Below are 57,671 nucleotides of genomic sequence, written 5' to 3'. Positions count from 1 at the left end.
TCAGCATTTTATTGACGACCGTTACCACGCGCTTAGGGGAGCGATTCGCAAGATATTGACGAAGCTCGCCCAATTTATCGTTTACGTCGGCAGGCGAAGCTTCTCCTTGGGAATAGTCCATTACGACTGTAAACCCGGGTTTTGCCTGGTCAATCACTCTCTTGCCGCCCTCGATGAATTCGTCCGTATGCTCCATCCGCATCATGCCGATCACGGACGTGTAGATTCGATTCTTGCCGGAGTCGTACTTATGTGTGCCGGAATACATGTCTTTGTCACCTTTTCTATCATGATTTTAAGCTTGCGTTCGCTGGATTCATTATATCGAATCGGCACTTGGTCCGAACCGTAAATGTGCTGTACGCCGCCCGCCGATTTTTTGCGGTTTTCCCGCAAGCCGATTGCACTAGAAAGCATACGAGGCCGCTAGGTCGATGACCTGCAGCCTCGAATATTCAGACTCGATTTACTTTCCGACAAGTTCGCAGACTACTTCTACATGCGACGTGTGGGGGAACATGTCGACGGGCTGGATGGAGGCGATTGTGTAGCCTCCGTCCAGCAGCACCTTGGCGTCTTTGGCCAAGGTGGCGGGGTTGCACGAAACGTAGACGATCCGTTTCGGCTTCGTGCGCGTGAGCGCGTCGAGCAGCCGCCGGTCGCAGCCGGAGCGCGGCGGGTCGACGACGGCCACGTCGGGCTTGTACCCCGCTTGGGCCCATTGCGGGAGCAGCTCCTCCGCGAGGCCGGCGTAGAACGCGGCGTTCGCGACGTTGTTGCGCTGCGCGTTGCGGCGCGCGTCCGTTACGGCATCGGCGACGGCCTCGATGCCGCGCACCTCCTTGGCGGCGTCCGCCAGCCATAGGGAGATGGTTCCGACGCCGCAGTAGGCGTCGACTACGCTTTCGGCGCCGGTCAGCGCCGCGGCCTTCTTCGCCGCGTCGTACAGCCGAACCGTCTGCGACGGGTTCAGCTGGAAGAACGCGCGCGGGGACAGCTCGAACGTCAGGCGTCCGAGACGTTCCTCCATGCGCTCGTCGCCCCAGACGACGCGCGTATGGTCGCCGAACACGAGCGGCGTGTCGGCGGGGTTGACGTTGTGCGCGATCGACACAACGTCGGGGAGGCGCGTGCGCACTTCGCGCACGAGCGCGCGCTCCGACGGCAGCTCGCTGCCCGTCGTGACGAACGTGAGCTGCATCGCTCCCGTCGCAAACGACGCCCGCGCCACGATCGTGCGCAGCGCGGAAGCGGCCGTCTTCGGCGCGGCCGCATGTCTCGCCGCGGGCTTGCCGCCCGCCGCAGCCGTGCGCGCCGCGCTCGCGCGGACCGCGTACTCGCCGTCCTCCGGCTCGGCGGCGGAAGCGCCGCGGTACCGCGCAGGGTCCGCCACCGGAAGCTTCAGCGCCGCGACGATTGTCTTCACCGTGCGCAGCGTATCGTTCACCTTGCCGTGCTGCACCGGGCAGCCGGTAATGTCGATCAATCGCCGGGAGCCCGGCGAGTACAACCCGGCCAGCACGTCGCCGCCCGACATGCCGATTTGCAGCTGCGCCTTGTTCCGGTAGCCGGAAGGCTCCTCCATGCCGATGATCGGAAGGAGGGGGAGCGTCTCGCCCGCAATGCCCGCATACCGGTAGAACGCCTCCCGGACGATTTCTTCCTTCTCCTTCAGCTGTCCTTGATACGCCATATGCTGAAGCTGGCAGCCTCCGCATTGTTCGTACATCGGGCAGAACGGAGTCGTCCGGTGCTCCGACGGCCGCTCGATTTGGAGCGTCGTCGCGTACAGCAGCTTCGGCTCCGCCCGCGTAATTTTCGCCTTCACGACCTCCCCGGGAAGCGCCCCTTCCACAAATATCGTCTTGCGCTTGTAATAACCGACGCCTTCTCCGTTGATGCCGAGCCGTTTGATCGTCACCGCAACGGTATCGCCCGGCTGTAACCGGTCCGCTTCCGCCGCCGTTATTTTCGCACTCGCCGGTCCCGCTTTTTGTTTCGGTTTCCCTTTATTGCCGTATTCTTCACGTTTGCCGCGCTTGTCCACTTCGCCACTTCTCCGATCTTTGATGGCCTGTCATGTCTCACTTTATCACAAATTGCTTCACTTCTAAAAATATCGTATTATAAGATATAATCGTCAGAAACGAAGGTGTTGCATTAGATGGATCGAGTGCCGGAAATCGCTAAGCATTTTGCGCAAATTTATTACTATACCCATCGACCGCATGAGGAGGCGCTGCCGCACCAAGCCGTGCGCCTTCTTCAGCATCTGGAAATGCGCGGCGCTCTGACGGTGGGGGAGCTCGCCGGGCTGCTCGGCGTGAACCATAATACGGCGTCGGAGCATGTGAAACGGCTGCAAAAGGATTCGCTGCTCACGAAAGAGCGGGATCGAAGCGACGAGCGCAAAGTGTTCGTCAAGCTGACCGAGGAGGGGCTGGCGAAGCTGCATCGGCATTCCAGGCCGGATGAGGAGCGGCTTAAGGCGGTATTGGAACGGATGAAGACGGAGGAACGGGAAGCGGTTGCGCGTGCGTTCGCTAGGATTGCAGAGGAGGCGCAGGAATGTTTTTCTTCATAAAAATCGCATCGTCCGCACTCGTGATCGGATTGATCACGGAGCTGGCGCGCAAGCTGCGGAAGGTCGGAGGAATCGTGGCGGCCATGCCGCTCATTACGATCATCAGCTTGTTTTGGTTATGGAAGCAGGGGCAAGGGCCGGAAGAGCTGGGGCGGTTCGCCGGCGGGGTGCTGTACGGCATGCCGGCGACGCTGGCTTTTTTGGGGGCGGCGGCGTTCGCGCTGCACCGGTCGCTGCCGCTGTACGTCGCGTTGATTGCCGGAGCGGCGGCATGGGGGCTATGGCTGCTCGTTCAATCGTTCTTGGTCAAATGGTGAGATACGGCAAGGGGGCGCATAAGCGGCGTCTCCTTTTTTGATGGAAGACAAGAAAAAACGGTTGACGAAACGGGCATATGGCTTTATTATTTGAATGGTTATGATAATCATTCTCAGTGCAATTGAAAGGGAGATTTTTTTGATCACTCCGACCATTCGATGGAAAATAACGGCCGCCCTGCTTTCTTGCGGATTGCTGCTGGCGGCCTGCGGAAATAACGGCGCTCCCGACGCCCAATCGGCAGGAGCGGATGCGCCATCGGAAGCCGGGCAGCAACCAGGCTCCGAAGGGACGGGCTCTTCCGAGCCGGACAGCGAAGCGATCGAGCTGTACCATCAATACGTCATTGACCAAACGGATCAATTCGTGAAAGATACGCAAGCCTTCGCAGACGCCGTGAAGGCGGGGGAGATCGAGCGGGCGAAAGCACTTTACGCTCCGGCGCGCATGTATTTCGAACGGATCGAGCCGATCGCCGAGTCGCTCGGCGATTTCGATCCTTGGATCGACGCCAGAGAAGGCGACGTGCCGGACAGCGAATGGAGAGGGTTCCATCGCCTGGAGAAGGCGCTTTGGGCAGACAACTCTACCGAAGGCATGGAGGCGGTGGCGGATCAGCTGCTCCAAGACGTGAAGCAGCTCCGCGTGAAGGTGGAAGGCGTGGAGATCGATACGTCCATGCTCGTGGTCGGCGCCGTCGAGCTGCTGAACGAGGTTTCTTCCAGCAAGGTAACCGGCGAAGAAGAACGTTATTCCCATACGGATCTATACGACTTCGCGGCGAATGTGGAAGGGGCGCACGAAATTTTTAAAGTGCTGCAATCTTCCGTAGAAGCGCAGGACCAGGAGCTGTCGGCGGAGATCGCCAAGCGTTTCGACGAGCTTGAAGCGGCGCTTGCGCCGTATCGTCAAGGTGACGGCTACGTCGCCTACACGGAGCTGAAGGAAGATGAGGTCAAGAAGCTGAGCCAAGCCATCGACGCTCTGGCTGAGCCGCTGTCGCAAATCGGCGCGGTTGTGGGGGGATAACGCTTGAAAGCATCCGAGAATAACGTCGGCGGAAAGCCGGCGATCAATAGACGCCAATTTCTAAAAATGAGCGCTGCCGGTGGCCTAGGGTTGCTTCTAGGCGCCGGAGGCATGAAGGGGCTGGACATGATCGGCGGCGGCAGCCCGTCGGCATCGGCATCTGCATCGGTTTCGCAGGACCCCGATGCCGTGATTCCGTTCTATGGGCCGCACCAAGCCGGCATCGTAACACCCATGCAGGATTTCGTCTGCATGGGTGCCTTTGATTTGACGGCGGGCGATCTCGCCGAGGTGAGAAAGCTGTTTCAGGCTTGGACGGCCGCTTGCGCAAGGCTCTCCTCCGGGGAGGGCGTCGGCGAGGAAAGCGGCCATATGCTCGTTCCGCCTGCCGACACGGGGGAGACGATGGGCTTGCGCCCGATGCGCACCACCGTCACCTTCGGGGTCGGCCCGTCCTTTTTCGATCATCGCTTCGGACTGTCCGCCAGTCGGCCTTCCAAGCTGATCGACATACCGCCGTTCAAACGCGACGAGCTTCGGGACGAATGGTCCCACGGGGACGTAATCGTTCAGGTTTGCGCCGACGATCAGCAGGTTGCATTTCACGCGCTTCGCAACTTGGCGCGCATTGCCCGCGGCAAAGCCGTGCTTCGATGGATGCAGCAGGGCTTCCAACGAACGGCCGGCTCCGGTCCGAGCGGCGCGACCCCCCGGAACTTGTTCGGGTTCAAAGACGGCACGAACAATCCGAACGTTGCGGACGAGCAAACGGCCAAGGACGTGATTTGGGCGGAAGCCGGAGACGGCACGCCGTGGATGGACCAAGGGACGTATATGGTCGTACGGCGCATTCGCATGAGAATTGAAGTATGGGACAGGACCACCCTCGGCGAGCAGGAGGCGACGTTCGGCCGGCACCGGGACACCGGGGCGCCGCTCGGCAAGGCGAATGAATTCGATCCCGCGGATTTTTCGATGACGGGCGATAAAGGCAAGCCGGTCATCCCTGCCAATTCCCATATGGCCATAGCGCACATGGGCGGCAAGGTGAAAATTCATCGCAGAGGCTATTCGTATTCCAACGGCATCGACTTCAAAACCGGGCAGCTGGATGCGGGGCTGCTGTTCATTTGCTATAACCGGGATCCGGCGAACCAATTCGTGCCGATCCAAACGAAGCTGGCGGAAAGCGATAAGCTGAACGAATATACAGAGCATGTGGGCAGCGGAATTTATGCTTGTTTCCCGGGTGCGAAGCAAGGCGGTTACATCGGTGATACGTTATTTTAAAAGCCGAAAGTGGGAAACCAAATGAAACGAATAGCCATCATCCTTTGTACCATTGTATTGGTTCTGCTTCCTGCAGCCGCCATTTGTTCGGCGGAGCCCGGGGAAACTGCGCAAGCGGTTCATAACGAGCTGATTTCTTTGTCCAGCGACGCGCTGATCAGCGCCGGAGACGCCGATTGGCCGAAGGCGGAAGAAGCGGTGGCAGGCTTGGAGGCGGCGTTCCTGCGGCTCGGCGGCGCTGCCGATTCGGAGCTTGCCGAGCGCGTGAACGCCGCTTTGACGGAGGCGGAAGCGAAGCTGGCCGCGGCGGACAGCGATCCGAAGGCGGCCTATAAGGCGGTTTCGGCGCTTGTCAAGGCGGTCGACGCCTATGTGTCGGCGGACGGTCAAGGCAATGAGGCAGGGCAAATTCATGAAAATATAAAGCCGCTCCTTGCGGCGTTGAACGATACGTTATCGTTCGTTCAAGACGGCGACTGGTCCGGAGCGAAAAGCAGCTACGACGAATTTGTATCCGCCTGGGGGAAAGCGGAGGGCGCGATTCGCAGCGAGGATTCCAAGCTGTACGGCTTGATTGAAGTGAAGCTGAGCGGAGTGCGCATCGCGCTGCAGTCGGAATCCCCCGACGGAACGAAAACGGAAGAGAAGCTGACGGAGCTGATCTCCGTTTTGGATGACTATGCCGAAGGCCGGGCGGTTACGGCTGCGGTTGCTGCGAATTCGGCAGGCGCCGCTGGGAAGGCGGGCTCCATAGCCGAACTGATTGCGTTAGTTCAATCGGTGCAGGGCGACATCGAGCAAGGGGAAGCCGGAGCAGCCTATTCGAAAATGGAGACGTTCATCTCCTCTTGGCCTGACCTCGAGGGAGAGGTGCGCACCCGCTCGGCGCAAGCCTATACCAACGTTGAAAGCGAAATGATCGCATTATCGAGCTTGCTCGCCTCGGATACGCCGGATGCTGAGAAGGCGAACGGCGCGGCGGAGCGGCTCATTCAAGAGCTCGAGCCTTACGCTGCAGCTTCGGCTTATACGGCGTGGGATGCTTTCGCGATTTTGTTTCGTGAAGGGTTGGAATCGATTCTCATCGTCGCGGCGCTGCTGGCGCTGCTGAAGCGTTCCGGCCACGAGGACAAACGCGGCTGGATTTGGTCCGGCGCCGCTGCGGGCATTGTCGTCTCCGCAATCTTTGCCATGGTTTTGACGACGGTTTTGTCGAACTTGTCTACGGGAAGCTCCCGCGAGCTGGCGGAGGGGGCGTTCAGCCTGATCGCCGTTCTGTTTATGGTCACGGTCGGCGCATGGCTGCACGGCAAATCCAATTTGAAAAATTGGAATCGTTTCGTGGAACGGACGATCGGGGCGTCGCTGGCCGGCGGGGCGCTTTGGTCGCTGGCGATTACCGCTTTCTTGACCGTGATGCGGGAAGGGGCGGAGACGATCATTTTTTATATCGGCATGGCCCCGTCGATCGCGCTGAAGGATTTGTTGGTCGGCATCGGAGCCGCTGCGCTTGTTTTGGCCGCGATCGCCTTCGCCGTCTTGAAATTAAGCGTGCGGATTCCGATCTCGCCGTTCTTCCGCATTGCAGGCCTGCTTATGTACTATATGGCGTTCAAATTTACGGGAGTGGGCGTCCATGCGCTGCAGGTGTCCGGAACGGTTCCGGCTCATAAGGCGGCATGGCTGCCCGAGGTTCCGTCACTGGGTGTTTATCCTACGTGGGAGAGCGCGGTCCCGCAGTTGATTGTACTGCTTATCGTCATCGGCACGATCGTACGCGTAGAATGGGCGAAAGCCGGCCGCGGGGAAGCCGTTTCCGGCGATGCGCCTGCATAGGCGGTTAATAACTTTATTTGCTGCGGCTAAAAAGAGCTCGTAAATGCGGGCTCTTTTTTCTATATTAGGGGTAGTCTCAATGTAATATTAGCCGGAAAGCGGTGAACATGATGCTTAGCATGCTGGTAGTGGACGACGATACATTCGAACGGGAGGGCGTGAAGTTTCTAGTTTCTAAATACGATCTTCCTCTGAACCTTGCGGAAGCGGACAGCAGCGAGAAGGCATTGCAGTATATTGCGAGCCATAAGATCGACATCCTGCTGACCGATATTCGTATGAACGGAATGGACGGCCTTGACCTGGCCCGGAAGGCGCGGGAGCGGGACGAGACGATCAAAGTCATTATCATGAGCGCATACGGAGAATTCGAGTATGCCCAGCGGGCGATCGATGTGCAGGCGATCCGGTATATTTTAAAGCCTGTCGAGGTCAACGAATTTCTGAAGGTCATGTCGCAGGTCATTCAGTTATGCGAGGAAGAACGGAATGCGATGGATCAGTATAGGATGCTCGAAGAAGGATATCGGAAAAGCGTCAAATACGAGAAGCAAAAACGGGTGACAGACTTGCTTCATGGAAATGCGGTTGAAAAGACTTACGAGTTGTTTTTGCCGATGCTTCCGTCGAAGGGCTGCCATAGCGTAAGGCTTGTCCTGCTGGATACGAAAAGCCGCTTCTTCGACCTGTTTGAGCTTGATTTCGAGAAGGCTCTTGCGCAAGTGATCCGGGATCGATTTGACCTCGTGCATTTAAATCCGTTCCAAAGCTTGCTGTTCGTCGATGCAAGCAAGGAGAAGTCCGAGGATTTGCAACTGTTCGGCGAGACAATCGCCCGATGGTTCAAACAAACCTACGATCGCGATGTAAACATTGTGATTGGCGGTCTATTGGACGATGCGGAACAGTTTCATGCCGTTTTTAACGAAATAGAGGCGGTCCTCGAAAAGAAGTTTTTTTATCATGAGGGAGCCGTGCTGTTTGTTAACCCGTTCCCCTTGCAAGGAGAGCAGGCTTTTTCCATTGACGAGGCTTTGGCGGGTTTGTTGTCACTGATTCAACGGCGGCAGTTTGATATGGCGAAAATTCATTTTGAACAATTCATAGATGTGCTTCACGGCAGTGACCGCTTCTCGGCGGTTTATATTAAATATCTTTGCGCGGAAATTGTGAAGGCGGTGTTCGAGCTGTCGGCGCGCAAGGAGGTCGAAGCGTTCGAACTGTGCCTCGAGCAAATATATAAGACGGAAACCTTGAACGGCCTCAAAGGGTGGATGCAGTCGTTTTTTGAACAAAACGAACCGTCCCGGGCACGATCCACGGAAGCGATGCGCAAAGTAATTGAGGATGTTGTCGCGATGATCGAGAATGAATACGGCTCGGACCTGTCGCTTGAGTCCCTTGCGGAACGCGTATACCTTAGCCCCAGTTACCTAAGCCATTTGTTTAAAAAATCGAAGGGCATCAGCATCAACAAGTATATTACGTTATTCCGCATGGAGCGGGCGCGGCACTTGCTGCTTACGACGAATCAGAAAATTATACATATCAGTCAATCCGTCGGTTATGCAAATGTCCCCTATTTCAGCTCCTTGTTCAAAACCCATTTCGGCAAGACCCCGTCCCAATTCAGAGAGGAGATTGGGTCATGAGGCGCTTGGTCGACAAGCTGTTCAACCGGCTGCGGTTTAACCAGAAGCTGTTCCTCTCCTACCTGACGGTCATCATTATTCCGATTCTGGTGCTCGGCATGTATGCGTACCGCCAGTCGTTGGAAATGCTGGAGTTTCAAGAACGGCAGGCTGTTGCAAGAAGCGTCGACACATTATCGGAAAGCATGAACAGCAAGCTGGAGCAGTACAATTACACGATTCAATCGATGGCGTATAACCGAACGTTCCAAAGAATTGTCGCCAACGATTATTTGGACCTCGTCAATTTGTCGCGGGATTTGAACGAGTATTTAACGCCTTATTTCAACATGATGATGATGATGGACAAGCAAATTAAAAAAATTACCTTCTATACCCAAAGCGACGTGCCCGAATACGGAGATTCGGTGTACTCCTATGAGCGCGTGAAGGACGAGGTTTGGTATGCGGAAACCGTCTCGGGCGAGGGGAGCGGATGGTATTTTGTCGACGATGATGTGATTGTGGTCAAGCGATTTCCCCGCTTTTTCTCGGATCCTTACACGAATGTAGTGGCGGTCCGTATTCGCAATGAGAGCTTATTCCGGAACATGCCGGATGTCATGAACGAATACGGCGTCATGTTGTCCGATGGCCACAACCGCCTCTTATACGCAAATCGAAACGCTGCCGGCTACGGACCTCCCGAAACGTTGGAGGCGCTTCTTCGGATGGAAGGGAAGGCGTTGATCAACGGCACGGATATGATGATTGTAAAGAAGGCGATTCCGGAGACCGGCTGGATGATCCATAGCTTCGTGCCCGATCGTCATAGCTCGCGGCAAGCGGGTTCAATCATTAATGCAACGTTCATTGTGATCGCTTCGTGTATCGTTTTTTTGCTCGTCATCATCTCGATTTTCTCCCGAACGATGATCCGGCGCATTCATAGGCTGAACTCGTTGATGAAACGGGTGGAGAACGGCGATTTGAAGCTTCATGTGAAAAGCAGCTCAAGAGATGAGATCGGGGAATTAACGAACCGATTCGGCAATATGATTATTCGCCTCAACGAACTGATTGAGGAATCGTATGCCGGCAAAATCATTCAGAAGGAAGCGGAGCTTAAAGCGCTGCAATCGCAAATCAGGCCGCATTTTTTATACAATACGTTATCGTTCATGAATTGGGAGGCGGTGAAAAGCGGGCAGCGCGTCATCAGTCATGTCGCCACGACGCTCGCCAAATTTTACAGAACGTCGCTGAATAAGGGGGACAACGTTATCCCGATCAGGGACGAGCTGGACAATGTGAAGTCGTACCTCGATATTATTTTGGTCATGAACGGATACAGCTTTGACGTGCGGTATGACATTGACGACGAGGTATATTCCTATTCGATGTTAAACCTTATTCTTCAGCCGCTTGCGGAGAATGCCGTCATCCACGGGGTAAATAAAAAGGAAAGCGGCAGAGGCATGCTTCAACTAAGCGCCAAGCTTGCGGATCGAAGGATCGAATTTACGATTGCGGACAACGGGCCGGGGATGGACGAGGAGACTCGCAATCAGCTGTTGTCCAGACAGTCCAACGGGTACGGGTTAAAGAACGTCCATAAACGGCTTCAGCTGTTTTTCGGCGCCGAATACGGAATCGAGGTTCGGAGCGAATCGGGGAGCGGGACGACGATGAAGGTATCGATTCCTCAATATATCGAAACACCGTAAAATATTGAACGATTTCGAAAATATTTGATAATTTCAGGCCTGAAGGAGCCTGCTATAGTAATAGTAACAATTGAAAGCGCATACAAAAGGGGTGGTTTAGAGGGATGAATCATACGGCTTCACCGGTCCGATCCGAGATCGGCGCGCCGCAGCAAGCGGGACGTTGGAAGCGATGGAAGAGGTATCGGTCACTGCTTATCATGCTGATTCCCGGCATGCTATATTACGTCATTTTTCACTATCTTCCGATGTACGGTGTCGTGCTTGCGTTTAAGGATTTCAAAATAACGCAAGGCATTCTTGGGAGCCCCTGGGTTGGCCTCCATTGGTTCGAGAAGGTGTTTTCGGATTCCTATTTCTTCACCGTATTAAAAAATACGATGATCATCAGTCTTTACAAGCTGATCTTCGGCTTCCCGGTTCCGATCTTGTTTGCCTTGCTGCTCGGCGAAATTTCAAACGTGAAATTTAAAAAGGCGGTCCAAACCGTCTCCTATCTTCCGCATTTTATTTCGTGGGTCGTTTTGGCAGGCATTTTTTTCACAATCTTTTCTATGGAAGGCCCGATTAACATGATACTGGGCTGGTTCGACGTCAATCCGATGCTGTTTTTAGCGGATGACCGTTATTTCCGTTCGATTCTGGTCCTTACGAGCATCTATCAAGGCTTCGGCTGGGGCTCGATCATTTACTTCGCCGCGATATCGAACATCGACCCTCAATTATATGAAGCCGCTGTGATCGACGGGGCCGGCCGCTTTAAACGAATGTTCTATATCTCCATACCGATGCTGGTTCCTGTAATCGCGATTATGCTCATTTTGTCCATGTCCGGCATTCTGGACGCGGGCTTCGACCAAATCTTCAACATGTACAATCCGAGGGTAATGAACGTCTCCGATATTATTGACACGTATGTGTATCGGCGAGGGCTGGTGGAGATGGATTACAGCTATGCGACCGCGGTGGGATTGTTTAAGGCGGTTGTAGCTCTCATCCTCATACTTACCGTCAATCGGATCGTGAAGTGGATCGGCGGAAAGGACCATGCGTTATGGTAATGCGCACATGGGGAGGCCGCTCGCATGCTTAACATCAAAAAATCGTTCGGCGACAAAGTGTTCGATGTGTTTCTCTACTTCGCCCTATTGTTTATCGCGTTTATTACGATTTATCCGTTCTGGACGCAGGCGGTCATATCGCTCGACGGCGCCGGCGCCGACAGTGCCGCTTACTCTTCAGGCTTGATCCTCTTCCCGACGGAGCTGACCTTCGAAAGCTACAAACTGGCGATGAAGTTCGACGCGCTCTGGTCCGGATACACAAATACGCTGCTCCGTACCTGCATCGGAGTCGCGCTGTCCATCTTCTTCACGGCGCTTACGGCTTATCCGCTGGCCAAGCAGGATTTGCCGATGAACCGGATCTTTACGGCGATCATCCTCTTTACGATGCTGTTCGGCGGAGGAACGATCCCCAATTACTTGCTGATTAAAGAGCTGGGATTATTCAATACGGTATGGGCGTTAGTGCTTCCCGGAATGGTCTCCGCGTTCAACGTACTGATTATGCGCAACTTCTTTCGCGCCATACCGGAGGAGCTGGAGGAATCGGCGAGGGTGGACGGAGCCGGCTATGCCCGGATTTTCACTCAAATCGTCATCCCGCTGTCAAAGCCTGTGCTCGCCACGGTGGCGTTATGGGTGGGAGTCGGACACTGGAACGCCTGGTTCGACAGCATGATTTATATTACGGATCCGAACAAACAGGTGCTGCAGGTTGTGCTTCGCAAAATTATTATTCAGAACAATATGACCGACATCAATTCCGTAATTCAAAACCTGGGTACGAAGACCGTGTTTTCGGGCAGACAGCTGCAAGCGACTGTCATTATGTTTTCGGTCATACCGATGCTGATCGTGTACCCGTTTATCCAGAAGTACTTTGTGAAAGGCGTTATGATCGGCGCTATTAAGGGATAGCTCCCTTTAATAGAAAACTTGACGGGGAAAGGATGATTGGGTTGAAAAAGGGGACGTATTGGCGGTTAGGAATCATTTCTCTCGTGCTGGTTGTCTTATTGGCCGGCTGTTCGCAGGGGGGGAACCAGGCGGGCGGCGAGGAAGAAAAGCAGAATGACAGTCAGACCTCGGAAGCGGCGAACGGGGACGGTGCAGGCGGAACAAGCGAGCCGAAAGAAACGACGGTGCTGAAGTTTTGGAATCTCGACGGCAACGCGCTTGACGGTTCGTACGGCGTGAAGGCCGTAGAAGAAAAGTTCGGGGTCGAAGTCGAATTCGTCCCCGCGGCGAGAGACACGTTTTCGGAAACGTTAAATCTTCAGATCGCCTCCGGCGACATTCCGGACTGGTGGAAGGAGCCGTCTTTCCCCGACTACGACAAGTTTCTGCAGCAGGGCGTCGCGGCGGAAATTCCGCAGGAATATATCGAGGAGCACATGCCGAAGTACGTTTCCTGGCTGAAGCGGTATCTGGGGGACGACCCGTACAAATATGTAAGAAGGGACGGCAAAATATACGCTTTGCCCGTGCTTTGGGATATCGGCATTGACGGACTTCAGCTCGGCTTCCGCGAGGACTGGCTGAAGAAGGTGGGCATCAATGAAACGCCGGATACGCTGGAGGAGACGGAAGCGGCGCTCACGGCGTTCCGGAACGAAGACCCGGACGGGAACGGAAATAAGGACACATACGGCATTACGGGCTCCGCCGGAAACGTTGAGTCTATGTTCAGCTCGGTATTCGGCGCTTTCGATGCCTATCCGAACATATTCCAAGAAAGAGACGGCAAAATCGTCCGCGGCGAAATCGAGCCGGGCGCCAAGCAGGCGCTGGAGGTGCTGAAGCGCTGGTACGACAACGAGCTGATCGATCCGGAATTTGTCGTCAACAAGGGCAACAACGTCGAAGACAAAGTATTGACGGACAAAGTCGGAGCCGTGGAGTATTATTGGTGGTCGTTCCTTCCGGGAAGCGCGTTCCTTGGGGGAGAGTCGTGGTACGACAAGATGAAGGCGAAACATCCTGACTTTAACTGGGCGACCGTAGGCGGTGTGAAAGGACCCGATGGGAAATACGGCATTTCCCAATATCATCCGAGCTTCGCTTCCGGCGTCATGTTCGGCAAGCATCTCAACGAGGATCACGACAAGCTGATTAAATACTTGCAAGTATTTGAAGCGTCCATGTTCGAGCCGGAAATCTACGAGAAGCTGCAGTTCGGCGAGAAGGATAAGACTTGGAAATTCAATGACAAAGGTCTTGTTGAATTTATCCCTCCTTATGACGACGAGCAAGAGAGAAAGAAGGCAGGCATTGGCGGTTATTCCATGCCGGGATCGTTCAACGACTACGATTTCCAAACGTCCTACACGTCGGAGGAAAGCTTGCGCGAACTGGCGAAGGAAACGAGAGCGAAGGGCGCGAGAGTGATCGATATTTTGGCTCCGTTCAACAAGCCGGTTTATAACGAATACCAGGATAAATTGGAGCAATTTACGCTGCAAACGTTCGTAGACTTTATTACCGGACGGAAATCGCTCAACGACTTCGACAAGTTTGTGGATGAGTGGAAACGGATGGGCGGGGACAAAGTGATGGAAGAGGCTCAGAAAATTTACGAGGAAAGCTATAAGTAATTCATTACTTCAAGCAAGGAGTATACGAATCTATGAAGCGTTTGCGTACGAAGCACTTCGAGCTTCAACTGAACGGCGACGGAATGTTCACGGGGCTGCAATCCGCAGACACCGGGAAGGATTATTCGTATTCGTCCGGAGCCGGCACCTTCCCGTTGATCCGCATCGTAAGGAACGAAACGGTGGAGGAGCCCTCCTCGTGCGGCTATAACGAAAACCTTCGCCTGTTCTCGTTCGAGTTTAAGGGCAGCGGCACGCAAATAGAGGTTAAGGCCGAAGAAAAGCTCTTGTATATCACATTTGAGATCGGGAGTATTTCCGGAGAGGCCCCAGATGCTTTATTATGGGGCCCTTTCGCCACCTCTATAGCGGGCTCTGTCGGCGAGTCGGTAGGCGTCGTGCATGACGGCGAGTTTGCGGCGGGCATTCAAGTGTTGAACGAGAAAACGATCGGCGGGTTCCCGAGCGACGTTCCGCAGCCGCACATGGTACCATACCCCGATGCAAAGATGGAATATTGCGGCTGTGCCGCTTGGCCGCTGGAGAACGGCAGCATGCTGCAGGCTTACGTTAGAAACCGGACGAAGCCGTCAAGGCGAACGGTATGGAACGTGCCTGACGCAGCGGTATCGCCGATGGCCGGGTTCGATGCGGAAATCGAAGGCTCGAAAATTGCGCTGTTCGGTTGTCCGGTCGCAAATGTGCTTGAGATCATCGAGGCGATCGAGCTCGGGGAAGGCTTGCCGCATCCGACAATCGAAGGCGTATGGGGCAAAACGTCGCCGGCGGCCAATCAATCGTACTTGATCACGGATTTTTCGGAACGGACGATTAATACTGCGGTGGAATATGCCAAAAAAGCCGAGCTGCGGTATGTTTACCACCCCGACCCTTTCGCCAACTGGGGACACTTTCAATTGAAACCGGACTTTTTCCCGAACGGCGATGACAGTCTGAAAGCTTGCGTAGAAGCTGCGGAGCGGGAAGGGGTTCATGTAGGGGTTCACACGCTGTCCAATTTTACGACATTGAACGACCCTTATGTGACTCCTGTGCCTGACGAGAGGCTGCAGCGGGTAGGCGTGTCCCGGTTGGCCGCTGCGGCGGAGGCGGGGGACACGGAAATCACGGTGGACGACCCGCAGCCGTTCCTCGTTAATTTGTATCGACGAACCGCCGTCATCGGCGGCGAGCTGATCGAATACGACAGCGTGTCCGAAGGCGCCCCGTGGAAGCTTCAAGGGTGCAGACGGGGCGTTAACGGCACAGCCCCGATGGCTCATGCTGCCGGCGAAGAGATCGGCAGACTGTGGGATCATCCGTATGATGTGTTTTTTCCGAATTTGGATATGCAGGATGAGTATTGTGACCGAATCGTAGAGCTGTTTCGCGGCACCGGAGTGCGGCAAATATCGTTCGACGGGCTGGAGGGCGTTTATGCCACGGGCCATGAGGATTACGCGGTCAGCCGTTTCGTAAAGCGGTGCTTCGACGGGTGGAAGCAAGAAGTAATCAACGATGCCAGCCTCGTTGTAACAAACTATTTATGGCATGTGCACACACGTTTTAATTGGGGCGAGCCGTGGGGAGCGGCGACACGGGAAGGGCAGCTAAGCTGGCGTTTGCACAATCAGCGGTATTTCGCCCGAAACTTTATTCCGCGCATGCTGGGCTGGTTCCTCATTCGGTCCGCTTCGGACAAATTCGAGGCGACGACGCCGGATGAAATCGAATGGGTTTTGTCCAAGGCGGCCGGGTTCGACGCGGGGTTCGCTTTAGTCGCCGATCTGGCGGTGCTGCAGCGCAACGGCAACGCGGATGCGCTGCTTGGCTTAGTGCGCGAATGGGAAACGGCGCGTCGGCGGGGAGCGTTTACTAAGGAGCAGCGGGAACGGATGGAGGATCCGAAGAGCGATTGGCATCTGGAGCCGGCCGGAGAGGGACGCTGGAGTTTGTGGCCGATCGAGATCTCGAACCCGCTTGTCTGTAACCCTGAAGAGCTGCAGCCGGGGCAGCCGGGAGGAGCCGACTGGGCATTCTACAACAAGTACGGCGAGCAGCCCTTAAGGTTTTGCTTGAAAGTGATTCCGTCCTACGGGAATGAAGAGGCTTGGGTCAGCCGGCCGACGTTTCAAGCGAGCGGGGAATATATCACCTTCGAGACGGACGTGCACGCGGGTCAATATCTCGTGTGCGATGGCGACGGTATCGGCAAAGTATACGATAATAACTGGAACCTTGTGAAGACAGTTGCGGCGACTGCAGACGCGCCAACGCTCAAAAGCGGCGGGCAGACGATTTCGTTCAGCTGCAGGTTTGGAGGAAACCCGAAGCCTTCGGTTTCTGTGAAGCTGTTTACCCGGGGAGAGCCGGAAAACGTAGGTGGATGACTTAGGTAAGCAAGTCAGGTGCGGATATATGGAGCGGGGGCCATTCTTCGCCATATATCCGCATTTTGTTACAATATTATGGGATAACGGCGAGTTATTGCGTGCGTATAAGCCCCAAATCATTTACTTGGTCATGAAATAGGGGACTAACGGGAGAGAAGGTTCCGTTGTTTCTTGCACGCTCGAAATAATCCCTCTTGAAATCGCTTTCGCAGTCGTATATACTAAGCACTAATTAATGAAATCGATTTCCAATAAGGCGGTAAGATGGCATGGACGTAAAAATTCGAGATGTGGCGCTGCGGGCGAACGTGTCTCCGACAACGGTTTCCAGAGTGCTGAACGGGAATCCTCGCGTCAAAACCAGCACGCGGGAAAAGGTGCTGAACGTGATCGAGCAGATGAATTATGTTCCCAATGCAGCCGCCAAAAACTTGCGCTCCCAGCGGACGATGACGCTCGGGGTGATCGTGCCCGACGTTCGCGTTTCCTTCTTCGGCGAAATATTGAAGGGCATCGAAATACGCGCTTACTCCGAGAAATATAAGGTCGTCATTTGCGATACTCAGAACGACCCGAACCGGGAAGCGGAGTATTTGGGGCTGCTCAGCGACCGAAGCGTCGACGGAATGATTCTTATCGTCCCGATGCTGGACGCGGTCGATTTAGGCCCTTATTTGGACCGGGGGTATACGATCGGGATTATCGGCAGCGCGCCGGAGCACGAAAACCTGCTCAACGTGCACACCGACAATATGAAGGCGGCTTGCGAGGCTGTCTGCCATTTGATCGAGACGGGGCACAAGGATATCGCGTACATCAGCGGTCATCCGAACGCCTCGGACAGCTACGACCGGCTGGAGGGCTACATTCGGGCGCTTCGCGAGCATGCGATTCCGTTTCGCCCGGAGCTGCTCGATGCCGGAGGGTTTTCGGAGGAAGGCGGGTATGAAGCTTTCTATAAGCTGATCGAAAGGAACATCCCGTTTACGGCCGTTTTTTGCGCGAACGACGAAATGGCGCTCGGCGTATATAAAGCATGCGCGGAGCTGAATTTGCGCATTCCGGAGGACGTCGCTGTCGTAGGCTTCGATAACGACAGGGTTACCGGGTATTTATCGCCGGCGCTGACGACCGTGCATCAGCCGAAAATCGAGATGGGCGAAGAAATTGCCGCAATGATGATCCGCTTGCTGCACGACGAAAAAATCGAATCGAGAGTGAAAAGGCTGGATTCCGTACTGATCAAACGGGATTCGACCAAGCTGTCCGAAACGCCGGAAAACCGGTGACCGCATCGTTTTTGCACAAATTGAAATCGATTTCCTACATACGATGCGAGAGGACAGGCCTAATGATTGCTCCGGCTCCCATCTGCCGGCAAAGGAGATATGCTGATGAATCAGGAACAACAAAACCTGCATGAAAGAACGGCAGCCGTCACATTGCGGCTGCAGACGGTGAACGGTCTAACCGTTCCGTTTCAGAACGGGATTCCGGTCCCGTCCTTCGAGCCGCAAAACCGGCTGAAGCTCGATCTGGGCGGAGAGTGGAGGAAGAAGCGGTTTGACGCCGACCACGGCCTGTCGCTCGCACCGAGAGACGAAGCCTGGTTTAAGCGCGTGCAAGAGGCGGAGGGACCGCTTTGGCAAGCCCAATTTCCCGACGAGTCATGGGACACCCGCACGCTTCCTCTTCCGGAAAACAGGCTGCTTGCCAAAGAGGAGGCGAATTCCTCGGAGACGTATGAGAACGGGGTATGGTACCGCAGAACGTTCCGGCCGGACGAAGCGTTCCGCAATAAGGCGCTGACGCTTCACGCTTTAGGTGTCAGCTACGTATGCGACGTATGGGTGAACGGATCCTACGCCGGCATGCACGAGGGCGGCTTTACGCCGTTTGCGATGGACATCACTCCCCATGTGCGCATCGGCGAGCCGAATACGATCGCCATCCGCGTCGACAACCCGCCGTGGGGCAGCCGAGACGACGTGATTCCGGCTCAGCCGGGGACCGACTTCTTCAATTACACCGGCGTCATCCACGACCTATATATCGAAGCGGCATCACCGGTACATATCGCGCGCGCCGACGTGGTCCCGCTCGATCCGAACGGACGGTTCCGGGTGTCCGTCGCCGTCGAAAACCGGTCGTCCCAGCGTAAAGACGTCGTCGTCGACGGAACCGTCTATGAGGCTGACACCGAAAGCCCGGCGTTCAAGACGTCGCCTCGAGCCGACTTGATCAAAGGCGACGAAGCGCAAGTACAAGGCGAAATACGCCGCAGTCTAACGCTTCAGCCGAACGAAACGGCCGCATTCGTCGTAGAGGCGTCGATCGGCCAACCGAAGCTGTGGTCCGTATATGAGCCGAATCTGTACGTGCTGGAGCTGCAATTGAAAGAGGCGCACAAAGACGCGGGCGCCGATTCGATCGATACGTACGCGACTCAGTTCGGCATACGAACCGTGCGCACCGAGGGAAGGTACATACTGCTGAACGAAAAACCGGTCTTTCTCGCGGGAATTGCCCGTCATGAGGAGTGGCCGGATACCGGAAGGACCGCGCGCTGGGACCGAATTTGGTCCGATATGGAGCACATTGCCGCAATGCATGCGAACTTTGTCCGTACGGCGCACTATCCGAACCATATATATACGTCGATCGTTACGGACCGGCTCGGCTTACTGACCGTAAGCGAAATTCCGCTGTGGCAGTTCGAGACGAAGCACTTCGAAAAGCAGGAGGAGCGCAGGCTGTCGGACCAAATGTGGCGGGAAATGGTGTTTTCCCAGTATAACCGTCCTTCGGTGCTGATGTGGAGCACGCAGAACGAGTCGTCCGAGGTGCCGCTGCGCAAAATCTACAACGAGCGGCTCGTTAACGACCTGAGAAGCAACTATAACGACGGCAGGCTGCTGACTCAGAGCGCGGCGGCCGACCAGCCCGGCTATTGGGACGATTCGATGGAACCGCTTGACGCAGCCGGCTGGACGATGTATTTCGGCATTTTTCACGGCAGCACCTATTACGAAGGGACTCGCAAATTTCTGGAGGATGCGGGGCGAAGGTGGCCTGACAAGCCGATCTGGAATACGGAATTCGGCCATTGGAGCGGCCAGGCGGACAGCGAAGCGCACCATCAAGTGGAAACGTACCGCGAAACGTTCCGGGCGCTCATGGAGAGAGCGACGCTGTCGGCGGACGGAACGCTCAACGAGCATGGCATGTTAGCGGGTATCGACTTTTGGATTATGTATGACTGGTACGTGAACCACAACCAATGGATCGATACGTTCGGGATGTTCCACATGGACCGTAAAACCGAAAAGCCGGTAACCCCGATCATCCGTGAAGACTACCGCAAAATAACGGGCATAAACAAAGGTTTTCCCAAGGAATGACCGGTATTCTTTAAGGGTCTTACGCAATGAAAATTCACCGGATGATTTACATAATGAAAACGCGAAAAAAGTTGTTGAAATCGATTTCGTATTTTGGTACTTTGGTTGTAGGCAAAGTGAAAACGGATTCATTCCCTTTTTATGAAAGCTTTTACATAGGCGGATATGTTCATTTGTATTGCGAGTTCCCAACGGAAAAGTCCGACGCCGCCGCTCAAATCGGAATGTTTCAACGTTTAGTGAAATCGTTTTCCAATCATTTCTTCGGCGCTGCTGCTGCGGATACATTACACATGGTGTATCAATATAAATGAATCGGGGGATGCAGGTTGAAAAGCAACAAAGTATTTTTGCTGTTTTTGGTTTTCGCTTTGGCATTCGTGATGTTGGCAGGCTGCTCCGGCGGGTCGAAAGGCTCCGAATCCGAACAGCCGGATACGACGCAAACGACAAACACCGACCAGCCGGCGGACGATCGGGAAGAGCCTGCGGCTGAGAAGCCGGCATGGCAGACGGAACCGATCACCTTGAAATTTGCAAGCTGGGAAGATCCGAACATGGAAGCGGCGATGATGAAGGCTTTCATGGAGAAGTATCCGAACATTACCGTCGTGAAGGATGAGTCGATCAACTGGCCGTGGACCGACGCATTGGCGAACGCCGCAAGCGCAGGCACTTTGCCGGACGTGTTCTGGATGGAGAACGCGGCGGTCGCGGCAAACAACGAATGGCTGCTTGATATGCAGCCGTACTGGGAAGCCGACCCGGAAACGCAAACGCTGTTCCCGAACATCGCGAAGCAAGGCGTTTACAATGGCAAAAGGCTCGCACATCCGACATTCCAGTTTTTATTCGGCGTATTTTTGAACAAAACACTGTTCGAGAAAAGCAACTTGCCGCTTCCGTCCTATAACTGGACGATCGACGAAATGCTCGAAGCTGCGAAAGCGCTCGCAAAGCCTGACGAGCACATCTACGGCATCGCAGGCGCTTGGGGCAGCTTGATGTTCGAAGAGCACTTCCCGATGGCTAACGATAAATCGATCGGATACAACACGTGGGACGGAGAGAAGTTCCATTTCACGAACCAACAATGGATCGACGCGTACAATACGAGACTTGAGCTTAGAAGATTGAAAGTAGAAGAGCAAATGACAGGCGAGGAAAAGAAGGAAGTATTCGGCGACGAGGGCGCATGGCCGTTCATGAAAGGTAATGTAGCGATGCAAATCGACGGTTCCTGGAACCTCACCTGGCTGCCGGCCGAGATGGAGAAGGCAGGCGCCGGTCAAATCGACTTCTATCCGTACCCTGCAGGCGCAGCGGGTCAAAGAATGCCTGCCGTCCTTGACTTTATCGGTATTTCCGCCGGAACGGAGCATCCCGAAGCGGCTTACGAGCTGATGAAGTTTATGTCTTGGAGCAAAGAAGGCTGGACGAAGCGTCTTGAGCTTTACAAAGAGCTTGGCATTGCGGTAGACAAATTCCCGGTTGCCGACCAGCCTGAAATTTGGGATGCGCTCGGCGGCATGATGCCGACGGAAGGCGTCAAGGCGGCGTTCGCGCTTATGAAGGACGCAGTTCCGGACTTCAATAAGGCGCTTGCCGGCTGGTCCGAATACAAGCAATGGGAAGCCGACCAGAAGATCGGCGAGAAGATTTTCAACGGCGAGCTTACGCCTGCGGACGCGGCGAAGCAAATGGAAGACAAAGCGAACGAAATCGTAGGCCAGGCAATGGCGACGGTAGGCAAGTAATTATAAACCGCATAAGTGCGAAGGGCCTCTAGCGAGGCTCTTCGCACTTATAGCATTACAGAGTAGGCAGGGAGACCATGAAAAAAACGGCTAAAGTTTTCATTTCGTTTGTTTTGCTCGCCTCGCTGACTTGCGGTCAAGCGGCCGGGCCTCTCGCGCTCTTCCAAAGCGGCAAGGCGAGCGCTGCCGGCGAAACGAAGGCCGCGGAGATCGGAGCCGGACTTCTGGAAGAGAACTATTCTGTTGTACTGCAAGAGTGGGGGAAGCTTCCCGCCGTTTCCGGCGTAAACGTACCGGCTCGTCCTGTCGAAGGGGCCGCCCAAGGCCGTACCGTGCCGAAAGCGGACAGCTTCGGCTATCATGCGGATCCGATTCGCTGGGATGAAGGCAGCGAAATCAACTTTGAAGTGAATGTGGCTCAGACGGGGCTTTATCGCATTTCATTCGATTATTACATTTTGGACAAAAGCATTTTGCCGACCGAAGGATATGTCAAAATTAACGGAGAGTATCCGTACTATGAATCGCGGCGCATCGTGTTCCGCAATTTGTGGAAAAACCGGACCGACAATTTGAAGCTGGACCGGTACGGCAACGAGCTCATTCCCAGACCGGAGAAGGCGGACGGCTGGCAAAAAACGTACGCCTATGACGCAAGCTTCTTTCATATGGAACCGCTTTTATTTAAGCTGGAAGCGGGCAAAAACATCATTACGTTAGTCAATACACGGGGCGGCATGTTGCTTGGCGATGTCGCCGTCGAGTCCCCGTTGCAAATAAATACTTATGAGCAATACCTTAAGAAGCAAGGCATCCCGCCTTCCGGCGAGGAAGAGAAGAGCTTCATTGTCATCGAGGGCGAAGATTTCGTCTACAAGAACGATTCCTCCATCCGGCCGGTATCGGAAACGGAAAGCGCCTTAACTCCCTACGATACGCAGAAGAAGCTGCTGAATATTATAGACGGCGCATCGTGGGCGAAAGGCGGCCAATCGGTTACGTGGGAGCTCGATATCCCCAAGTCGGGCTATTATCATATCGGATTTAAGTATAAGCAGGACGAGAAGTACGATTTGCCGGTGTTCCGGATGATCGAGATCGACGGCAAGGTGCCGTTCGCCGAAGTGGAAAACTATCCGTTCGCTTACGGGAAGAAGTGGCGGAACGAAACGCTCGGCAGCAGAAAGGAAGCGTACCGGTTCTATCTCGAGCAAGGGAAGCACACGCTTACGGCAACCGTCAATTTGTCGAACCTGCGGCCGCTGGCGGAGGCGATGTCTTCGACGATGAAGGACATCAACTCCCTTACGCTGCAAATTCAGAAGCTGACCGGCAACAAGAAGGATGCTTATCGGGACTGGTCTTTGTCGGAATATATTCCGGATTTGGAGAAGACGTTGATCGGCTGGGCGGAGCGTCTGGAGCAGCAGCATGAAGCAATGGATCGGTTCAACCCGAACGTAAGCTCGATCGGCGAAATCAGCAACTTGACGGTCGCGGCGAAGCAGCTGCGCAAGCTGGCGAAGGAGCCGGATGAGCTGCCGAATCGGCTGAACCTGCTTTCCCAAGGCTCAAGCTCGGTGTCGCAGCTGTTAGGCGACTTGCTGCAGCGCGTCTCGGAATCGCCGATGTCGGTAGACAAAGTGTATGTGTATCAAAACTATGAGCTGCCTTCGGCGAACGCCGGATTTTTCAAACAGCTCGGCGAGAGCGTGAAACGGTTTTTCCTGTCGTTCGGACAGAAGCAGTATTCGATTAAAAATGCGGACGACGCGGAGCTGCAAGTTTGGGTGAACCGTCCGCGCCAATTCGTCGAACTGATGCAGAAGATGATCGACGAGCAGTATACGCCGGAAACGGGCGTTCAAGTGCAGCTGTCGGTCATGCCGGACGAGAACAAGCTCATCTTGGCCAACTCCTCCGGGGACGCGCCGGACGTCGCGCTCGGCGTCAACAACTGGATCCCCTACGAGCTCGCCATCCGAGGCGCCGTTATGGATTTGCGGAAGTTTGACGATTTCCCCGAAGTGATGGACAACTTCGCCAAAGGCGCGATCATTCCGTTCGCCTTCGAAGACGGAGTATACGCGATCCCCGAGACGCAAAATTTCTGGGTGCTGTTTTACCGCAAGGACATTATGGAATCGCTGAAGCTTCCCGTTCCGAGTACGTGGGACGACGTAGTCGACATTCTACCGGAGCTGCAGCGGCTGGGCATGAATTTTTACGAGCCGAACGCGCTGTTCCGCGGCTTCAAGCCGTTCGTATCCACCACGCCGTTCATCTATCAATTCGGCGGGGAGCTGTTTGCGGAGGACGGCATGTCCACCGCGATCGACAGCGAAGAAGCGCTTGAAGGCATTCGCTTCATGACGGATTTGTACACGATATACAACTTGCCGCAGGACGTGCCGAACTTTTACCACCATTTCCGTTACGGGACGATGCCGATCGGAATTTCCGACTTTGCGACGTATATCCAGCTGCGGACGGCGGCGCCGGAAATCGCGAACTGGTGGAGCATCGCGCTGCATCCGGGTGTCGAGAAGAACGGCGAGGTGGCCCGTTGGGCGCCTGGCGGAGGGCAGACCGGCATGATTTTCGACAGCAGCGACCGCAAAGAAGAAGGCTGGTCGTTCTTGAAATGGTGGATGTCCACAAACGTTCAAATCGAGTACGCAAATATGCTGCAAACGACGTTCGGCGAAACGTACATGTGGAATACCGCCAACCTGAACGCGTTCGAACAGCTGCCGTGGCCGGAAGAAGACAAGAAAGTCATTCTGGAGCAAATCAAGTGGATGAGAGAGCCGTCCCGCGTACCGGGAGCTTACATGGTCGAGCGCGAGATCAGCAACGTATGGAACAAGGTCGTATTCGACGGAGACAACCCGCGAACGACGATCGACGATTCCGTCATCAAGACGAACCGGGAGATCAAGCGGAAGATGGAAGAGTTCGACTACTATTCCGAAGGCAAAATCTTAAAGCCTTATCCGGTTCCGACTATACAATCGATAGATAAGTGGGTTGAGTGACATGAAGTTGCCGAAAAGAAATGAAGCGGATCTGTTGTTAACCCCTTCTGTCCGTCCATTAGGCGAGCCCAGGCGGCGGAAATGGAACGAAGCGTATTTGTTTCTGACCCCTTACGTCCTGATGTTCTTCGCGTTCATCGTCATTCCGGTGTCCGTCGCGATTCTACTGTCGCTCACGTACTTCAACACGGTGGAGACACCGGAATGGATCGGATTTAAAAACTACGTCGATATATTTACGCACGATGAAGTGTTCATGCAGAACGTTCTGCCGAATACGATCAAGTTCGCGCTCATCGTAGGCCCGGGAGGCTATGCGATCTCCTTTCTGCTTGCGTGGATGCTGGCGCAAATTCCGCACAAGCCGAGAACGATTCTGGCGCTGATCATCTACTCGCCGTCCATGACGTTCGGCGTCGCGATGGCCGTCGTATGGACGATTATCTTCAGCGGCGACCAGACCGGCTATTTAAACAGCATGCTGATGAATTACGGATTCATTCACGAGCCGATCCAGTGGCTCCAATCGCCGGATTACTTAATGACGATCATGATCATCGTGTCGCTCTGGAGCAGCATGGGCGTAGGCTTTTTGGCCATGCTGGCGGGGGTGCTGAACATCGACCAGTCGGTGTATGAAGCGGCTTATATCGACGGCATCAAAAATCGCTTTCAAGAAATTTTCTACATTACGATTCCGTCCATGAAGCCGCAAATGCTGTTCGGCGCCGTCATGGCGGTCGTCAACACGTTCCAGGCGGGGGACATCGGGGTGCAGCTCTCCGGAGCGAACCCGACGCCGCAGAACGCCGGGCAATTGATGGTGAACCATATTGCCGATTTCGGCTTTATCCGATACGAGATGGGCTATGCCGCCGCTTTGTCCGTCATATTGCTGGTCGGTATTTACGGTCTTTCCAAGCTATCTTGGAAGCTGTTCGGCGAAAAAGACTGACGGGGGGCTCGCGCATATGTCATACCAAGGTACAAAAATCAATCCGACGCGGTATCATAAAAGCCAATTTAAGTTTTTCGCGGTTCTCGTTCCGCTGGCCGTCTTCATGATGCTGCCGATCGTGTTCATCGTCTCTCACGCCTTCAAACCGATCGACGAGCTGTTCGCGTTTCCGCCGAGATTTTTCGTGGAGAAGCCGACGCTGGACAACTTCGAGCAGCTGTTTAAACAAACGTCGACCTCGGGCGTGCCGCTTAGCCGGTATTTGTTCAACAGCTTGATCGTAACGGCGGCCGTTATGTTTTTCTCCGTCTTTATGAGCGCGCTGGCGGGCTATGCGCTATCCAAGATGAAGTTCAAGCTCAAGGCGGCGATGTTTGAAATCAATACGCTGGCGCTCATGTTCGTTCCGATCGCGGTCGCCATTCCGAGATACTTGGTTATTGAGCGAGCCGGGATGATCGACACATACTGGGCGCACATCCTGCCGCTGCTCGCAATGCCGATCGGGCTGTTTCTGCTGAAGCAGTTCATCGACCAAATCCCGGAGGAACTGAAGGAGGCGGCGCTGATGGACGGCGCCGGCGAGTTCACCATCTTCCGCAAGGTCATTTTGCCGCTTATTATGCCGGCGCTGGCAACGGTTGCGATACTTTCGTTCCAAGCCGTGTGGAACAATATGGAAACGTCGTCCATGTACGTGAACGACGAAAGCTTGAAGACAATTCCGTTCTTTATGAACACAATGGTCGGGCTTCAAGGCAACACGGTCGCCGGTCAAGGGATGTCGGCCGCCGCTTCGCTCATTATGTTCCTGCCGAACCTGATCATCTTCATTCTGCTGCAGAGCAAGGTCATGAACACGATGGCCCATTCCGGATTGAAATAACAGGAGGCAAGCGATGAGAAACGTTAGCGTCAAATTAGTCATGAGCCTCCTGACCGTTGTGATCTGGCTCGGCTCATTCCCGCCTTCCGCCCTTGCGGATGCGCCTTATAAGACGTACACCTTAGACCACAACGGACGTTATGTGCGTACGCAGGATGCCTATTTCCCGCTGCAATCGATCGAGAAGGTCGGCGACCTTGAATTTAAAGCGCCGTCGGACCTGCATATCGACGCTGCGGATCGCATCTACGTTGCGGATACCGGAAATAAGCGCATCGTCGTCATCCAGCCCGACGGCACGCAGGCGGCCGCGTTCGGACAAGACGTGCTGAACGCTCCAACGGGGGTGTACGCCGACGGCCGCGGCTCGATCTTCGTAGCCGACGGCGGTGCGGGCTTCGTATTCCAGTTCGACGAGCAGGGACAGCTGAAGGCCAAGTTCGGAAGGCCCGATTCGCCGCTTTACGGGAAAAACAGCCCGTTCAAGCCGATGAAGGTGACGGTCGACAAGCGCGGCAACATCTACATTGTCAGCGAAGGCACGACGAACGGCGTCGTGCAGCTCAGCCCGTACGGCGATTTTCTCGGCTACTTCGGAAGCAACGATTCCGATGTGAACTTGAAAATCATGCTCCAGCGGATGTTGTTTACGAAGGAGCAGCGCATGAAGCTGTTCAAAAACATTCCGCCGACGCCCGTCAACATATCGATCGACGCGAAAGGCTTGATTTACACCGTTACGCCCGGGGATAAAGGGGCATCCATCAAAAAATTCAATATTTCCGGTTACAACCTCCTCGATACCGACATGATCTTCGACCCGTTCTTTACCGACCTCTTCATCGCCAAGAGCGGAAACATGTACGCCGTCGGACAGAAAGGGATTATCAAAGAGTACGATACCGAGGGAAATTTGCTGTTTTCCTTCGGCGCGCCGGACGACGGCAAATCTCGAATCGGCATGTTCTTGAATGCATCCGGCATTGCGGTGGATTCGAAGGAACAAATTTTCGTGCTGGATAAAGAGCGAAACAACATTCAAATTTTCGAGCCAACCGAGTTTACGCAGCAGGTGCATCAAGCATTGGAGCTTTACAAAGAAGGCTTTTACGTGAAAAGCCAGGAGCCTTGGAATCAAGTGCTTCGCAAAAACAACTTGTTCGACCTTGCGCATAGAGGACTCGGCGACGCTTATTACAAGCAGCAAATGTACGAGGCTGCGCTTGACGAGTATAAGATCGCGAACGATAAGGAGGGGTATTCCGACGCCTACTGGGAAATCCGTAACCGCTGGCTGCAGGAAAACCTGCTAACTTCATTTTTCACCCTTGCAGGCATTTACGTATTGTGGCGTCTGCTCAAGTGGATCCACAGAAGAACGGGGCTGTTCCGCCCGGTCGTATTCGTGAAGAACAAGATTACCGGACTTACGCTCGTGAAGCAGCTGTTATTTTTGTTTTATTTCATTAAAAATCCGATCGACGCGTATTACGGCATTAAGGAAGAAAAGAAGGCGTCGGTGCTTTCCGCGTCGATCCTATATATCGTTTTCTTCGCTGAATATTTACTCTCTCTCTATTATACGGGCTTTATATTTAATTCCGTCGACTTTTCCGAGATGCAGCTTTCAAGGGAGATCGCCGTCTTCTTCGTGCCGCTGGCGTTCTGGGTCATCTCCAATTATTTGATCAGCACGATCAACGACGGGGAAGGAAAGTTCAAGGACGTATACATCGGAACGATCTACGCGCTGACGCCGTATTTGGTATTCAAACCGATCGTCATCGTCGCATCGAATGTGCTGACCATTAACGACGCGTTTCTGTTCAGCTTTTCAAACACGATTATTTTCGCATGGTCGGGCTTGCTGTTGTTCTTGATGGTAAAAGAGCTTCACGATTATACGATCAGAGAGACGATTATCAATATTTTGATTACGCTGTTCGGCATGCTGATTCTCTCGCTAGTGCTCTTTATCGTGTACGTCCTTCTCGATCAAGTATTCGACTTTGTTTACTCTGTCATAAGGGAGGCTGCTGTCCGTGCGGAGCATTAACGCAAAACTGAAGCCGGTCGTCATCCTTGCGGCGGTCGCCGCCCTATTGCTCGCAGCTTTTGTTTGGGTAAACAACGGGCGGCCCGCAGCCGGAGACGGCCTGCAAGAAGAGGCGCCGGCCGGGCAAGATACGGCGGCTGCGGAAGAGACCCAAAGCCGGCCGCTTTCCGGCGAATACAAGAAGGTCGCGGAGAACGACCGCCTCATCTTGTTTCTGAAAGAGGAAAATCTCGCGATTCAGGTTCAGGAGAAGCAGTCCGGTTACGTATGGTCGTCGGTTGTGGAGGAAGGGGAGGATTCCAAGAACAACGCGGCTTGGAAAAACTTCATGGCCTCGGGGCTCGCCATCGAATATTTCAAGCAGGATATCCCGAAGCCTTCCCGGACCGATTTGCTCAGCGAAAAAAACAAATCGATCAACATCGAGCCGACGGATAACGGTTTTAAGGCGAAAGTTTATTTCGCCGATTTGAAGATCGGTCTCGAGCTGACCGTTGCGCTTGAAGGCGATCAGCTGGTCGTCGGCGTCGATAACGAAAGCATTCGCGAGACGCAGCAGTTCCAGCTCGCTTCCGTTTACGCTTACCCGTTCCTAGGCGCAACGCTTGCGGGACAAACGCCGGGCTATATGTTCATCCCGGACGGCTCGGGGGCGCTCATCTCGCTCGCAGACAACAAAGGGAAATACAAGTTCCCGTATGAGCAAAAGATTTACGGCGCGAATGAGGGACTGGAGGGCGTCAGCCGCGAAATTTTCACGAACGATCCGTATTCGATCGTGTTCCCGATCTTCGGCATTGTACACGGAGAAGGACGGCACGGTCTGCTCGGCGTCGTGGAGAAGGGCCGGTACAACGCCAAGATCGTCGCGTACCCGAACGGCGTGAACACGCAGTATAACTGGATTACGGCGCAATTTTTGTCCCGGGAATCTTATCTTCAGCCGACAAGCCGCTCTTTGGGAGGCGTCGTCGTACACGAGAAGGAAAGAAACCCGGAGGATTTGCAGACGCGGTACTTCTTCTTGAAGGATCAGGATGCCGATTACGTCGGCATGGCCAAGACGTACCGGAACTATCTCGAAGGCAAAGGCATGCTTACGCGGAAAGCCGAATCCGACGCCGATATTCCGATTCAGCTTGAGTTTCTCGGAGCGGAAACGGAGAACGGTTTGTTTACAAAGCAGTTCGTGCCGATGACGACCGTAAAACAGCTTCGCGACATTGTCGACGATGCGAGAAGCAGCGGGGTGGCGAACCCGCTTGTCGTGTACAAGGGATGGAACAAGGGCGGATTAACGGGAACGAGCCCTTCGAACGTTCAATTCGAGAGAAAGCTCGGCTCCGCCGGCGAGTTTTCCGATTTGATCGCCTATATGAAGGAGCAGCGCGTCCCGCTCTACTTCTACGACGATTACACGACCGCTTATGAGGAGTCCGGCCGGTTTGCGCCGCGTTCCGACGCGGTCAAGAAGGTCGACAAAACGATTCTCTCCGTTCCGACCTTTAAAAACGTGTATCCGGCCTACTATTTCCTCTCCGCCGACCGGGCGAAGGAAGTGGCCGAAAGCAATGCCGCGAAGTATAAGGCAAAGGGGATCGCGGGAGTCGCGGTCGGAAAGACGGGCTCTACGCTATTCTCCGAATGGGACGGCGGCAAGGTGCGGCACCGCGCGGAAACCGCAGGCACGTACGCGGTCATGATGGAGAGCCTCAAGGGAAGCGTCGAATCGGTGCTGATGTATGCTCCGAACGACTACATGCTGAAATATGCGGACCGCATTTTGAACGCGCCGATGCATTCGTCGAAGTTTATTTATACGAGCGAGACGGTTCCGTTCGTTCAGCTCGTGCTTAAGGGCTACAAGGACTACTTCGCGCCTTATGCGAATTTCAATGCGAACTCGGCCGAGGATCTGCTCCGGATGGTGGAGTACGGGGCGTATCCGTCTTACTTTTTGACGAGCGAATCGTCTTATAAGCTGAAATTTACGAATTCGGACGACGTGTACACTTCCTCGTACAAGGACTGGAAGGCGGACATCGTCTCCGTGTATCAAACCGTTAACAGCGCGCTTAAGCCGGTGCAGAACGCGACGGTTGAAGAGCGCAACGTTCTGAGCAAGGACGTCGTCGAGGTCGTGTACTCCAACGGAAAGGCGATTGTCGTCAATTACGGGGCGACCGATGCGAACGTGAACGGCACGGCAGTTCCCGCCAAAGGGTTTAAAGTAATCGAGGTGAATCGCTGATGGCAAAGCTGCGGGTATCGAATCGAAACAGACTGGCGTTGACCGGGTTAGCGTTCATCTCGCCTTGGATTGCGGGGTATTTGATATTCACCTTATGGCCGATGCTGTACTCGTTGTTCTTAAGCTTCCAGAGGGTGAAAATTACGCCGAAGGGCGTAAAAACCGAGTATGTGCAGTTCGACAATTACAAGGCGCTGTTTATATCCGATCCGGCATTCGTCGAGCGAGTGGTCGTTTATTTGAAATCGATGGTGCTCAACGTGCCGATTATCGTCGTGTTTTCGTTAATCATCGCGCTGCTGATCAACCAAAAAATCGTATTCAAGGGCGCGTTCCGGACGATCTTCTTCCTGCCGGTCATCATTACAAGCGGCCCGGTCATCAACGAATTGCTCGCCCAAGGGGCGACGACCATTCCGGGCATCGAAAATTACGGCGTGTTTTCCATGATCGAAAGCAGCTTCTCGCCGGCGATCGCCGAACCGATCACGTATTTGTTCAAGGAGATCATTATGATTCTTTGGTTCTCCGGCGTGCAAATTTTAATTTTCCTTGCCGGTCTGCAGAAGGTCGATACAGCGCTGTATGAAGCGGCCCGCATCGACGGCGCTTCGCCCTGGGAGTCGTTCTGGAAGGTAACGCTTCCGATGCTGATGCCGCTCGTCCTTGTCAACATCATCTATTCGATCGTAAACGTATCGACGTTCGCATTGAACGAGATCATCCTGCTGGTGAAGCAAAATATGTTCAGCACGATCACCGGCTTCGGTTACGCGACCGCCATGGCATGGACGTACTTCGTCATCATATCGGTCATTATGGCGATTTGGGCCGGACTGCTCAACATGAGACGAAGCTGAAGAGGGGGCGAGCGAATGGATAAAAAAGTAAGCATAGAGCGGTCGAGCGTGAAATTTAATGCGGGAGCGGGTTTGCAGAAAATACGGAAGCTTCTGTTCGGCATCGGCGAGAACGACGGGTTCATATTTAAAACCGTCGTATACCTGCTCTTGATCGGGATCGGGTTCGTGTATTTGTATCCGGTGCTGTTCATGCTCGTGAACAGCTTCATGAGCTTGGACGATCTCGTGAACGCGATGGTGAAATGGATTCCTACGACGCTGTACTTGGAGAACTATGAAAAAGCGATCGTCGTGCTGAAGTACGGCAGTACGCTTATGAAGACGCTGGCTGCGGCGGGCATTCCCGCCGTTCTGCAGACGGTCGCCTGCGGCGTGATCGGCTACGGCTTTGCAAGATTCGAGTTTCCGTTCAAAAAGACGTTCTTCGTGCTGATGCTGGCGACGTTCGTCATTCCTCCGCAAATTACGATGATGCCGACGTATTTGATGTTCAAAAATTACGGCTTGCTCGGCTCCTTGGAGACGTTCATTTACCCGGCATTACTGGGTCAAGGGATGAAGAGCGCATTGTTTATTTTGATCTATTACCAGTTTTTCCGCAGGCTGCCGCAGGCTCTGGTAGAGGCGGCGGAGCTCGACGGGGCGGGGCATCTCAAAATTTTTTACAAGATTGCGGTTCCGACCGCAGGGCCGGCCATCATCATCGTCTTCTTGTTTTCTTTCGTATGGTACTGGAACGAAACGTACTTAGCCGGCTTGTATTTCGGCAATTCGTTTACGATGCTGCCGCTTGAGCTGCAGCAATTCGTGGACAGCTACGAGAAAGCGTTCCCGCAGCAGGGTCAGGCGAGCAAGATCAACGAAGGCATCAAGCTGGCGGGCACGATGCTTACGATCGCTCCGCTGCTGGTCGTTTATTTCGTTCTGCAGCGTTGGTTTGTCGAGGGAATCGACCGTTCCGGCATTACCGGGGAGTGACGGCTTTATGCTTAGGAGGGCGCTGCGCGTGCGAAAGCAAGTTGTTGTGAGTGCGGGATTGTTGAGTGCGGTCGTTTTACTACATCTATTATTAGCGGGGTGCGCAATGGGGAACAAGACGAATAGCGGGGAACAGGTAAAAATGACGGCGGATAACGGCTGGAAATTAGTATGGAACGACGAGTTTGACGGCGGGGAAATCGACCGGAGCAAGTGGGATTACGACATCGGCGGACACGGCTTCGGGAATAACGAGTCGCAGTATTATACGACGGAGAAGCGAAACGCCTATATCGAGGACGGCAAGCTCGTCATCCAGGCGATTGAAGAGGAGTACGGCGGCAAGCCGTATTCGTCCGCGAAGCTGATTACGCGCGGCAAGGCGGATTGGACGTACGGCCGCTTCGAGTTCCGCGCCAAGCTGCCCGAGGGGCAAGGCATTTGGCCGGCGATTTGGATGATGCCGACGGATATGCAGAAGTACGGCGGCTGGCCGACCTGCGGTGAAATCGACATTATGGAGATGGTCGGGCACGAGCCGAACAAGGTGTACGGAACGCTGCATATGGGCAATCCGCATTACTATTTCGGCGGCAATTACACGCTCAAAGAAGGCAAATTTTCCGACGACTTCCACGTGTTCGCGCTCGATTGGACGCCGGAGGAGATGCGCTGGTATATCGACGGCGAAATGTATTACAGCACGAGCGATTGGTATACGAGGAAGAACGAGTCGTCCGAGAAGGAGCCGTTCCCCGCGCCGTTCGACCGGGCGTTCTATTTGCAGCTGAACTTGGCGGTAGGGGGCAATTGGCCGGGATATCCGAACGATTCGACCGTGTTCCCCCAAACGTTCGAGCTGGATTATGTACGGGTGTACCAACCGGAGGACGGCGATTACACGAAGAAGTAGGCGCGTTGGGTCGCGGAAGGGGACGGTTCTATGAAATATCAGGTGTTCGGCGCGAACGAATGGCTGTACCCGGATAGCGTTGTTGAGGAGGGCGGGCGCCGGTCAATCGAGCTGGCGTCTGCTAGAGGAAGCTATGCGGCGTGCCAAGTGCTGTTGAATGAGGTGCCGGCGGGAATACCGATCGAGTGCAAGTTTGTCGGGGGCGGGCTGCCGGAGCCTGAATTGTACCAGTTGACCGATATTTTCGTCGAGCAAAATACGGGTCCGGTAAGCCACCTGGTGAAGGAAGGCGAATCGGCGGAGGCGTATGCGACGCGGAAGGCGCCGTTCCGGGTGTACGATGCGTTAAAACCGTTCGCGGAGGGCGTCGTGACACGGGCGGAGACGGATGCGCTGTATGTTTGCTGGCGGATCGAGGAGCGGCTCGTTCCCGGCACATATGGCGGGACGTTGACGATGAAAGTCGGCGAGCAAGAATGCGTCATTCCGGTGACCGTTGAAGTGTTCTCGGCTGTTGTGCCCGCGCAGGGGACGCTGTCCATCGTCAATTGGTTCCTATTGGACCGGATGGCTACGAGATATGGCCTCGAGCTTTGGTCCGAAGAGCACTGGGCGAACATCCGCAAATACGGCGAGCTGATGAGACGGGGGCGCCAGACGCACTTTTGGGTGCCGCCGAACGTTACGGTCGATGTGACGGAAACGTCGGAGGGCGTGTACGGCTTTACTTTTGATCGTGCCAAACGATTGATTCGCTTGTTTTTTGATTTGGGCTTCACCCATATCGAAGGCGGATTGATTGCCGGAAGGAACGATTTTTGGGATTCGACCTTCGTCATCTGGCTGAAGGACAAGACGCTGAAGGCAATTTCCGCAGAGGGCTATGCGTATATTGCTCAGTATTTGAAGGCTTGGAGGGCGTTTCTGGAGAAGAACGGCTGGCTGGACCGTCTTGTGCAGCACGTCGCCGACGAGCCGACCGAGAACAGCGTTCAGGAATACCGCATATTATCGGGGATGGTGCGCAAGTTTATGCCGGGCATCCCGATCATCGAGGCGGTCGAGACGTATGATATAGCGGGTGCCGTCGATATATTGGTTCCGAAGAACTCTTATTATCAGGACCAACGGGACGAATTCGAGAAGCTGCGGTCGATCGGCGACAGGCTGTGGTTTTACACGTGCTGCTTCCCGGGCGGCCATTATATGAACCGGCTGTGGGACATGCCGCTGCTTCGCACCCGGTATTTGCACTGGGGCAATTACAAGTACGATCTGGAGGGCTATCTGCATTGGGGCTTCAACTGGTGCGATGAGGACAAGGATCCGTTCAATCAGACCGAGCTGTTTTTCCCGCCGGGCGATACGCATATTTCGTACCCCGGCCCGAACGGCCCGTGGGGCAGTATGAGGCTGGAGGCGATGCGGGCGGGGATCGAGGATTACGAGCTGCTGAAGCAGCTCGCGGCAAAGGATAGGCCGTTAGCCGATGAGATTGCCGCCTCCTGCTTCGTCAGCTTCAATGAGGCGAATCAGGATCCGGAGCATTTTGCCGCCGCACACCGCAGGCTGCTTCATGCGGTATCGGAATTAGCGGAAGCGTAACAAAAGGTACGGCATTGGACTGTAAGTTGAAGGTTCAATGCCGTTTTTCATCGGGGAGGTTAGGTTATGAGCCTTTTTAAAACGAGATGCGTTCATTCACTCGTGAAGGTATTTGCGGATGCGGATTTGGCGGCTCCATCGTATGTACGGGGTACTGCGCTGTTGGGGGAACATTTTTCATTCCAGGTTGCGTATTGGTCTGATGTGAATCGGAAACAGATCCGGGTGACGGCGGAATCGGGGCTGCCCGGCGGCATCTCGCTGCGGAGCGTTGGTTTGGCGCCTTCGGAGCTGCCGAATTACGGCGATCATGACGATTACTTGCTGCGTATGACGCCGGGGTTGTACCCCGATCCGCTGTTTCCGCCGGAGGACGGTACGGTGCACTTGCTGCCCGGACAGTGGCGGTCCTTGTGGGTGGATGTGTATGCGGACAATGCGGCCGCCGCCGGTTTGCATGAGATTCTCATTCGGTTTACGGATGAAACGGGCAAGGAGCTTGGCGGGGAAACGTTCGTGCTCGAGGTGATCGGGGCGCGATTGCCCGAGCAAAAGCTCATTCGCACCGAATGGTTTTATTTGGATTGTTTGGCGACTTGGTATGGGGTCGAGACGTTCTCGGAAGAGCACTGGGATTTGATTGACGCTTATGTGACTCATTATGTCGAGTACGGCATGAATATGATTTTGACCCCGCTGTTTACGCCGCCGCTGGAGATGCTGCCGGGCAACGAACGGCCTACCGTGCAATTGGTGGGGGTGTCGCTCGTTGAGAACGGCGGGGGCTATGCTTTTGATTTTTCGCGTCTTGAGCGGTGGATTGAGCTGTGCCGGCGGAAAGGCGTACAGTATTTCGAATTCTCGCATTTGTATACGCAGTGGGGAGCTAAGCATGCGCCGAAAATTGTTGCGGAGTGCGGCGGGGAAGAGCGGCGTATATTCGGCTGGGAAAGCGCGGCGTCTGGAGAGGCTTATGTCGGCTTTTTGAGGGAATTTGTGCCTGCTTTGTTAGAGGTTATTCGTTCTTGCGGGTTGGAGAGCCGCTCGTATTTTCATATTTCCGACGAGCCGCATATTAACGATCTTGAGCATTACCGGAGCGCGAGCGAGCTGATGCGGTCTTTATTGGGAGACGATTATCCGATTATCGATGCGCTGTCGGACTACGAATTTTACAAGACCGGCCTGCTGTCGCATCCGGTTTGCTCTACCGAGCATATCCATACGTTTATTGATCATGGCGTGAACAACCTGTGGGCGTATTATTGCTGCTGCGAATATCGCGACGGTTTGTCCAATCGGTTTTTTAACATGCCGTCATTGCGGACTCGCGTGATCGGGCTGCAGCTGTATAAATATGACATTGCCGGGTTTTTGCATTGGGGCTACAACCATTGGTATTCGCAGAAGTCTTTGAAGCGGATTAATCCGTACTTGGTGACGGATGCGGATCACGGCTTTCCGTCCGGCGATGCGTTCCTCGTATACCCGGGGGAGGACGGGCGTCCGGTCGGCTCGATTCGCGCGGCGCTGCTGCGGGAGGCGATGCAGGACGTGCGGGCGCTGCAGCTGCTTGAGGAGCTGGTCGGCAGGGAGCGGACGCTTGCGGTGTTGGAGGAAGGGTTGATCGAGCCGCTTACTTTTACGCGCTATGAGAAGGACGAGATGTGGCTGCTTGGCTTGCGGGAGAGAGTGAACCGGATGATTCAAGCGGCTTTGTCGTCTTCAGAGGAGAAAGGAGCTTTGTCATGCTGAAGTCGGCGGAGTGGCGGGAGACGATGCTTGTTCATCCGGTGCAGAGCTGCGGGCCGATTCCGACCGTTGCCGACGAGGACGGCATTTACCCGTACCCGAGCTTTGCGGAGACGGCGCGCAGGCCGCAGCTTCGGTCGCTGCGGATGATCTCTGTCGAGAACGAATGGATGAAGGTGACCGTTTGTCCGGATTTGGGCGGGAAGGTGCAATCGATTTTCGACAAGGCGTGCGGGAAGGAAGTGCTGTTCGACTCGGGCACGGTGCGTCCGGTGCGGATTTTGCCGCGCATGGCGTTCATCAGCGGCGGCATCGAGGTCAGCTTTCCGATCGCGCATACGCCGGTGCAGCTCGAAGCCGTCCATGCGTCCGTGGAGCGGATCGGGGATCGGCTCTATGTGTGGTGCGGGGAGCGGGAAATCCGGTACGGCATGCACTGGACGGTGGAGTATTCGCTCGGCGAGGACGATTGGTATTTGACGCAGCGGACGTTGTTTGTAAATCCCGGTTTTTCGGGGACACACGCGTGGATGTCGTGGTCCAATGCGGCGCTGCCGGCGCGGCCCGATTCGCTGTTCCACTTTCCTTCCGGCCGGGTGCTTCGGCATGCGGATGTGCTGGAGGAGGTCGCGTGGGAGCGGGAGCGGGAATACCGGCTTTCGGATTTTGACCGGATGCAAGGATTTTTCTGGAGGTCCGCGGACTGTAACGCCTTCGGGATGTTTACGCCGAGCTTAGGAAGCGGGCTGTACCATATCGCCGAACCGGCGGAGGCGCCGGGGATCAAGCTATGGCTCTACGGGCTGGGCCGGCATGAGGAGTGGGCGTGGGCGACAGCCGCGCGGCGGGAGAGCTACGCGGAAATTCAGGCAGGCCCGCTGCTGGAGCAGGCGGACAATAACACGCTTGCGCCGGGTGAGCGGCATATGCATACGGAATTTTGGATTCCGAGCGGAAGGCCGCTTGATATTGCCGCGCTGCGGCTTCCGAAGCCGAAGCTGGTCGCTGGGGAGCGCATTCCGCTATTCGGCTGGGCGCCGCGGGAGAGTTTGGCCGTTTGGATACGGCTGGAGGAAGCGTATGCGGCCGGTGATCCCGAGGAGCTTGCGGTGCTTGAGGCACCCTCGGTCGAGGATTGCAACTGGCCGCCGTCCGGGATGGAACGGCTCGGAGATGCGCTGCAATGGGCGGAGCGTGTTTGGGTCGAGAGCGGCAACGAGAGCGAGCGGCTGTTGTGGCGCTACTATTACGGCGTCTGGCTGGCTGGGCGCGGAGAGCTTGAGGCGGCCATCGGCGTGCTGGAAACGGTAGACGCCGATTGGAGCTTCGCACTGTTAGGCCGGTTGTACCGGGCGGTGAGAGGAGATCATGAGGCGTCTTTGGCCGCGTATCGGCGTATTCGGTCGGCTGCGTGGAGCCTTCACCCGCAAGTGTTTGCGGAGCGGGATGTGACGCTGAGCTTTTTTGGCGCCGCCGCGTTCGCGGAACGGGCGGACTGGTTCGAGCGGGTGGCGTCGCTGCAGGACGATGTACTGGCGGAGCGGCGGGCATACTTCCTGTTCGAGAAAGGGGATGTGCTCGAAGCGAAGGCGCTGCTGGAGCGGACCCCGTTCGAGAAGGTGCATCAGCGGTACGCGCGCTCCGGGCTGTGGCGGCGCATTGCCGACGCGCTTGGCGATGCAGGTGCGCAGGGCGATGCGGATGGTACCGCTGTCGTTCCGGCCCATTTGGGCGAGGACGATCTGGCCGTATACGGGGCGTATCGAGTGACAGACGCGAAACAGGCGCATGAGTAAATGCACATGCGCCTCAGTTTGCTTTGCACTGGTATTGTTTTGCAACCGTTGAGACTACTCCTGTAACGGCATACCTTTTTCGTCAAAAAAAGCAACATTTCGGAAAATAACGCGATCAAGCTTCTCTAATTGCTGGACTCAACAGAACGGTGGATGAGCTAACTTCTCCGATCATGAATCCCGTGGACTCGATTATGAAATCCGGTGTTCACTCATTATGGCAAAAGTCTACTCACAAAGTGCAGTCGTTTTTCTATAATCTCGTTGTTTTTTGCGTCAATTTTTCCGTTATGGCAAACCACTGTTCATAACTTGTTGCGCTCGCTGCAATTTATGGACATACTTTTTCCATAATTTCAGAAACCTTGTTCCATTCGCCAAATTTATAGCATTTGCACAACATGTTGTAAACACACTTTTGCCATAATGATAATCCATGACTTCAATTCCCAACAATAAAAAGGGAGGGCGGCGATGACACGACGATAAGAATCATCGCCCTTGCAGCATCTCGCCTTTGATCCTGCGACATTCCCGCTTCCCGATCGAAACTCTCGCCACGTAAGGACTTATCAAATCAGCCAACTTGGATTAACGTCTTGAAATACGGTCCCAGCCGCTTTCCAAATTCTTGATTGGCAGTAGCAAATACGATGGTGCGGTGAGCATCGGGACTAGAGAACGGTACCGTTATCAAGTCCGGTTCTCCAAGTCGTTTAGCGGTAGACTCAGGAAGCACTGTAATACCGGCTTTCGCGGCCACCATACCTGCAATGAATCCTCCAAAGCCTACCTCGTTCGTAATCGTCGGCTCACACCCATGCTGCCTCATTGCATTGATAACCCATCTTCGAATACCGCAGCCCGAAGGGTACAAAATAAGCTGTTGTCCGTCTAAATCAAGAGGTTGAACGGATTGAAACTTAGTAAACGGATGCTCCTTGTGCACTACGGTAACAAACGGTTCTTCAAACAAGACTTTCGTAAAAAAAAGATGATTCTCAGGGGCCATTTCCGCTAAAATTCCATCCAAACTGCCCAACTTCAAACTTTCCCAAAGTTCATCCGATGTCTGCATGATTCGAACCTGGCAATCCGTTCCGCTTAATTTCATAGCCAATACGCGATCCGGTAAATACGAAGCGGCCAAGCTTGGGAGTGAACCTATGACGTACTTTGCAGGCTCCCGGTACACGCGAAGTTCATTTCGTATGGATTCAAATTCGGCTAATAAGTCAGTAACTCGGTTAATCAAATGCATTCCTGCTTCAGTAGGGGTAACCCCGCTTGATGTCCGCTTAAGGAGTTGAACACCATAAAAAGCTTCAAGACTCCGAATCTGTTTGCCAAGAGCCGTGTGAGAGATATGAAGCATCTCGCTTGCCTTTGAAATACTGCCAAGTCTTGCGGCTTCAATTAATGCCTCCAAGTCCTGAAATCGCATGATGGACAACCCCTTAACATGAACCAGCGTTAACCTGAGTGTACCAAACACAAAAAAAGCAGACAAGAAATGGCTGAAACGTCAGGTTTCAGCCCTGCAACCGATTGATTGTTCATCCTCATTGGTGTTGGTGATAAGCTACGGATCAATGAGAGAGGGGATGAATGAAATGAGAGTAAGCGTATTAGGGACAGGAAGAATGGGAAAAGGCCTAGTAAGTGTTTTAAGCAAACAAATGCCTTTATTATGGGGGTCGCGAACGCCTGAAAAAGCGAAAAAAATAATTCGGGAGAACGGTATTGAAAATACGAAGGCCGTTTCGTACGATGAGGCCCTTGCTTCAGATGTTATTTTTCACACGATGTGGTTTAGGGATCTGATTCCATGGGCCGAAGCAAATCGAGAACAGCTAACCGGTAAAATCGTTATCGACCCGGCGAATCCGTTCACGGCGGACTTTTCCGATTTTGAGCTTCCATGGGGAATGTCGGCAGCAGAAGAGCTTCAGCGTGTATTGCCGGAATCTAACATTGTAGGGGCGTTTAAAAATACGTACTTTAAAGTATTGGAGCAGCCTGTCCATAACGGTTTAATGAGCGATGTATATGTAACAAGCGACTATGAGGATGCCAAACGTATTGTTATTAACTTATTCGATCGGTTGCCTTTCCGGGTCATCGATGGAGGGGCGTTAGCCAATAATCGGACAATCGAACGGATGACGCTCTTCGAGCGGGAGGTGGCGCTGCGCGAGGGTCATTACCCGTATGTGTCATTCCGCCTGTTCGGTTCGGAACAATAATATAGATCTTATTGTAATGGAATAGAGGAGTGAACATATGGAGGAAGTCTCTCTGCAACAACCTAGGGAAACTGTAAAGGATATTTTTAAGAAAATGAAGACGAATGCGCGTTCACCGCTGAAGGTTGTCCCGCGGAATGCTTTGTTCGGCTTTATCGGAGGATTTATGAGTATCGGCACATTAGCCTTGTTGACCGGATGGACTTCCTCATTATGGCTTATGGCGCCCTTCGGAGCCAGCTGCGTGCTCGCATTCGGCGTTTGGGACGCTCCGTTGTCGCAACCCAGAAATATAGTGGGCGGCCATCTAGTATCCACTTTTGTCGGACTATTCATGTATCATGTATTCGGACAAGCCGCTTGGGTTCTTGCGCTTGCTGTCGGACTCTCGATATTGGCCACGATGCTGACGAAGACAACCCATCCGCCGGCGGGGGCGGACCCGATCGTTGTTATTTTGGCGGGAAGCGGGTGGATATTTCTTATTGCGCCTGTTTTGCTGGGATCGATCTTGATCGTGCTAATAGCTCTGATCGTGAACAATTTAGATGTGAAAAGAAAGTATCCGACCTTTTGGATATAGCCCTAAATGGAGATAGGGGGAGAGTATGCACTTACTAGCATATCTATTCATGTGTCTGGTGTTTGGAACAACGTTTATGGCCATAAAAATCGGTCTGAACGAAGGGGTGCCGCCGCTGTGGATGGCCGCTTTGCGATTTTTAATAGCGAGTCTTGCCATTCTCGCATACCTTTCCATTCGAGGAGCGGCGTTTCCAAACAGTTTGAAGACGTATGCCAACATTGCGTTTCTTGGATTGTTGATGACGACAATTCCGTTTGCGGCGCTCAAGCAATGATGTAACACCTGACGATATATGCTGCTCTCCCCAAAATTCATCGGCGCCGGCCTTTGTCGCGATCTTCAGCAGACTCAAAGTACTCCAATGGGTCGGACTCCTGCTTTCACTGATTGGATTGGGCCTAGTTTTGTTCCCCGATATTAACGGTCTATCTGGTGGGGGACAGAGCTTTTGGGCTAACATATTTATTCTCCTTAGCGAATTCGGGTTCGCCTATGGGGCGGTTCGATCAAAGAAAGTGCTGGGGGGCAGCATGTCGCCGTCGTTGTTTAACGGCTTGCAAATGGGGTTCGCCAGCGGGTTCTTATTGCTGCTTTCATTGCTTTTGGAGCACGGCAGTATTTCTTTACATCAGTCGTTCGCAGCATGGACAAGCATTATTTATCTCGGCATCGTCGCCTCCATACTGGCATCCAACGTCTATTATTGGTTAATCCGCGAGTCGGATGCGTTATTTCCAAGCACATGGACGATCATAAGCCCAATCATTGCCTCTATGGCCGGCGTAATGTTCTTGGGTGAACGGTTTACTATGTACGTTCTTATAGGAGCTTTGTTTTCGATTACCGGGCTGCTAATCATGAACGCTAATATGTTTCGCGGCGTCTATGGCCGATCGTCGTTGGCTCGGAGGGCTGAAGAGTTATAGTTAAACCGACGATGTTCAAATCATTCGATAGGGCGGTTGATGGGATGAAGATAAGTAAAAGCAATGCCGAACATTATACATGGGGAGAACGATGTGACGGGTGGCATTTAGTGAAACACCAGGGTTTAAGCATTATTCATGAAAGAATGCCGGCCAATACCTCGGAAGTTAAACATTATCATCAGGACGCACGGCAATTTTTCTTTGTCTTATCGGGTATCGCAACGATGGAGGTAGATGGCGAGGAGGTTATTTTACATGAACAAGAGGGAATAGAAATTCCTCCTTTCGTCGGGCACCAAATGTTTAACAAGACGAATCATCCTATTGAGTTTTTGGTGATTTCTCACCCGAATAGCAGAGGGGATAGAGTTGTAATGGGTTAGGTAATTAACGATTTGGATCGCCTGGGCAGGATTCCTCGATATAGCGAGGTGACAAACACTCTGGAACTTGTTCGTACTTTCCGGTGTAAACGCCCCGTGGCCGCCGGGAGTTAACGGAACGAAATGTCCGCTAAAAACCGCCTCATCCCTAAAAGCTGCGACTTAACGGAACAAGGTGTCCGCTAATCGCCCGAAAACGGCCAATTGCCGGCGATTCAAGCGAATTAGCGGACATTCGGTTCCGCTAATAGGCCCTTTTACCCGGTTTCGACAAAATTAGCGGACATCCGGTTCCGTTAGCACCGAAGCGATTCGCGTCAGTTTTGGAAGCGGCGGTAACCGGCGATACCGGCAGGACTGGCGATACCGGCAGCATCGGCAGTATCGGAAGCACCGACAGTACAGCCAAAAATCGGACTTTTCATACCTGGTGGTGTCCGCAAGGACATGAGAGTTTTTGGTGCTAACTCGGTCATGCGGCGGGCTTGAGGTAGGGTTAGTACCAACTTTTGGTGCTAACAGTCTCAGGCTGATGCGATCGGGTTAACGCCACATTTCGGTGCTAACCCGATTCATCGTCGTTGTGCTAGTTCAGCGTGCTCGGCCACAGGACGATCGAGCCGCGGTCGCGCTCCGCGCCGCGATCGAGCAAGGCGGCCATATCCGCCGAATCGACCGCCTTACGGCCGTTCCACGTATCGATCACGATGCGCTTCAAGCCTTGGCGGCGCAGCAAGCGGCGGAACACCGGCACCAAGCCGTCGACCGGTTCGTTGTCGTCGGAGAGGCGCACGATGTGCTTGCCGTTCGACTCGAACCAATACACCGGCCGGCTGCCGCGCAGAATGAGCTGATTGCCGCTCTTGCGGGCAAACTTCGCTTGAGGATGCTCCGGCCAAGGCAGCGCAATGCCGTAAGGATTCGCAGGATCGACGGCATTGACGATGATCAGCTCGTCATCGGCAAGCTGCAGACCCTGCGAATCCCCGGCGTCTTTGCGCAGGGCGTCGACCGCATCGTGCTCCATGAATTGCAGCGCAGCGGCGCCTTCTATAAACAAGCCGCGCGTAAGCATGCCCCATTCCTCCAGACGCTTCAGCACCGGAAGCAGCTCTTCCCACGAATAGGGGGCGTACTGCGCGACGATGTCTTTCGTCAGCATGCCGTGGCAGTGCAGCAGCTGCTTCGCCCAAGCGAGCGCACACTCCTCGGCGGGCACATGATTCGGGGAGCGGTCAATCGCGTACCATCGGCCGAGCCCCGATCCGAGCTTCGGATTCAGCTTGCCCTTGGCCAGCAAATAGTTGCGGATCGGGGCGAAGCTGTCGTTCGCGACGCGGCCTTCCCAGACGAGGTCGACCAGCTTCGGCAGCAGCTCCGACGGCGGGAGGCCCGAGTCGGACGACAGGCGCGTCAAGAATGACGCGCCGCGCTCTTGCAGCAGCGCAAGCAGCTCCGGCTGGGCGGTCTCCCCCGAAGCAGCAGGAAGACCGCCGAGCAGCGCCGTATTCTCCGCGAAGAAGAAAGCGATCCGGCCCTCCTTCTCTCCGGCGGAACGCTGACCGACCCATACGACTTCGCCGGATGAACACAAGTAGTCGAGGTCTTCCTTGCGGTAGCCGGGAATCCGGGCAGGGAAGACGATGCTTTCCCAATGTGACACGGGTAAAAACAGCCCTTGAAGCAACTCGAGCACTCTCCTCAGCTCGGGTGAAGGTGTGGCCGAGCCCGAGCCCGCCTCCGCAGCCATACCGTGCCGCGCGAGCAGCCGCCGCGTCCAACGGTCCGCGCGGACGGGCGCCCCGGCTTCGCGTATGGCCGACAACGACAGCCGCACGATGCGGGAGGACACCTTGGCGCTGGACCACAGCGTCGTCTCCCCCGGCTCCGCGAACGGAGCGGGGACGATCCGCTGCTCGCTCCTCCACCGGCGCATCTGCTCCTCCGCGAAGTCCTCGCTCAGCGCATACCGCTCCTGGAGCTCTTGCCGCGTGAACGCAATCTGCCGGTCGATCCACCGCAGCAGCACAAAAGCCGCCGCCGTCCCGTCGTCCGGAAACCGCGCGTACGTATCCGTCTCGTCGCTGACGATCCAGCGCTCCTCGCCGGCGATGACTACCGGCGAGATTCGGCCGGCGGCAGCCATCTCCGCGACCCAGCCGGCGGCAGCGTCGCCGCCCCAAGCGGCGATTTGCCGCATGGTCAGGTCGCCGCGCCGCTTCAGCAGCGCGATCAGATCGTCCGCCTTCCCGCCGTCCACGCCGGCTTGCTCGAGCCGCTTCCGCTCCGCCTCCACGACGGCAGGCTCAATGCCGCCCCGAGGCACGGCGCCGAACACGCCGCCCGCCAGCTCGCGGCTGACGCTCAGCAGCTGGCGCTGTAAATCTTCGCTCGGCGCATCTCCTTCATAGATCATCTGCCCGACATAATCCATCGTAAACTGCGCCGCGAGCGGGGAAGGGACGTCGCTTTCCGTCACGACAACGGAAATATCCCCCGCATGCAAACGAACAAGCACCGACTCCAAATTTGCCGCATCCAGGTGCTCGTTCAGACATTCGTCGAGCGCGGCCTGAAACAACGGAAACTCTCCGGCAAAAGGCAGCGACTCCCGCAGCAGCTCCTCGCCCCGGATGCGCTTCTGCCATGAGGGGACTCGCGCGAAGCCGCGCTGCAGCAGCAGCGCCGTCTCCGCCATGCGGCGAAACGACATCGCAAACATCGCGGCCCCCGGCGTCGCCTCGATCAGTGCGGCTCTCGCTTTGTCCGCCGTCACATTCCATAACCGATGAATCCAAGACGACTCCCACTCCTGAAAAATGATCTCAATCCCGTTATCCTTCGCATTCCCGTAAGGGACATAAGGGAGAAACGCCGACCACTCGTGCTGCAGCGCAATCAGCCAAGCTTGGTTCACTCGCCGCCCCCAATAATTGTGGATCACGAGATGCGCTTGGTTCGTTATGTCCCGAAACACCTCAGCAACGATCGTCCGGCGGGTGGGCATTCGGGAAACCGTATTTTGTCTGCGGACAAGGTCGACGATTTCCTCGGCCGCAACGGCGTCCAAGCCGTAATCGTCCCTCAGCCACTCGAACGTGAACTCATCCGGCGCTTCGGCCTCGATCCTCATCTGAAGAAGCTCGACAAACCGCCCGATTTCCTCCCCGAGGGCGAAGGAGCGGCCGCCGTTATCCCCCCGCCAAAACGGGATCTCGCTGAACCGGTTCCGCGCCTCTCCAACGACAACACGGTCGTGTTTGATCTCCTTGATCATCCAAGAGTGAGCGCCGAGCTGAAACACGTCGCCGACTCTCGATTCGTGCACGAATTCCTCCTCCAAATCGCCGAGCTGGATGCGGGTGTCGGCATGGTACACGGGATAGTTCGCGCTGGACGGAATCGTCCCGGTGCCCATTAACGCCGCCATCCGCGTATTGCTGCGTGCTCTCATGACTCCCGCTGCGCGATCCCAATCCAGAAGAGGGCGAACAAAAGGATAATAGCCCGACAGCATGCCGAGCAGCCGTTCCAGCTTCTCCCGCGGCACCTCATGATAAACGGCGCTGCGGCGAAGGAGCGCTTCAAGATGCCCAAGGTCAACAGCCTGCCCCGGCACGGAAGCCGCATATGCGGTCAGCTGCTGGCACAGCACATCCTGCGGCGCGTCCGGCAGCCGGATCGTCTCGATGTCCCGCGTCCGGATTTGCCGCGACAGCACCGCGGTCTCCGGCAGCTGGCTCCGTCCGCGCACGATGATGCGGCCGACGCTGACGTCGCCGACGCCGTGCCCGGCCCGCCCGATCCGCTGAATGCCGGAGGCGGCGCTGCCGGGCGAGTCGATCTGCAGCACGACGCCGATATGCCCGACGTCGATGCCGAGCTCGAGCGACGAGGTGGCCACCAGGCACCGCAGCTCGCCCGCCTTGAGCAGCCGCTCCGCCTCAAGCCGCCGCTCCCGCGATACGCTCCCGTGATGGGCGCGCGCAAACCCGTCGCCGTACCGGTCGTTGAGCCGCAGCACAAGCCGCTCGCTCATTCGACGGTTATTGACGAAAATTAACCCTGTACGAGCGTTCCCGAGCAGCTGCATAATGCGTTCGGTCAGCGACTGCCAGACGGCGTCGCGGTCCTTCCCCGGAACCGTCGGGTCGGGCATCGTGACTTTCACGTCGAACGTTTTGTCCATAGCGCTTTCCACGATCACGGTCTTCCGCGGCTCACCGGCATCGTTCCAGCCCGCAAGAAACAACGCGGCCGTCTCGAGCGGCTTCTGCGTGGCGGAAACCCCGATCCGCTGCGGTCCCGAATCGCCCGTACCGCCGATACCTCGGTCCTCGGCACACAGCTCGCTCAGCCGCTCCAGCGAGAGACTTAGATGCGCTCCCCGCTTATCGGGCGCCAAATCGTGAATTTCATCCACGATCACATGGGTGACCGTGCGCAAAATCGCCCTGCTCTTCTCGGACAGCAGCAGTAAATAAAGCGACTCCGGCGTCGTCACGAGCAGGTCGGGCGGGCGCTTCAGCATCGAAGCCCGCGTGCTCTGCGGCGTATCGCCCGTCCGCACCGCCGTCGTAATACCGGGCCAATCCCCGCTTGACGCACCGGCAAACGCCGCGCCCGACGCCCCGGCGGATGCCCCGTCCGCTTCCGCGGCGATGTCCTCCAGCATGGAAGCAAACCCGGCAACATGATGATGGATATCGTTGTTCAATGCCTTCAGCGGTGTGATGTAGAGCACACGAACCCCTGCAGGACGGGCGGAATCCCGTCCCCGGAGCTTGTCCTTCACAATCGCATCCAGGCCCGGAAGCAGCGCAGCCAGCGTCTTGCCGGAGCCGGTCGGGGCGGCGATCAGCGTGTGGGCTCCCGAACGAATCGCTTTCCATGCCTGTGTCTGCACATCGGTAGGCTGTCCGAACGAGCGGCGGAACCAGCGCTCGATCACCGGATGGAACGTTTGCAGCATCCATATCTCTCCAATTCGTACACAATCTATTATGCTGATCGTAGATGTTCCGCGCGCCATTTGCAACGGGAACACTCCGGACTGCCATCATTATTTTTTGTAAGGGGGCGGCGGTTTCGGTACAATAGGAGGGAAGTCATGATGAGAAAGGTAGAAGCATTTTATAATGAAAACGGTTCTTGCAACCCTTAATGCGAAATATATCCACATGTCGCTCGCCCTTCGCTATTTGAAGGCGTTCAGCGGCGGCAAATTCGATATCGAAATCGCGGAATATACGATCAAGGATCCGGCGATGAACGTGGTGACGGACTTGTTCCGCCGCAATCCCGACGTGATCGGTTTTTCCTGTTACATTTGGAACATCGAAGAGACGATTCCGATTATCCAAATGCTGAAGAAGATTCGTCCGGACATCAAGATCGTGCTCGGCGGTCCGGAAGTGTCCTACGATACGGAATATTGGATGGAGCGCATCCCGGAGGCCGATTTTATCGTGGTCGGCGAAGGGGAGGAGACGTTCGATCATTTGCTGCAGGAGCTGTCGCCGGAGGGCGGCGGCAAATTTCATCTGGTGTTCGGCCTTGCGTACCGGGATAAAGAAGGGAAAACCGTCATCATGCCCGGACGTCCGAAGCTGAAGCTCGACGATATTCCGTCGCCGCATTACTTCTCTGAGGACACGGCCTCGCTGCCGACGCGGGTCGTCTATTTCGAAACGAGCAGAGGCTGCCCGTTTTCTTGTCAGTTCTGTTTATCCAGCATTGAGGTAGGGGTTCGGTATTTCGATATCGAGCGTTCGAAGCGGGATTTGCTGCATTTGATCCGCTCCGGGGCGAAGCTCATTAAGTTCGTAGACCGGACGTTCAATATTAAACGGGATTATGCGATGGACATTTTTCAATTTCTGATTGAAAATCACGGCGGCTGCACGTTCCAGTTCGAAATTACCGCCGACATCATGCGGCCGGAGGTGCTCGATTATTTGTCGGAGCACGCGCCGCCGGGCATTTTCCGCTTTGAAATCGGCGTGCAGTCGACGAACGAAGAGACGAATGAAATCATTCAGCGCAGGCAAAATTTCACGAAGCTCACGCGCACGGTGACGAAAATCAAAGAGAGCGGCAAAATCGACCAGCATCTCGATTTAATCGCCGGACTGCCCGAGGAAAATTACGAATCGTTCCGGACAACGTTTAACGACGTGTTCGCGTTACGGCCCGAGGAGCTGCAATTGGGCTTTCTGAAAATGCTGCGGGGAACCGGGGTGCGAGCGAGAGCGGCGGACCACGGCTATATTTACATGGACCGGGCGCCTTACGAAATTTTGGGCAACGACGTGCTGCCGTTCAGCGACATCGTCCGCATCAAGCAGGTCGAGGACGTGCTCGAAAAATATTGGAACGCGCACCGGATGAACGAGACCGTTCAATATTTGATCGAGCGCGAGTTTCCGTCGGCGTTCGACTTCTTTCAGGAGTTCGGAGCGTATTGGGAGGAACGGGGCTGGGAGCGGATCGGGCATCAGCTGGAGGATTTGTTTACGCGGCTTCGGCAGTTTTTGGCGGCGCGGGGAACACAAGCTCCCGATGCTGTCGAAGGCCTGATGAAATACGATTATTTCAAGCAGCATAAGTATAAACCGCGCAAAATTTGGTGGGACATGCTCCTGTCCGAAGAGGAGCATTCCGGTTGGATGCGCCGCTTGGCCGAAGAGCCGGGAATCGTTTCGCCGGCGTTCGCCGCGCTGGGACTGGCCGAACGGGAGCTCCGCAAGCAGGTGATGCTGGAGAAGGTTCCGTTCGATTTGGATGCGGCGCTTCGTACCGGCGTGCTCGACCGGTCGAGGGAGACGCTGCTCATAGCGCGGTTTGCGCCGGATGCCGGCACATACGCGGAAATGTATACTTTGGCAATGGAAAGGGCCGTCGTCTCCTGACGAACGGCCCTTTTCTTACGCCATGATGTGCATCGCTTGGTTTGCGTAAGAGGGAAGCTTGACGGTGACGGTCGTGCCCTGATTCGCGGCGCTCGTAATTTGCATTTCGCCGTTGTGCTGCTGAACGATTCGATTGCACAGCGTCAGGCCGAGGCCGATGCCGTTCGTCTTCGTCGAATAAAACAGCTCGCCGAGCTTCTGGACGATGTTCTCGGGCATCCCTTTGCCGTTGTCCTGAATGGAGAGCAGGACGCTGTCATCTTCCGCGTGCTCCTCCAGGGAAATGGACACGACACCGTCCTCCTCCAGCGAATCCAGCGAATTCCGGATCAAGTGGAGCACGAGCTGGGCGAGCCGTTCCGCATCGCCGTAAACGGACAAGCCTTCTCTTGTGTAATCGAAGCGGATTTCCGTCCTTTGCAGGGCTGCATGGGAGCTTGCCGATTCGATGGATTCCCGGATGCAATCGACCAATTTCACTTCCTGCAGCTGTAGCTCGTATGGCTTTGAAACGACCAGCAGCTCCCGGATGACGAAATCGATCTGGTCGAGCTCGCGCCGCATCGTCTCGTAATGGTTCGGATCCAGCTTGCTTCTGCTGAGCTGGAGAAACCCTTTGAGCGTCGTAAGCGGATTGCGGATTTCGTGGGCGATGCCTTCCACCGTATTGCCGATCACGTCCATGCGGTCCGCTTTGCGTGTGAGCTCCTGCATCTTTTTGCGCTCCGTAATGTCGATAAAGGTGACCACCGCGCCTTGTACGCGGCCGTTTTCGATCATGGGGCTGCAAATGTATTCTACGGAGAGCGGTGGATCATTTTTACGGTATAGGGGTGCGTCCAGCTGATGGCGGAGAACGCCGTCGCGCAGCGTACGTTCGATCGGGCAGTTAACGGGGACGCTGTCGTCGTTCCCCTGCGCATTGACCGCCGCATATTTCGAAAACAGCAGCCGGATATGCTTCCCCACGAGCTCGTCCTGCTTGTATCCGGTAATTCGTACCGCGGCCGGATTGGCGAACGTGACGTATCCGGCATGGTCCAAGCCGCAAATGCCGTCGCCGGACGCCTCGAGAATCGATTCGTAATGATTTTTGAAGAAGTCGCGCTCCTGCTCCAGCTGCGTGCGGTCGACGAACGGGGCGACGTCGTCGTAAAAGCAGTACCGGTTTTTCCCTTGCCGCTTCGCCACGAACAGCGCCTCCTCGGCTTGCTGGATGAGCGTGGACAAGTCGTTCGCCGGGCCGCTGACGCCGATCGACACGGTAAGCTTGCCGTACGGCTGCTTGTCCCCTCCGGAGAAGGAAGTTTTCTCGATGTCGGAACGGACCCATTCCGCGATCGAACAAGCCGTCTCCTTGGAGTCCACCGGAAGCGCGGCTATAAATTCTTCGCCGCCGTATCGGGCGACGAAGCCTCTGCTGCCGATCGACTGCTTGACGGCGAGTCCGAAATGAGTGAGCAGGCCGTCGCCGATAATGTGACCGTTGGAGTCGTTGTAATGCTTGAAATAGTCGATGTCGATCATCAGCAAGAAAATCGGCTGCTGCGCAGCCAGCGCGGCAGCCCGTTCGTGGAAGAAGCGAATATTGGGAAGTCCGGTCTTGGAGTCGTAGTTGGCGAGCTTTTCGTACTCTTTTTTGATGAAGCGGTTTCGGTTCGCATCGTTAAATACCCACGTCATAATGATGACGGATATGTTGCCGAACGCCGACATGATCAGGGCGGTTTCCGTCCATTCGCGCAGCGGCAAATCAGTGAAAACGATTCCACTGACCCAGAAACCGATAAGATAAAGATTCGAAGAAACGAGGATGTCGATCCACCGGTATACCGTATATTCCGAAACGGCGGATTTATTGTGAAACAGCGCGCCGAAAAAGACAGGAAGCACGATCGTGCTGAAGCTGGCCTCAGGGGCGGCGTCTCCTCCCAGAGCAAGGCGGTAGACGATCGGCAGCAAGCAGGCCGTTAATCCGGCCTTCCATCCTTTAGCATAGGCATATAACAAAAGAGGAATGAAGCGCAGGTCAAAATATAAATGATCTCTCTCGAAGGTTTGCATCATGACAAGCACGGACAACAAGCCGACGGAAAGCGACGAAATCCATTCCTTACCTAACACGGGCCTATCGGCGATAATATCTCTGGCTTTCAGCCAGATGAGGGTGATAGCGACGTAAAACGCTAAATCTACTATTAAAGTAGCTATCACATGACAAAATCCTCTCGTTGTGAGTTGGTAACTCCATTGTAAACGGTAGGACGGGTCTAGTAAATGAAACATCCTATCTTTTTCTGGAAAAAAACAAAACACACAACCGGCTGCCGACGCGGGCGGCCGATTATGTGTTTTAACGTGTAATGTGCGAAAAAGGTTACGGGACGAGGCTTCTCAGCACGGTTGCGTTTCCGGTTAAAGCATACTGCCCGAGATTCGCCGGGAGCAAATAGCAATCGCCCGGTTTCAAGGCGGCTTCTCCTTCCGCCCAGCGGATCGAACCGCTGCCTTCGCAGCAAATTAAAATTTGGAAGCTGTCGGGAGTCGTCGAGAGGCTCCATTCGCCGTGAGCGCGGCCCTTCTCCACCTTGAAGTAGGGGGAGGAGGCGAGCTCGAGCCACTCGTTATCGCCGGCCAGCTCGGTCGTTCCGCGCGAAGCGCCGGATCCGTCGTACGCGATCACGTTAAGCGAATCCTCGATATGCAGCTCCCGCGGCTTTCCGTCGAGTCCCGGACGGTTGTAATCGTAAAGCCGGTACGTCGTGTCGGAGTTTTGCTGAATTTCGGCCACTAGCACTCCCGCGCCCAGGGCATGGACTGTGCCTGCCGGAATGTAGAATGTGTCTCCGGCGCGGACCGGAACCTCCTGCAAGCAATCCAAGATGCGGTCTTGTTCTATAGCCGCAGCCAGTTTTTCCCGGTCAACCCCTTCACGGAGGCCGTAAATGATGTTCGCGCCCGGTTTGGCGTCCAGTACGTACCACATTTCGGTTTTGCCCAGCTCACCGGGGCCTAGCCGCTCATAATCGTCGTTCGGATGCACCTGCACCGACAAATCGTCGCTGCAGTCCAGCAGCTTGATCAGCAGCGGAAACCGGCCAGTCTTCGGCGAAATGCCGCGCGTGCCGAACCACTCCGTGCCGAGCCGTTCGCGGATTGCGTCCAAGCTTTCGCCGGCCAGCGGCCCGTTCGCGGCGACGGTCGTGCCGTTCGGATGCTCGCCGATCATCCATGCCTCTCCGATGTTTCCTTCCGGCATCTGAAAGCCGAAGCGTTCTAACTCTCTCGCGCCCCAGACGCGTTCTTTAAATTCAGGGCGAAACTGCAACGGGTACGGCTGTAAAGACATGATTGATGATTCCTCCCACAAGCGATCTGTTTTTAGTTTAAAATGTTACAGCCATTAGCCGCGTTTTTCAACCGCAATCACATACGGCGGGGCGTTGCGCTGGTTCATGAACCGATACTGCAGCGATTGATAACGGTCCTGCGGCAGAGCGGCGGCCCAATTGGCCACAGCCTCGGCTTCTTCGCCGCCTCCGGGGTGACCGGGGTAAACGACTGCCGTAATGACGCCGCCGGGGCGAAGCGTTCCGATCGCCGCCGTTAACGCGGTGATTGTCGTATCGGCGGCCGTGACGGTCCCGTGGTCGCCGCCGGGCAAATAGCCGAGATTGAACATGACGGCCGCAACCGAGCCGTGCACCTGCGGGGGGAGCAGCTCGCTCAAGCGCGCGTGGTCGGCCTGCCACAACGTAAAGCGGCTTTCCTCGATCCCTCCGGATTGCAGCCGTGCGCGCGTGTTTGCGACCGCTTCCGGTTGAATATCGGTGCCGTATACATGCCCTGCGACGCCTGTGAGGCGGCAAAGGAAAAGCGTATCATGGCCGTTGCCGATCGTTGCGTCGACGGCCGTGTCGCCGGGGCACAGACGCTCCTTCACAAGCTGATGCGCGAATGAAATGATCGATAGAAATCCGATGGTTATTCACCTTCCCCGCCAAAACTTGCCTTGCCACGTATCCCGCCGAAGCAGCTCGGCGTCGATCGCGTTAAGCACTTCCCATTTGCGCAGACTCCACATCGGGCCGATCAGCAGCTCGCGCGGCGCATCGCCCGTCACCCGATGGACGATCATTTCCGGCGGGAGCTTCTCGAGCGTGTCGACGACGAGCCCGACGTACTCGTCCTTCTCCAGGAAACGAACCAAGCCGGCTTCGTATTGCTTCACCATGGGCGTCTTTTTCATCAGGTGGAGGAGATGGATCTTAATGCCTTGCACATCCATTTGCCCTGCGGCTTGGCCGGTTTCGAGCATCATCTCGTGCGTCTCCTGCGGCAAGCCGTAAATGATGTGGGTGCACACCCGGATGCCGTGCTTCCGCAGCTTATCCACGGCTTTATAGTACGTCTCCGTGTCGTGCGCGCGGTTTACGAGCTCCGAGGTGCGTTCGTGAATCGTCTGGAGTCCCATCTCCACCCACAAATAGGTGCGCTCGTTCAATTCCGCCAAATACTCTACGACATCGTCGGGCAGGCAATCGGGACGCGTGGCGATGGAGAGGCCGACGACGCCCGGCTGCTCCAGAATCGGCTCAAAGCATTCCTTGAGCTCTCCGACAGGTGCGTACGTGTTGGTATAAGCTTGAAAGTATCCGATATATCGGGCGTTCGGCCATTTCTGATGCTGTCTGTCGCGCACTTCGTTAAACTGGGTCACCAGATCGTGCCGCCGGCTCCCGGCGAAGTCGCCCGAGCCGCGCGCGCTGCAGAACGTGCAGCCGCCGATCGCAATGCGGCCGTCGCGGTTCGGGCATGTGAAGCCGGCGTCCAGCATGACCTTGAACACCTTCGTCCCGAACTGCTCGCGCATCTCGTAATTCCATGTATGAAACCGCTTGTCGCCCCAAAGGAGGGGCTGTGCGGCTGACGTTTCGGTAATTTGCGCCATTTTAGCTGATTGCTCCTTCGTATTGATGCAAAAAATCGTTGCTATCATTGTACCCAAATTGAAAGCGGAAGGGTAGGTTTGCGCTTGAATCGGAATAAAGGGCCTCCGGGGCCTGCCGGGCTGGGGATGTTTGGCTTGGCATTTTGGGCATACTGGGCATAGGCAAGCCGTGCCTAAAACATACAAAAAAAGCGTTTTCAAACTTGACAAACCTAACATGTCGTGTTAAATTGTAAATGTGTTGCAGCAACGAAAAAACCTAATTCCTACCAGTATTTTTTCAGTTCGTGCGGGGGCTTTGAGAACGACGCTTGCTTGCGTCCCCGAATTATGCCAAGAAGAGGTGAACGGACATGAAAGAAGCTCTTGCGGTGCCGCGCGGCGACGAGAAGGTCACGATCGAGTTGACGGTGAAGGAAGCGATCGCTTTGACGGGCGTTCGGTTTAACGAGCAGCCGGAATTGCTGACGAACGCGAAGAAGAAGCTGAAGCAGTCGGTCGATACTAAGGTTTTGGAGCACTGAATATATAGGATGGCGGTCGAACCTCCCCGCGCGGGGGGTTCTTTTGTTTTGTCTTGCTTTACGGTTTCCGTTTGGGCACAATATACATGGCTGATTTTTGGAGACAAGCGGGAAAGGATTATAGAAGATGACGAGATTAAGAAGAAGAACGGGAACGAAAGAACTGCTGCATACATTGGAAAATTTGGTCGTCATGCAGCCGAAGAAGCTGCGCGGAAGATGGAGCGAAGCGTTCGGCAACGACCGGCCGATTCATGTGGAGCTCGGGATGGGCAAGGGGCGGTTTATTAGCCAGATGAGCCTGCAGCATCCGCATATTAATTTTATCGGGATCGATATGTACGACGAGCTGATCCGCAAAGGCAGCGAGAAGGCGGAAGAGGCTCGAAGCGAGCATGAGGCGGCCGGGGGAGAGACGACAGACAATTTGCGTCTCGCGCTCGGGAACATCGAATATATCGAGGAAATGTTCGCGCCGGGCGAGATCGAGCGCATCTATTTGAACTTCAGCGATCCTTGGCCGAAGACGAGGCATGCGCACCGCCGGCTGACGTATATGACGTTCCTTCAGAAATATAAGGAAATTTTGAATCGCGACGGCGAAATCCATATGAAGACCGATTCGCGTTCGCTGTTCGAGTTTTCGCTGAACTCGTTCGCGGAGATGGAGATGATGGTGCGCAACATCTCCCTCGATATGCACGGGGCCGGACCCGTGCCGAACAATGTGATGACCGAGTATGAGATGAAGTTTGCAAGTCAAGGCATTAACATTCATCGGGTCGAGGTCATCGTAGGGGAGCGCGCCGTGGAGCGCCGGAAAGCGGAGCTTGCCGAGCTGCGGGAGCGGCGCGGGAAGCAGGCGCAGGAGCGTGCGCGGGCGGCTCTTGCGGCGGCGCGGTCGGGCGAGGATGCAGACGCGGGGGTCGGCGCCGGTGCGGATGATGCGCCTGCAATGGCGGCGGATGCTCGTGATCGTGCGTTTGCGAACGCGGCGAGAGCTGGGGCTGCGCACGCGGACGCGGAGCTGGCGGAGGAGCTGGCGCCGCCTCGCAAGGGCATCGGTGCGGGGGCCGGTGCGCGGAAGCGGGCCGGCAGCATTTTGCGCGTTGACGGCTCGCCGTCGCGGCGTTAGTTGGCGTTCCACTTAGGCTGCGAGTCCGCCCACTTGTAGCCGACGATCCGCTTGTTGCTTTTCATGGGCTCGAGGTTCCCATCTTGAACGAGCCGGCGCAGCCAATAGACGGCCGTTCGGCGGTTAATGCCGAACTCCGCGGCGACGTCCGCCGGCTTAATCATGCGCGGATGCTTGTCGGCGAGCAGCTTGACGGCCGTCTTGCGGTAAGACCATATATCGCCGATTTCCAGCGGCAGTTGGCCGGTTGCGGTTGCATAACACCGGCCTATTGCTTGCATAAGCTGCCTTCGGCACAGCATCGGCTTCTTCTGGATCATATTAGCCGTAAACCGCAAAAGCAGATAACCTCCCGAGAGGATAAGATCGTTCTGCCGTTCCTGATGGTCGTCGAATTCTTCATCGGATATATGGGTCACGTGCCAAGTACGGCCGTCGATTTCGATGATGATTTTGATCGGACCTTTGCAATATAGAAAGTCGGCGAACCGGTTCCCGTCCCTATAATCTTTGAAAGGGAATTGCGGCTCCAATCCGCTAAAATCATAATTCATCTCCGGACCGAACACCTCGCTCAGAAACATGACTTCGATATGGTTCATTTTGAATCGTTTTTTCCCCGTTCGGCGGGCTTCCGCCTATACCTTCTCGATAAACCTTGCTACGGCAGCGTGCATTTTTTTATCCTCCTTGCTTTTTCAAATAAAAAAAGCACACATCTCTAAGGCTCACGCCCGAAATGTGTGCTTCACTATGTCCCATTATAGTGCGGACTCGCCTATCTGTCCACCATGTTCCAATTATAGAAGTAATGTGTCTATAATCTGTTGCGGTTTGGTCATAATTTCGGGGAATTTTCTTTTGTGGAGGTGGTTTTGGCAATAGTGTGTTCAAAACATGTCGTCACCACTACCGAATATGAACACACTTTTTCCGTAATGTCAGATACGGAGGTGATTTCGGCGAAATTATGGAAAACGAACGACACTTTTTAAACACACTCTTGCCATAATAATGCGCAAGGGAAGATATGACGTGATTTCACCGACTCTCGCCATCCCTTTCTCGAACATGNTTATGGAAAACGAACGACACTTTTTAAACACACTCTTGCCATAATAATGCGCAAGGGAAGATATGACGTGATTTCACCGACTCTCGCCATCCCTTTCTCGAACATGGAAAAGGTATGTCCATAATCTGTTGCGGTTTGGTCATAAATCCGGAGTAATTTCCGTTGCTGGAGGTCGTTTTGGCAATGGCGTGTTCAGAACCTGTTGTCTCCA

The 57,671-nt window shown here is 55.1% G+C and carries 43 protein-coding genes (1 of these 43 running past the window's edge); 33 read left to right on the top strand and 10 right to left on the bottom strand.

All coding sequences use genetic code 11. The annotated features are described in order from the left end of the window. Together PT964_RS20270 and rlmD are read right to left on the bottom strand one after the other, a co-directional pair. A protein-coding gene (locus tag PT964_RS20270; protein WP_274365176.1) for a hypothetical protein crosses the window boundary here: on the bottom strand, positions 1-268 show its 5' portion. The gene continues 98 nt to the left of window position 1, outside the view; the window shows 268 of its 366 coding nt (coding positions 1-268); it begins with the start codon at positions 266-268; its stop codon lies off the left edge, out of view. A gap of 198 nt (positions 269-466) precedes the next feature. Further along, entirely contained in the window at positions 467-2,047 is a 1,581-nt protein-coding gene (gene rlmD, locus PT964_RS20265; RefSeq protein ID WP_274365175.1) for a 23S rRNA (uracil(1939)-C(5))-methyltransferase RlmD, read from the bottom strand. 117 nt (positions 2,048-2,164) lie between these two features. On the opposite strand from rlmD, the gene PT964_RS20260 reads away from it, so the two are divergent. The 25 genes from PT964_RS20260 (at position 2,165) to PT964_RS20140 (ending at position 38,720) form a co-directional block, all read left to right on the top strand. Further along, on the top strand, positions 2,165-2,584 hold the full coding sequence (locus tag PT964_RS20260) for a MarR family winged helix-turn-helix transcriptional regulator (RefSeq protein WP_274365174.1): 420 nt from the start codon (positions 2,165-2,167) through the stop codon (positions 2,582-2,584). Beyond that, positions 2,569-2,901: a DUF3147 family protein gene (locus PT964_RS20255; RefSeq protein ID WP_274365173.1), complete on the top strand. Its 333-nt coding sequence runs from the start codon at positions 2,569-2,571 to the stop codon at positions 2,899-2,901. The genes PT964_RS20260 and PT964_RS20255 overlap by 16 nt, the downstream gene beginning before the upstream one ends. 142 nt (positions 2,902-3,043) lie before the next feature. After that, on the top strand, positions 3,044-3,931 hold the full coding sequence (gene efeO, locus PT964_RS20250; RefSeq protein WP_274365185.1) for an iron uptake system protein EfeO: 888 nt from the start codon (positions 3,044-3,046) through the stop codon (positions 3,929-3,931). A 3-nt stretch (positions 3,932-3,934) separates the two neighbouring features. Then, on the top strand, positions 3,935-5,221 hold the full coding sequence (efeB, locus tag PT964_RS20245; protein ID WP_274365172.1) for an iron uptake transporter deferrochelatase/peroxidase subunit: 1,287 nt from the start codon (positions 3,935-3,937) through the stop codon (positions 5,219-5,221). 21 nt (positions 5,222-5,242) lie between these two features. After that, on the top strand, positions 5,243-7,057 hold the full coding sequence (locus PT964_RS20240; RefSeq protein WP_274365171.1) for an FTR1 family iron permease: 1,815 nt from the start codon (positions 5,243-5,245) through the stop codon (positions 7,055-7,057). A 107-nt stretch (positions 7,058-7,164) separates the two neighbouring features. Next, on the top strand, positions 7,165-8,709 hold the full coding sequence (locus PT964_RS20235; RefSeq protein ID WP_274365170.1) for a response regulator transcription factor: 1,545 nt from the start codon (positions 7,165-7,167) through the stop codon (positions 8,707-8,709). Then, positions 8,706-10,415, top strand: coding sequence for a cache domain-containing sensor histidine kinase (locus tag PT964_RS20230; RefSeq protein ID WP_274365169.1), 1,710 nt, complete (start codon positions 8,706-8,708; stop codon positions 10,413-10,415). The genes PT964_RS20235 and PT964_RS20230 overlap by 4 nt, the downstream gene beginning before the upstream one ends. A 104-nt stretch (positions 10,416-10,519) precedes the next feature. Further along, on the top strand, positions 10,520-11,476 hold the full coding sequence (locus PT964_RS20225; protein ID WP_274365168.1) for an ABC transporter permease: 957 nt from the start codon (positions 10,520-10,522) through the stop codon (positions 11,474-11,476). Between the two features lie 24 nt (positions 11,477-11,500). Further along, positions 11,501-12,397, top strand: coding sequence for a carbohydrate ABC transporter permease (locus PT964_RS20220; protein WP_274365167.1), 897 nt, complete (start codon positions 11,501-11,503; stop codon positions 12,395-12,397). A 32-nt stretch (positions 12,398-12,429) separates the two neighbouring features. Continuing rightward, complete coding sequence (locus PT964_RS20215; protein ID WP_274365166.1) at positions 12,430-14,073, top strand: extracellular solute-binding protein; 1,644 nt, start codon at positions 12,430-12,432, stop codon at positions 14,071-14,073. A gap of 32 nt (positions 14,074-14,105) precedes the next feature. After that, entirely contained in the window at positions 14,106-16,463 is a 2,358-nt protein-coding gene (locus tag PT964_RS20210) for a hypothetical protein (RefSeq protein ID WP_274365165.1), read from the top strand. A 272-nt stretch (positions 16,464-16,735) separates the two neighbouring features. Continuing rightward, positions 16,736-17,755 carry a LacI family DNA-binding transcriptional regulator gene (locus PT964_RS20205; RefSeq protein WP_274365164.1) on the top strand — a complete coding sequence of 340 codons (1,020 nt, stop codon included), beginning with the start codon at positions 16,736-16,738 and terminating at the stop codon, positions 17,753-17,755. A gap of 105 nt (positions 17,756-17,860) precedes the next feature. Further along, positions 17,861-19,867 carry a glycoside hydrolase family 2 protein gene (locus PT964_RS20200; protein ID WP_274365163.1) on the top strand — a complete coding sequence of 669 codons (2,007 nt, stop codon included), beginning with the start codon at positions 17,861-17,863 and terminating at the stop codon, positions 19,865-19,867. A 329-nt stretch (positions 19,868-20,196) separates the two neighbouring features. Continuing rightward, the gene (locus tag PT964_RS20195; protein ID WP_274365162.1) at positions 20,197-21,624 is read left to right on the top strand and encodes a type 2 periplasmic-binding domain-containing protein; all 1,428 of its coding nucleotides are present in this window, start codon (positions 20,197-20,199) and stop codon (positions 21,622-21,624) included. Between the two features lie 77 nt (positions 21,625-21,701). After that, on the top strand, positions 21,702-24,662 hold the full coding sequence (locus PT964_RS20190) for an extracellular solute-binding protein (RefSeq protein WP_274365161.1): 2,961 nt from the start codon (positions 21,702-21,704) through the stop codon (positions 24,660-24,662). A 1-nt stretch (position 24,663) separates the two neighbouring features. Further along, positions 24,664-25,617 (top strand): carbohydrate ABC transporter permease, encoded by a 954-nt coding sequence (locus tag PT964_RS20185; protein ID WP_274365160.1) that lies wholly within the window; start codon positions 24,664-24,666, stop codon positions 25,615-25,617. A gap of 16 nt (positions 25,618-25,633) precedes the next feature. Next, entirely contained in the window at positions 25,634-26,506 is an 873-nt protein-coding gene (locus PT964_RS20180) for a carbohydrate ABC transporter permease (protein ID WP_274365159.1), read from the top strand. Between the two features lie 13 nt (positions 26,507-26,519). Then, a complete protein-coding gene (locus tag PT964_RS20175) occupies positions 26,520-28,562 on the top strand; it encodes a YIP1 family protein (protein WP_274365158.1) in 2,043 nt (680 codons plus the stop codon). Beyond that, positions 28,549-30,813: a DUF5696 domain-containing protein gene (locus PT964_RS20170; protein WP_274365157.1), complete on the top strand. Its 2,265-nt coding sequence runs from the start codon at positions 28,549-28,551 to the stop codon at positions 30,811-30,813. The genes PT964_RS20175 and PT964_RS20170 overlap by 14 nt, the downstream gene beginning before the upstream one ends. Then, on the top strand, positions 30,813-31,673 hold the full coding sequence (locus PT964_RS20165; RefSeq protein ID WP_274365156.1) for a carbohydrate ABC transporter permease: 861 nt from the start codon (positions 30,813-30,815) through the stop codon (positions 31,671-31,673). The genes PT964_RS20170 and PT964_RS20165 overlap by 1 nt, the downstream gene beginning before the upstream one ends. A 15-nt stretch (positions 31,674-31,688) precedes the next feature. Next, positions 31,689-32,654, top strand: coding sequence for a carbohydrate ABC transporter permease (locus tag PT964_RS20160; RefSeq protein WP_274365155.1), 966 nt, complete (start codon positions 31,689-31,691; stop codon positions 32,652-32,654). A gap of 28 nt (positions 32,655-32,682) precedes the next feature. Next, the gene (locus tag PT964_RS20155; protein ID WP_274365154.1) at positions 32,683-33,567 is read left to right on the top strand and encodes a glycoside hydrolase family 16 protein; all 885 of its coding nucleotides are present in this window, start codon (positions 32,683-32,685) and stop codon (positions 33,565-33,567) included. A gap of 30 nt (positions 33,568-33,597) precedes the next feature. After that, complete coding sequence (locus tag PT964_RS20150; RefSeq protein ID WP_274365153.1) at positions 33,598-35,172, top strand: DUF4091 domain-containing protein; 1,575 nt, start codon at positions 33,598-33,600, stop codon at positions 35,170-35,172. Between the two features lie 66 nt (positions 35,173-35,238). Then, on the top strand, positions 35,239-36,927 hold the full coding sequence (locus PT964_RS20145) for a glycoside hydrolase domain-containing protein (protein WP_274365152.1): 1,689 nt from the start codon (positions 35,239-35,241) through the stop codon (positions 36,925-36,927). Further along, entirely contained in the window at positions 36,840-38,720 is a 1,881-nt protein-coding gene (locus PT964_RS20140) for a DUF5107 domain-containing protein (RefSeq protein ID WP_274365151.1), read from the top strand. The genes PT964_RS20145 and PT964_RS20140 overlap by 88 nt, the downstream gene beginning before the upstream one ends. Positions 38,721-39,297: 577 nt before the next feature. Here PT964_RS20140 and PT964_RS20135 read toward each other — a convergent pair. Beyond that, the gene (locus PT964_RS20135) at positions 39,298-40,164 is read right to left on the bottom strand and encodes a LysR family transcriptional regulator (protein WP_274365150.1); all 867 of its coding nucleotides are present in this window, start codon (positions 40,162-40,164) and stop codon (positions 39,298-39,300) included. A 169-nt stretch (positions 40,165-40,333) separates the two neighbouring features. Here PT964_RS20135 and PT964_RS20130 point away from each other — a divergent pair, with 169 nt between their 5' ends. The 5 genes from PT964_RS20130 to PT964_RS20110 all read left to right on the top strand — a co-directional run bounded on the left by PT964_RS20130 (position 40,334) and on the right by PT964_RS20110 (position 42,864). Continuing rightward, complete coding sequence (locus PT964_RS20130) at positions 40,334-40,966, top strand: NADPH-dependent F420 reductase (RefSeq protein WP_274365149.1); 633 nt, start codon at positions 40,334-40,336, stop codon at positions 40,964-40,966. Positions 40,967-41,003: 37 nt separating this feature from the next. Beyond that, complete coding sequence (locus PT964_RS20125; RefSeq protein ID WP_274365148.1) at positions 41,004-41,549, top strand: HPP family protein; 546 nt, start codon at positions 41,004-41,006, stop codon at positions 41,547-41,549. 25 nt (positions 41,550-41,574) lie between these two features. Further along, on the top strand, positions 41,575-41,826 hold the full coding sequence (locus tag PT964_RS20120) for an EamA family transporter (protein WP_274365147.1): 252 nt from the start codon (positions 41,575-41,577) through the stop codon (positions 41,824-41,826). Positions 41,827-42,082: 256 nt separating this feature from the next. Continuing rightward, positions 42,083-42,478, top strand: a complete 396-nt coding sequence (locus PT964_RS26605; protein WP_425262772.1) for an EamA family transporter — start codon at positions 42,083-42,085, stop codon at positions 42,476-42,478. A 44-nt stretch (positions 42,479-42,522) separates the two neighbouring features. Further along, complete coding sequence (locus PT964_RS20110) at positions 42,523-42,864, top strand: cupin domain-containing protein (RefSeq protein ID WP_274365145.1); 342 nt, start codon at positions 42,523-42,525, stop codon at positions 42,862-42,864. Between the two features lie 586 nt (positions 42,865-43,450). On the opposite strand, the gene PT964_RS20105 is transcribed toward PT964_RS20110, so the two are convergent. After that, entirely contained in the window at positions 43,451-47,836 is a 4,386-nt protein-coding gene (locus tag PT964_RS20105; protein WP_274365144.1) for a DEAD/DEAH box helicase, read from the bottom strand. Between the two features lie 166 nt (positions 47,837-48,002). Between PT964_RS20105 and PT964_RS20100 the strand changes: the two genes are divergently transcribed. Then, complete coding sequence (locus PT964_RS20100) at positions 48,003-49,775, top strand: B12-binding domain-containing radical SAM protein (RefSeq protein ID WP_274365143.1); 1,773 nt, start codon at positions 48,003-48,005, stop codon at positions 49,773-49,775. A 15-nt stretch (positions 49,776-49,790) separates the two neighbouring features. Here the strand turns inward: PT964_RS20100 and PT964_RS20095 are convergent, their stop codons facing one another. From PT964_RS20095 to mnmL, 4 genes are all read right to left on the bottom strand, one after another. Beyond that, on the bottom strand, positions 49,791-51,989 hold the full coding sequence (locus PT964_RS20095) for a diguanylate cyclase (RefSeq protein ID WP_274365142.1): 2,199 nt from the start codon (positions 51,987-51,989) through the stop codon (positions 49,791-49,793). Between the two features lie 163 nt (positions 51,990-52,152). After that, positions 52,153-53,124: a type I phosphomannose isomerase catalytic subunit gene (locus PT964_RS20090; RefSeq protein WP_274365141.1), complete on the bottom strand. Its 972-nt coding sequence runs from the start codon at positions 53,122-53,124 to the stop codon at positions 52,153-52,155. A 54-nt stretch (positions 53,125-53,178) separates the two neighbouring features. Further along, positions 53,179-53,757: a tRNA 5-(aminomethyl)-2-thiouridylate-methyltransferase MnmM gene (mnmM, locus tag PT964_RS20085; RefSeq protein WP_274365184.1), complete on the bottom strand. Its 579-nt coding sequence runs from the start codon at positions 53,755-53,757 to the stop codon at positions 53,179-53,181. A 6-nt stretch (positions 53,758-53,763) separates the two neighbouring features. Next, a complete protein-coding gene (mnmL, locus tag PT964_RS20080) occupies positions 53,764-54,726 on the bottom strand; it encodes a tRNA modification radical SAM protein MnmL/YtqA (protein WP_274365140.1) in 963 nt (320 codons plus the stop codon). 353 nt (positions 54,727-55,079) lie between these two features. Between mnmL and PT964_RS20075 the strand changes: the two genes are divergently transcribed. Both PT964_RS20075 and trmB read left to right on the top strand, forming a co-directional pair. Beyond that, on the top strand, positions 55,080-55,250 hold the full coding sequence (locus PT964_RS20075; protein ID WP_274365139.1) for a hypothetical protein: 171 nt from the start codon (positions 55,080-55,082) through the stop codon (positions 55,248-55,250). Positions 55,251-55,377: 127 nt separating this feature from the next. Continuing rightward, complete coding sequence (gene trmB, locus PT964_RS20070) at positions 55,378-56,385, top strand: tRNA (guanosine(46)-N7)-methyltransferase TrmB (protein ID WP_425262771.1); 1,008 nt, start codon at positions 55,378-55,380, stop codon at positions 56,383-56,385. On the opposite strand, the gene PT964_RS20065 is transcribed toward trmB, so the two are convergent. Both PT964_RS20065 and PT964_RS20060 read right to left on the bottom strand, forming a co-directional pair. Then, positions 56,382-56,987 carry a hypothetical protein gene (locus PT964_RS20065; protein ID WP_274365138.1) on the bottom strand — a complete coding sequence of 202 codons (606 nt, stop codon included), beginning with the start codon at positions 56,985-56,987 and terminating at the stop codon, positions 56,382-56,384. The two genes, trmB and PT964_RS20065, sit on opposite strands and share 4 nt — an antisense overlap. A gap of 496 nt (positions 56,988-57,483) precedes the next feature. Next, the coding region (locus PT964_RS20060; RefSeq protein ID WP_274365137.1) for a hypothetical protein at positions 57,484-57,671 on the bottom strand (188 nt) is incomplete at its 5' end.

Source organism: Paenibacillus thermotolerans, assembly GCF_028745515.1.
In the GTDB taxonomy this organism is placed as follows: domain Bacteria; phylum Bacillota; class Bacilli; order Paenibacillales; family YIM-B00363; genus Paenibacillus_AE; species Paenibacillus_AE thermotolerans.
This window is presented reverse-complemented; position numbering and strand designations above follow the sequence as displayed.

Coding starts and splice junctions, on each gene's coding strand:
- PT964_RS26605 (WP_425262772.1), top strand. CDS start 42,083: ATGTCGCCGTCGTTGTTTAACGGCTTGCAAATGGGGTTCGCCAGCGGG.
- PT964_RS20165 (WP_274365156.1), top strand. CDS start 30,813: ATGGCAAAGCTGCGGGTATCGAATCGAAACAGACTGGCGTTGACCGGG.
- PT964_RS20090 (WP_274365141.1), bottom strand. CDS start 53,124: ATGTCTTTACAGCCGTACCCGTTGCAGTTTCGCCCTGAATTTAAAGAA.
- PT964_RS20145 (WP_274365152.1), top strand. CDS start 35,239: ATGAGCCTTTTTAAAACGAGATGCGTTCATTCACTCGTGAAGGTATTT.
- PT964_RS20220 (WP_274365167.1), top strand. CDS start 11,501: ATGCTTAACATCAAAAAATCGTTCGGCGACAAAGTGTTCGATGTGTTT.
- PT964_RS20260 (WP_274365174.1), top strand. CDS start 2,165: ATGGATCGAGTGCCGGAAATCGCTAAGCATTTTGCGCAAATTTATTAC.
- mnmL (WP_274365140.1), bottom strand. CDS start 54,726: ATGGCGCAAATTACCGAAACGTCAGCCGCACAGCCCCTCCTTTGGGGC.
- PT964_RS20240 (WP_274365171.1), top strand. CDS start 5,243: ATGAAACGAATAGCCATCATCCTTTGTACCATTGTATTGGTTCTGCTT.
- PT964_RS20120 (WP_274365147.1), top strand. CDS start 41,575: ATGCACTTACTAGCATATCTATTCATGTGTCTGGTGTTTGGAACAACG.
- PT964_RS20105 (WP_274365144.1), bottom strand. CDS start 47,836: ATGCTGCAAACGTTCCATCCGGTGATCGAGCGCTGGTTCCGCCGCTCG.
- PT964_RS20185 (WP_274365160.1), top strand. CDS start 24,664: ATGAAGTTGCCGAAAAGAAATGAAGCGGATCTGTTGTTAACCCCTTCT.
- PT964_RS20230 (WP_274365169.1), top strand. CDS start 8,706: ATGAGGCGCTTGGTCGACAAGCTGTTCAACCGGCTGCGGTTTAACCAG.
- PT964_RS20200 (WP_274365163.1), top strand. CDS start 17,861: ATGAATCAGGAACAACAAAACCTGCATGAAAGAACGGCAGCCGTCACA.
- PT964_RS20075 (WP_274365139.1), top strand. CDS start 55,080: ATGAAAGAAGCTCTTGCGGTGCCGCGCGGCGACGAGAAGGTCACGATC.
- PT964_RS20135 (WP_274365150.1), bottom strand. CDS start 40,164: ATGCGATTTCAGGACTTGGAGGCATTAATTGAAGCCGCAAGACTTGGC.
- PT964_RS20255 (WP_274365173.1), top strand. CDS start 2,569: ATGTTTTTCTTCATAAAAATCGCATCGTCCGCACTCGTGATCGGATTG.
- PT964_RS20235 (WP_274365170.1), top strand. CDS start 7,165: ATGATGCTTAGCATGCTGGTAGTGGACGACGATACATTCGAACGGGAG.
- PT964_RS20100 (WP_274365143.1), top strand. CDS start 48,003: ATGAAAACGGTTCTTGCAACCCTTAATGCGAAATATATCCACATGTCG.
- PT964_RS20175 (WP_274365158.1), top strand. CDS start 26,520: ATGAGAAACGTTAGCGTCAAATTAGTCATGAGCCTCCTGACCGTTGTG.
- PT964_RS20150 (WP_274365153.1), top strand. CDS start 33,598: ATGAAATATCAGGTGTTCGGCGCGAACGAATGGCTGTACCCGGATAGC.
- PT964_RS20130 (WP_274365149.1), top strand. CDS start 40,334: ATGAGAGTAAGCGTATTAGGGACAGGAAGAATGGGAAAAGGCCTAGTA.
- PT964_RS20125 (WP_274365148.1), top strand. CDS start 41,004: ATGGAGGAAGTCTCTCTGCAACAACCTAGGGAAACTGTAAAGGATATT.
- PT964_RS20215 (WP_274365166.1), top strand. CDS start 12,430: ATGATTGGGTTGAAAAAGGGGACGTATTGGCGGTTAGGAATCATTTCT.
- PT964_RS20205 (WP_274365164.1), top strand. CDS start 16,736: ATGGACGTAAAAATTCGAGATGTGGCGCTGCGGGCGAACGTGTCTCCG.
- trmB (WP_425262771.1), top strand. CDS start 55,378: ATGACGAGATTAAGAAGAAGAACGGGAACGAAAGAACTGCTGCATACA.
- PT964_RS20210 (WP_274365165.1), top strand. CDS start 14,106: ATGAAGCGTTTGCGTACGAAGCACTTCGAGCTTCAACTGAACGGCGAC.
- PT964_RS20160 (WP_274365155.1), top strand. CDS start 31,689: ATGGATAAAAAAGTAAGCATAGAGCGGTCGAGCGTGAAATTTAATGCG.
- PT964_RS20225 (WP_274365168.1), top strand. CDS start 10,520: ATGAATCATACGGCTTCACCGGTCCGATCCGAGATCGGCGCGCCGCAG.
- PT964_RS20190 (WP_274365161.1), top strand. CDS start 21,702: ATGAAAAAAACGGCTAAAGTTTTCATTTCGTTTGTTTTGCTCGCCTCG.
- PT964_RS20065 (WP_274365138.1), bottom strand. CDS start 56,987: ATGAACCATATCGAAGTCATGTTTCTGAGCGAGGTGTTCGGTCCGGAG.
- PT964_RS20180 (WP_274365159.1), top strand. CDS start 25,634: ATGTCATACCAAGGTACAAAAATCAATCCGACGCGGTATCATAAAAGC.
- PT964_RS20110 (WP_274365145.1), top strand. CDS start 42,523: ATGAAGATAAGTAAAAGCAATGCCGAACATTATACATGGGGAGAACGA.